Consider the following 57,671-nt stretch of genomic DNA (forward strand, 5'->3'; position numbering starts at 1 on the left):
GGAGGTGAGGGCTGAAGGGAGGGCTGAGGTGAGGGCTGGGCTGCGGGTGGTGGCTCGGGGGCCGGGTGGGCAGGTGTTGTATGAGGTGGTGCGGTGAGGAGGTTTCGCCCCCGCCGCCCCTACCCGTCCCATCCCTTGAAGGGGCGCTGTCCCTTCGACCCCGCCAGGGGGCTGCCGCCCTCTGGACCAACCCCCGCTTCGGCCCTGACGGGGCCTCGTCCTCAAACTCCGGACGGGCTGACATGCCTGGATGGCCTCGTCCCCACACGCCGGAACGGGCTTAAAGATCGCCCGGGATGGCTGCTCGTCCTCAGACGCCCGACGGGCTGACATGCCTAGTGTTATGCGCCAGAAATCCTGAAGGTTAGTTCTACTCGGTTTTCTGGCTGTCGGTTCCGACCTTGGTGAGGTAGTCGGCGAGGGAGTTGAGGATCTCGTCGGCGGTCTTGGTCCAGGTGAAGGGCCGCGGGTTCTTGTTCCAGGTGTCGATCCATGCGGTGATGTCGTCCTCCAGGGCCTTCACGGAGGTGTGGACGCCGCAGCGGATGAGCTTGTCGGTCAGCAGACCGAACCACCGCTCCACCTGGTTCATCCAGGAGGATCCGGTGGGGGTGAAGTGGACGTGGAAGCGCGGGTGTCTGCCCAGCCACGTCCTGATCTCGGCAGTGTTGTGGGTGGCGTAGTTGTCGCAGACGAGGTGGACGTCGAGCCCGGCGGGCACCGCCTTGTCGATCCGGACCAGGAACTTCTTGAACTCGATGGCACGGTGGCGGCGGTGCAGTGCCGATATGACAGTGCCGTCGGCGATGTTGAAGGCGGCGAACAGGCTGGTGATGCCGTGCCGCAGATAGTCGTGGGTACGGCGCTCGGGCATGCCCGGCATCATCGGCAGCACGGGCTGGGACCGGTCCAGCGCCTGGATCTGGCTCTTCTCGTCCACGCAGAGCACGACCGCTTTGTCGGGCGGGTGGTGGTACAGCCCGACGACGTCGACGACCTTGGCGACGAACTGCGGATCGGTGGACAGCTTGAAGGAGTCCTGCAGGTGGGGCTTAAGGTCGAACTGCTTCCAGATCCGGCCGATGGTCGACTTCGACAGGCCGGTGCGCTGGGCCATCGAGGCCCGTGACCAGTGCGTGTCCTGGCCCGGGACCGACTCCAGGGTGGCCACAACGACCTCCTCGACCTGGTCGAGGAGGATCGAAGGCGGCCGGCCCGAGCGGGGCTCGTCCTGCAGACCGTCGAGGCGTTTCGCGATGAAGCGGGCCCGCCAGCGGTCCACGGTCGACCTGTCGATACCCAAATCGGCCGCGGCCTGCTGGTTCGTCCCGCCCTCCGCGCAGCGCAGCACGATCTTGGCCCGTAACGCGAGGAACTGAGCGGTCTTCGCCTGGCGCGCCCACTGCGTCAACTGCCTGCGCTCGGCATCGTCCAGGACCAGGTCGGCCTTCGGCCGGCCGATCCAGCCAGCGTCTTCAAGCCCGGCCATCCGCTCCGCGGCGAAAGCCCGACGCCACTTGCCCACCGTTTTGGCCTGCACACCAACGATCCGTGCCACAGCCATGTTTGACATACCGTCAGCACACGCCAGGATGATGCGGGCCTTCTCAGCCGAGCGCCGGTGCGGCAATTCCGTCCGGCGCACCAACTCGGCACGCTCGGCCTCGGACAGCGTGATCTCCACAGCAGAAGGCCCCGGATGCGACATGCCAACAGGGTAGTAACTAACCTTCAGGATTTCTGGCGCATAACACTAGCGCAGCGCGCTTCTCATCAAGCGGACCGCTCGTCTCACCCTCGGTCGGGCCACACGCCGTACCACCGGGCGTACCAACCTCGCCGTGATGCCCACCGGTTGCCAGCGGATCTGGAGGCGGCCGGGGCCTCGGCCCTCCGGTTCGATGGTGACTCGGTGGGGGGCCGTACTGGTGTGGTAGTTGATGCGGGTCGTCAGGGGTGGGAAGGAGAGGGGGGCCAGGAGGACGGCCGTGTTCGGTTGGCCCTGGTGTTCGATGCGCAGGAGGGGGTGGCGGACGCCGGCGAAACCGTGGTGGGGGACGGGGGCCGTTGCCAGGTCCAGGTGGACGTGGCCCTCGTAGACGCCGGGGCGGACCGGCGTGAGGCGGAAGGGGACCTTGAGGCGCTGTCGGCCGGGGGTGAGGAGGAGGCTCGCGCGGTGGGGGCCCACCGGGAGGCGCAGGCCGGGGTCGTAGGTCCGGATGGTGAGGTCGATCGAGGCGCCGGGGCCGCGGGTGAGCTCGGTGATCTCGTGGCGGAACTGGGCGCTTCGGAAGGGGCGGATGTCCAGCTCCAGGTCGGAGACGTCCAGTTCGCGGCGGGCCCAGGTGGAGGTGGGGAGGCCGGCGCCCCAGTACGTGTGGCCCTCGGCGTCCGGTGTCACCTGCCGCGGCGCCACCGCGCGGCCCAGGCCACGTGCCGCCAGGCGGGCCTCGGGGAAGCGGCGTTCGCGGATCAGTTGCAGGACCACGCGTTCCATGCGGGGCAGACGGGCGTAGGCAGCGGGGGAGAGGGTCTCCAGGTACGGGGTCGTGATGTCCGCGAAGGACGACAGCCATTCCTCGTCACGGTAGGGGAGGTCTCCGGCGTACATCCGGAAGTCGTGCTTGAGGAACTTGTAGTCCTTGTCCTCGCGCAGCCCGCCGTGTCCGCTCTCGACGAGGAAGTCGTCGATGAGGCGCTGGACATGGACGCGGTCGCGGACGTTGTCCAGTTTGTGACGCTGGTTGGAGATCGATGCCGCGTCCGTGGCCGCGTACGGTGCGATGTGCCAGCGGTAGACCGCCTCCGGGATGATCGTGAACTCCTTGGCCAGGCAGTACGCCTGTGCGGAGAAGAGCTGGTCCTCATAGTGGATGCCCTCCGGGAAGCGGAGGTCGTAGCGGTCCAGGAACGTGCGGGCGTACATCTTGCTCGTCGACAGGTGCTCGAAGAGCAGGCGGGGTTCGGACTCGACGCCGATCACCGTGCGGCGCTCGGCGACCAGGTGCGGCATCCATTTCGTACGGCGGCCGCTGTCCTCCCGGACCCGCACGACCGCACCCATCGCGAAGTCGATCTCCCGCTCGCGGTGGGCCGACAGGAGCAACTCGACCGCGTTGTCCGTGAGTTCGTCGTCGCTGTCCAGGAACATCACATACGGCGCGCGGGCGATCTCCAGGGCGCGGTTGCGCGGGGCGCTGCAACCGCCGCTGTTCCGCGGCAGGCGGAGGTGGCGGATGCGGGGGTCCTGGGACGCCAACTTGCGTGCCACGTCCGGGGTCTCGTCCGTCGAGTGGTCGTCACTGATGATGATCTCGATGTTGGCGTGGGTCTGTCGGCGGACCGACTCCACGGCCCTGGGGAGGCGGGCCGCGTCGTTGTAGACGATCACCGTGACCGTGACGTCCGGGTTCATACCGCCTCCCGAGGGCTCGGTGCCGGCGTGCGTTCCTCCAGCGGGATCACCGGCGGCAGGGCGTCCTCGCTCTCACCCAGGAACACCCGGCGTACGACCCGTTCGGCGGCGCGGCCGTCGTCGTACTCGCAGAACCGGCGGCGAAAGGCGGCCCTGGCCTTGGTCGCGCCCTCGTCGTGCCATGCCTCGGTGGCGAGGATCTCCGTCAGTTCCCGCTGGGTGCGGGCGACCTGGCCGGGTGGCTCGGCCAGCAGGTCGAAGTAGACGCCGCGGGTGGAGCGGTAGGTCTCCCAGTCGTCGGCGTAGACCACGATCGGGCGGTCGAGGTTGGCGTAGTCGAACATGATGGACGAGTAGTCCGTGACCAGTGCGTCCGCGGCCAGCGACAGGTCTTCGACCGGGTCGTAGGCGGAGACGTCGATGACCCGGCCGGTGCGGCGCAGGGCGGTCAGGGGGGACGGCGTGCCGTCGTAGAAGTAGTGGCCGCGGACCAGGAGGACCGTGTCCTCGCCGAGTTGGTCGGCGAGGGTGGCGAGGTCGAGGCGGGGGGTCCAGCCGGCCTCGTAGTCGCGGTGGGTGGGGGCGTAGAGGATCGCGCGGTGGGCCGGGGGGATGCCCAGGCGGTCGCGGATCGTCCGGATGTCGGCCGCGGTGGCCGTGTAGTAGACGTCGTTGCGCGGATAGCCGTGGTCGAGGGAGACGAAACGGGACGGGTACGCGCGCTCCCACATACGGGTGGAGTGGCTGTTCGCGGAGACGCTGTAGTCCCACCTGTCGATCCGGGCGAGCAACGCTTCGAAGTCCAGGCCCTTGGCCGCCGCCGGGAACTCCATCTGGTCGACGCCCATGCGCTTGAGCGGGGTGCCGTGGTGGGTCTGGAGGTGGACGGCGTCCGGGCGTTTCACGATCGCGTTGGGGAAGTTGACGTTGTTGACCAGGTACTTGGCGGTGGCCAGCACCTCGCGGTAGCGGCGGGTGCCGGGCAGCACGTGGTCGGTGTGGGGCGGCAGGAGCGGCGCGTTCTCGGGGGTCACCACCCACACCGGGTGGATCTGCGGGGCGAGTTCGGTGAGCTTGGCCGCGATGGCCGCCGGGTTGCAGGCGACTCCGCGGTTCCAGTACGCCGCGAAGACGGCCAGGTTGGGGTCGACCGGGCGGGACAGGGACTTGCGGTAGTGGTGGTCGCCGAGGGCGGCCGCTGCCTGGCGCCTACGGTTTCGTACGGCCGACTGCGCGGCGCGGCGGGCGCGGTTGGCGGCCTGGAAGGCGCGGTACCCGGTGTAGGCGTCCTCTTCGAGGAGGGCTCGGCGGATGCCCTCGGGACCGGCGGGGCGGCGGTACTCGGGAGGGCGCCGGCGGACGGCCGCCTCGGCGGCGCGGCGGAAGAACTCCCTGGCCACGGGGTCCGGCATGGTCGTGCGGGCGAAGGTGCGCAGGCAGTCGCGGACCATGACGTCGTAGAGGACGGCGTGTACGGCGCGGGCGGCGCGGGGCGTGGGACTGAGGGGGGCTGTGGTGCTCGCGGCGGTGGGGATCTCGGAGGTGGGGGTCGCGCGGGTCTGGGCGAGGGCCAGGAGCGCCTCGTAGCGGTCGACCAGCGCGTAGTGCTGCTCGGGGGTGACCGGCGGGAGGCTCTCGGGGCGCAGCTCGTGGTGTTCGTACGCCACTTGGTTCAGGGCGGCGATCCGGTCGGCGTGAAGGAGGGTGGCGTAGGCGGCGTACGGCTCGTCGGGGGTGGTGAGGCCGGGTTCGTGCGCCTGCCAGAAGGAGGTGCGCAGCGCGCGGTTGCCCAGGAGGGGGGTGATGCGGAGCGCGCTGCGGGCGAGGTCGTCCAGGAGGTGGGCGGCGCGGCCCGCGCGGGCCAGACGGGGACCGTCCGTGGAGGGGAGGCCGGAGGTCTCCCAGGTGGAGCGGACGTGGTCGAAGAGGAGTACGTCCACCTCGTCCGGCAGTTCCGCGGCCCGCTCGGCGACCATGCGCGGGCCGCCGACGGGCAGCCCGTCCTTGGCGTGTACGAAGTGCAGCCAGCGTCCGGAGGCCCGGGCCGCCCCCGCCGACCGGGCCGCGGCGTCGTCCGTCCCGTCCGGCAGGGGCAGGACCAGCATCTCGGGGGCGTACGCCCCGGCCGTCTCCTGGGCCCAGGGGCCCACCGCGGCCACGATCACCTCGACGTCGGGGTGGGGGTGCGCGGCCAGGGAGGCGAGGAGTCCGGTCAGCCGGTCCTGGGTGTTCGGTCCGTGGACGATGACGCTGAGCTCGGGCATCGCGGGGACTCCTTCACCTTCTTCATCGCGCCGGGCACACCCTGTTCGGCCTTCAACCCGACCTAGGACATAGTGACACTAATGGGATGAAAGGGTGACCCGCAGTTGCGCCTCACGAGGGAAGAGGCGCGGGCGCGGGCTTCGACTGGGGCTTCGGTTGGGCCTTCGGGCTCGGCTTGGCCGCCGGCTTGTCGCTCTTGTCGCCGGTGAAGGCCTCGTACTCCTTCAGGACCTCGCTCGTCGGCCCGTCCATCCGCAGCTCACCGCGTTCCAGCCACAGGACCCGGTCGCAGGTGTCGCGGATCGACTTGTTGTTGTGGCTGACCAGGAACACCGTGCCCGCGTGCTTGCGCAGCTCGCGGATCCGGGCCTCGGAACGCTTCTGGAAGGAACGGTCACCCGTCGCCAGCGCCTCGTCGATCAGCAGCACGTCGTGGTCCTTGGCCGCGGCGATGGAGAAGCGCAGGCGCGCCGCCATGCCGGAGGAGTACGTGCGCATCGGCAGGGTGATGAAGTCGCCCTTCTCGTTGATGCCGGAGAAGTCGACGATCTCCTCGTAGCGCTCCTTGACCTGCTCGCGGGACATGCCCATGGCGAGGCCGCCGAGGTGGACGTTGCGCTCGCCGGTGAGGTCGTTCATCAGGGCCGCGTTCACGCCGAGGAGAGAGGGCTGGCCGTCGGTGTAGATACGGCCGTTCTCGACCGGGAGCAGGCCCGCGACCGCCTTGAGCAGGGTCGACTTGCCGGAGCCGTTGGTACCGATGAGGCCGATGGCCTCGCCCCTGTACGCCACGAACGACACCTTCTTGACCGCGTGCACCTTGCGCACCCCGGCCGCCTTCTCGGCCTGCCCGCGACGCAGGATGCGGTTGAGGGCGGCGGTGGCGGAGCCGCGGCCCGCGCCCGTGCCGTTGACGCGGTAGACGATGTCGACGCCGTCGGCGATGACGGTGGGGATGTTCTCGCTGGTGTTGTCAGCCACGGCCGTACGTCTCCTCAGCCTTCCAGAAGTAGATGAAGCCGCCGACACCGGCGAGCAGTGCCCAGCCCGTCGCGATCGCCCACACGTGCGGCGGGAGCTGGGTGCCGTGGAAACTGTCGATGAGGGCGAAGCGCATCAGGTCGATGTACACGGCGGCCGGGTTGGCCTGGAGGAGCGAAGTCACCCAGGACGGCGTGTCCGTGTGCTTGGCCATCATGTGGCTGATGCTGAACATCACGCCCGAGGCGTACATCCAGGTGCGCAGCACGAACGGCATCAGCTGGGCGATGTCCGGCGTCTTGGCGCCCATCCTGGCCATGATCATCGCGACGCCGGCGTTGAAGGTGGACTGCAGCAGCAGCGCCGGGATCGTCAGCGCCCAGGAGGGGGTGATCGGCATGCCGAAGCAGAGCAGGATGACGACCAGGGCCGCCATCGAGAACAGCAGCTGCTGCAGCTGCTGGAGCGCGAACGAGATCGGCAGCGCCGCCCGTGGGAAGTGCAGGGCGCGGACGAGGCCCAGGTTCCCGGAGATCGCACGGGTCCCCGCCATGATCGAGCTCTGCGTGAACGTCCAGACGAACACCCCCGTCACCAGGAACGGGATGTAGTCAGGCACGCCCCGGCTGGTGCCCATCAGCTTGCCGAAGATGAAGTAGTACACCGCCGCGTTCAGCAACGGCGTCAGCACCTGCCAGACCTGGCCGAGCTTCGCCTGGCTGTACTGGGCCGTGAGCTTCGCCGTGGAGAACGCGCCGATGAAGTGGCGGCGCGCCCACAGCTCGCGGATGTACTGGGGCAGGGAGGGGCGGGCGCCGCTGACCGACAGACCGTGCCGGGCGGCGAGGGCCGCGAGGTCGGTTTCGGGGGGCTGGGCCGGGGCCGCGGCGGGCGGTGTGTGGAGGGCCTGGGTCACATCCGCTGCTTTCGCTCGGGGGGAGGGAGGGAGAGTCTCGGGGGAGGGGAAGTGGGGGTGCAGGTGCGCGTACGTGTGCGGCTGGTGTGGCGGTCGCCCGTCGTTTCCTTACTGGACTCTTCGCGTTTTCTTACGTCGGGACGAGACCGTATCGTCGCAACGTGAGCGTAGGTCCAGGGGGCGTCGGGACGCAACCGTTTCGTCGTGACGTTGATGACAGTGGATGAGTTGAGGACAGGGATGAGTCGATGACAGGGGGGTGAGTTGATGACAGGGCGTGAGAGGGGTCGCTGGCGTAGGGACGAGTCCCGTCTCGTCGTGACGCCGGCGACCGCGCGCGGTCGGCAGCGCCGGCGTCGGCTTCAGCCGGTTGACGTAGGGACGGGCCCGTATCGTCGCAACGCCCTATGCTGGTCCGCATGACGACCAACGCCGACCAGCCCCAGACGCGTCCGCGCCGCCGGACACCCGCCGGGGCGGCCGTGCTCCGCGAGGACGTGACGGAGGCGATCCGGGCGGCCGTCTTCGAGGAACTGGCGGCCGTCGGCTACGCGCGGATGTCCATAGAGGGCATCGCTCGCCGTGCGGGTGTCGGCAAGACCGCGGTGTACCGGCGTTGGCGTTCCAAGCTGCACCTCGTCCTCGACGTGGTGTCGGCGGTCGCGGTCATGGGGTTGCCGACGCCGAACACGGGCTCCCTGGAGGGTGACCTGCGAATGCTGTACGAGGTGACCTCGCGCGCCCTGCGGCACCCCGTCGTCTCGCAGATCATCCCCGACCTCCAGGCGGAGGCGGCCCGCAACCCCGAGATCGCCGAGGCGCTTCAGAAGGCGCTGGAGCAGGGGCAGGAGGGTGTCGCCAGCAAGATCCTGGTCGGGGCGGAGCAGCGCGGTGAGGTGCGGGTGGGCCTCGACGACGAGCTGGCTCTCGACCTGATCTCGGGCCCGCTGTACTGGCGGATGGTCGTGGCCCGCAGCCCGAAGCTGCCCAAGGGGTACCTGGACGCCCTGGCCCGGTCCACCACGCAGGCGCTCAAGGCACTGTGAGTAGGCTGCGCGCAGCGCCGGCCGGCTGATCGAGGCGGCGCCACCGCCTCCGTACGGTGACCGGAGTAGAGGCGGAAGTGCCGTCAGAGTCGTGATCGCCGAGGATCAGTACGGCCTCTGTCCGCAGGTCCTATGTCCGTGGGCTCGGCCGCCGCCCAGCGCTGGAAACGCCGGAAGACGTCGGGGAGTTCCAGCCCGCCGCGCTCCAGCAGCGACTGGCCGACGAGTACGGCCATCTGCGTGTCGTCGGTGGCCTCGCCGGGGTCCCAGCCGCCGCCCCCGCACATCTCGCCGCCGTGGCCCGGTCTCGGGAAGCGGGCGGAGAATGCGTGCTCCGGCCCGAACTCGAAGGGCGCGCCCAGGGCGTCGCCGACGGCGGAGCCGATGACTGCGCCGAGGGCGCGGTTCGTTCGGGAGGGGGCGATCATCTGGTCATCCGGGGAGGTCGTTGCCGTTCTTGAGGGTGGCGAGGAGTGTGTGCGGGGCGGCGCGGGTGGTGGTGAGGGGCATTGAGCATGTCAAGCGATACCGGCAGCCCATTGAGTGAAGCGGACGTGTCGCCCCCCACCACCCCCCTGACCGTCCATTAGGCTCGCGCCTCCGCACAGGCTCGGACCTTCACGGAGGGCAGGACGGCGAGGATCACTCGAGAGCGCCTCGTCAGGACGCTGACGTTCTGGCTGCGTCCTGCGTTCGCCTTGCGGGTCGTCAACCGCTTTCAGAAGGTCGCGGGATTCGACCGCTCGATGGCGCTGGCGTCCAGTGCGCTCACCGCGCTGGTGCCGCTCGCCATTCTGAGTGGCGCCGTTCTCAGCAATCTTGTGCACGACGACGCCGCGGAGCGGATCGTCAAGCGTTACGGCCTGACCGGCGAGGGGGCCAAGGCGGTCAACTCCCTGTTCGCCCCTGCTGAGGACACGAGTGCGGGAGCGGGCATCTTCGGGTTCGTCTTCCTGACGATTTCGGTGCTGAGCTTCGCGCGAGCATCGCAGCGGCTGTTCGAGCAGACGTGGGAACTCAAGCCTCTCAGCGTGCGCAACACGCGGAACGGTCTGTGGTGGATCCTCACCCTTGTCGGCTACACGGTGCTCACCGGCTGGCTCTCCGCGGTCTTCGGCGAGGGGAAGCTGGGGCTGGTGGCCTTGGTGTGTCAGATCCCGGTGAACGCCGCGTTCCTCGTCTGGAGCGGCAGGGTTCTGTCGGCGAAGCGCATCGTCTGGCGTGACCTGTTCCCCTTCGGTGTCACCGCGGCCGTTCTGATGGCGGCCTGGTCCGTGGGCGCGACCGTCTATCTGCCTCGCCTCTTCAACTCCTCCGTTTCTCGGTACGGGGTCGTCGGTGCCGTCTTCGCGATGATCTCGGCCCTCTTCGCAGTCATGCTCGCCCTCGTCGCGTCGGCGGCACTCGGGCGAGAGGTACGAGACGAGCTGAGCCGTATCCGTGAGGGTCGACGTCCCTCCGACAACGAGGTCCGGCGACAGTGGGACAGCGTGGTCGAACAGGCCCGGTCACGTTGGCGCACGGCACGGACACAGGCTGCTCGTCCGCAACTCAAAAAGCCTGACCACTGACGGGCCGGCGCCGGACGCGAAAACCGCGCTCAACCGCGTGCGCCCCCCGTGTTCAACCGCGCGCTCACGCCACGCTCAACCGTGCACTCAACCCCGCGCCGCCCCCGGATACACCCGCACCCATCCCTCCCAAGCCGAAGCGATCATGTCCTGCACATCGTGCTTGGCCTTCCAGCCCAGCTCGGTCGCGATGCGGTCGGCGGAGGCGACGACGCGGGACGGGTCGCCGGGGCGGCGGGGGGTGACGGTCGGGGGGTGGTCGTAACCGGTGATGGCGTTGATCATGTCGATCATCTCGCGGACCGAGACACCCTCCCCCCGGCCGATGTTGAGGGTGAGCGAGTGGCCGGGGGAGGACCGCAGGGCGCGGGCCGCTGTCACGTGGGCCTCGGCCAGGTCGACGACGTGGATGTAGTCGCGGATGCAGGTGCCGTCGGGGGTCGGGTAGTCGTCGCCGAAGATGCGCGGCGGCGCGTTCTCGGTGAGCTTCTCGAAGACCATGGGGATGAGGTTGAAGACGCCCGTGTCGGCGAGCTCGGGGGCGGCGGCGCCCGCCACGTTGAAGTAACGGAGCGATGCCGTGGACAGCCCCGTCGCGCGGCCCGTCGCCCGGACCAGCCACTCGCCCGCCAACTTGGTCTCGCCGTACGGCGACATCGGCGCGCACGGTGTCTCCTCCGTCACCAGGTCGACGTCCGGCATGCCGTACACCGCCGCCGAGGAGGAGAAGACGAAGGACGGTACGTCCGCCGCCGTCACGGCCTCCAGCAGGACGCGCAGGCCCTCGACGTTCTCCCGGTAGTAGTGCAGGGGGAGGTCGACCGACTCGCCGACCTGCTTCTTCGCCGCCAGGTGGACCACGCCGGTCACGCCGTGGTCGGCCAGGGCGCGGGCGACGCGCTCGCCGTCCAGGGTCGAGCCCACGACCAGCGGGACGCCGTCGGGCACCCGGTCGGCGATGCCGGTGGACAGGTCGTCGTACACCACGGCGTGCTCGCCCGCCTCGGTCATCGCCCGTACGACGTGCGCTCCGATGTAACCGGCGCCGCCGGTGATCAGCCAGGTCATGTGCGGCCGTCCCCTCATCAGTGGGCCTGTGGTCGGTAGCCCGGCTCGTCCGTGGCCGGTGCGTCGATGTCCGCGTCTGTGTGTGTCAGGGACAGTGTCAGTGAAGCAGGCGGCGGAATCTGCCGCGCACAACCGACATGACGCCGCGCAGGCCGGGTGCCACGCGTAGTGCCAGCGATCCGGAGTGGGTGGCGTACGGCTGGACGAGCACCGGGGCGTGCCGGGTGCCGATCGCGGCTCGCCGGCGCAGCAGACCGGCGCCTGCGACCGCGTGCGCCGTGACCTCGCGGTACGCGCCACGCCGGAAGCGCACGCGCAGGCGGAGATCCCATGTGCCCGCCCCGAACGCCGACCAGTCCACCTTCACCTCGGCCGACCAGACACCACCCCCGCCGGCCGGGGTGGGCCTCGGCTCCGCATTCGTGCGCGGCCCCGCCGCGACCCCCGTCTCCCGGCACCGCCACTCCACCTCCAGCGCCTCCGGCCCCGCCTGCTCCACCCTGCCGTACAGCTCGTGCAGGCGCAGCCGGAGGAGGGCGGTACGCGCGCGTGGGCGCAGTTCCGCGTCGACGGCCAGGGGGAGGAGGTGGACGGGGCGGGTCAGCAGCGGCTCCAGGGTGACCTCGGGGAGGTCGGCCGACCAGACCGGGGTGCCGTCGGGGGAGTGGGCGTACGGAGGGAGGAGGCGGGCCGGGCGGGAGGCCAGGTCCCGCAGGCGGGGCAGGTCGCGGGGCTCGGGGGCGCCCAGGACGACGCGGCCGATGAGGCGGCCGGGCGCGGTGGGGTTGTGGGCCCAGTCGGAGGCGTCGTACTGCGCGAGGCACGCCCGCGTGTGGGCCCACCACGCGCGCTGGTAGTGCGTGTCGTGCAACCCCAACTCGCGTGCGTATATCCGCAGTTCGTGGTCGAGGAACTTGGCGCGGGCCGCCCGCGCGAGCTCCTTCTGCCCGGCGCCCAGCAGGATCTCGTACGCCAGCCGGCTCGCCTCCGTGCGCGCCCGCCAGTTGGCGATGTCGGCGCGGTCCAGGGAGATCGACAGCCGGTCGGCCGAGCGGCGCACGTGCCAGACGTACACCCGGTCGGGGACGAGGGCGATGCGCGGCCGGGCGGCGAGCACGCGTGCGCTGAAGACGAAGTCCTCGTAGGGGAAGCGCCCTTCGGGGAAGCGGATGCCGTGCTCGCGCAGGAAGTCCGTGCGGTAGAGCTTGTTCACGCAGAGCGTGTCGTGGACCAGGCGCGGGCGCTGGGCGGGGTGCTCGAACACGGCGTGCGCGGCGTACAGCGCCGCCTGCCATCGCACCTCGCGCCCTCCCGGCAGCTCCCGCCGCACACACAGACCGCCCGCCACCTCGGCGTCCGCCCCCGTCGCCGCCGTGAGCAGCGCGTCGACCGCGCCCGGCGGAAGCACGTCGTCGCTGTCCAGGAACATCACATACGGTGCGGTCACCCGGTCGAGCCCGGTGTTGCGCGGGCTGCCGCAGCCACCGCTGTTGACCCGGCGCCGGACCACTTTCAGGCGCGGTTCGGTCGCGGCGAGGCGGGCGAGCAGGTCCACGCTGTCGTCCGTCGAGCTGTCGTCGACGGCGACGACCTCGCGGACGACGGGGCCCTGCGCCAGTGCGGAGCGGACGGCGGTCGTCACATGCGCGGCGTCGTTGTAGCCGATGACGATGACGCCGACCTGCGGGTCGTCCGCGGGGCGGGGGGTGTGCCGGGGGATGGGGTGCATGGGGCCACGGTCCGGAATCGAAGGAATGCTGGGTGATAGCCCGTCAAGCGGGACTTGGGGCCCGATCCGGAAGACGGCCGGAGTCGGGGCCCGGTTCACTCGCGGGCGGCGGCTTCTCGGGAGCGGGCGGGGCCGTGCGGCGGAGGTGGTTCATCACGGCGGATCGTAGGCCGGGGAAATGCCATATGAGGGCTGATACGCCGTCAATAGCCAATAAGTGTCAGTTAATAGTACAAAATGGGCTCGTGGTGAACGGGGGCGCGAGCCGAGAAGGAACGGTCGCGAGGGCCGGGTGCCCACGCTCCCCGCGGTGGATGTCCCCGCGGTGGGCGTCCGCGCGGTCGTCGCCGTCTGCGTGCCCGTGGTCGTCATGCTCGGGCTCGGACCGTGGAGGGCTCGACCGTGCCGGCATATGGCGGGACGAGGGCGTGACCTTCCGGGTCGCGCGGCGGTCGGTGCCGGAGATCTGGCGCCTGGCGCAGGGCGTGGACGCCGTGCACGCCCGGTACTACCTGCTCATGCGCGCCGTCCGCCCGCGCACCACGCCGACCCGACCCGCCGCGATCCGACCATGCGCTCCGCCCCGCCTGCGCATCGCCCTGCGCACCCCGTCCCGTCCCGCCTACGCGCCCCGCCCCGGCGTCTCCTCCACCGCCGCCGCGTCCAGCGCCTCGGTGAGCTGGTCCAGCCGTGCCCGCAGCTCGCGGATCTCGTCCACGTCGAAGCCCGTCGCCGTGGCGATCCGGCGCGGCACCTGGAGCGCGCGTTCGCGCAACGCGGTGCCCTCCTCCGTCAGCCGGACCTCCACCGAGCGCTCGTCGCGGGCGCTGCGCTCCCGGCGTACCAGGCCCGCCGCCTCCAGCCGCTTGAGCAGCGGAGACAGGGTGCCGGAATCGAGGCGCAGGTGTTCGCCCAGCTTCTTGACGGGCAGGTCGCCGTGCTCCCACAGCACCAGCATCACCAGGTACTGCGGGTAGGTGAGCCCCAGGTCCTTCAGGACCACGCGGTAGACGCCGCCGAAGGCACGCGAGGCGGCGTTCAGGGAGAAGCAGATCTGCTGGTCGAGGCGGAGCCAGTCGGCCGTGGGTGTGGGCGTGGGCGCGGTCGTCATGCCTCCAGGGTAACTCGTGCCCGCCATTCAGTTGTGTGCAATTGAATTGTGTGCTCTACTTGTGGTCGGACGGCGGCCGCCAACGAAGCCGCCGGATCGCAGATGTCTTCGAGAGGGATGGTTTTCCATGGACGCGCTCTACACCGCTGTCGCCACCGCCACCCACGGCCGCGAGGGTCGCGCCGTCACCAACGACGGCAAGATCGACCTCGCGCTGGCCATGCCGGTGGAGCTGGGCGGCAACGGGCAGGGCACCAACCCGGAGCAGCTGTTCGCCGCCGGGTACGCCGCCTGCTTCGGCAGCGCCCTCGGCCTCGTCGGCCGTGCCGCCAAGGTCGACGTCTCCGACGCCGCCGTCACCGCGGAGGTCGGCATAGGCAAGCAGGGCGAGGGCTTCGGCCTGAAGGTGGCGCTGCGCGTGGAGCTGCCCGACACCCTGGACGAGGAGACCGGCCGCAAGCTGGTCGAGCAGGCCCACCAGGTCTGCCCCTACTCCAACGCCACCCGCGGCAACATCGAGGTCGACCTCGTCATCGAGTAACCACCTCGCAGCCCCTCCCGGACCTCGGAACCCCTTACCCGGTCCGCTGACCCGGCCCGCTTCACCCGATCCGCGCCAGCACCTCCCCCGTCTCCCGGCTCCACGCCACCACCACCGCCTCCTCCGGCACCCGCTTCCACCGCGTCAGCAGCAGCCAGCGCGCGTGGTAGCGCCGGGCGACGGCCGTGCGGCCGGCGTGGGTCGAGGCGGGGGACAGGTAGGCGCGGACATCGGCGAGCCGACGTTCCCGTTCGCGCTCGTCCAGGGCGGGGTCGGGCCAGATCGGCGCGGCGAGGTTCGGCCCGTATCCGGGGAGGGAGCGGGGCGCGAAGTGCCCGTCGGAGATGACCACCTCGCCCTTCCCCACGTGCCGTGCCACCCAGGCGTACGACGGCCAGTGCGACGGCTGCTCCAACCCGATCGGGTCCAGTACCCGCGGCACCACCGCCCCGCCCTGCACGGTGAGCGACCCGACGCAGGCCCCGGCGGCCGCGGCCGCGCCCAGCACCCGGCGCGCCCGCACCCACGGCCGGGGTGCCGCCAGCTCCACGGCCAGCGCGAACTGCGACGGCACGAGCGTGAGCCCGAGGATCCTGCCGTAGGTGTAATGGCCGCTGACCCAGCCGTACGCCACGACCAGGCAGTCGAGGGCGAAGAGCAGCACCAGTGGATCCCGCCAGGAGCCCCTGCGCCATCGCAGCCACAGCGCCGGCAGCCCCAGCAGGGCCAGCCAGAACTGCCCGCCGAGGTCCTCGTACAGCCGCCGGTGAATCCCGTCCACGCTGCTGTCCCCGGCCAGCGCGAACACATCGAAGTACGGCCAGCACCCGGCGACCAGCACCGCCGTACCCGCCGTCACCGCCCACCGCACCACCACGGCGCCCCGGGCTCCGCCCCGCGCCCCGCTCCGCCAGCCGCGCTGCCACCCGGCGACGAACGCCACCGCCCCCAGCGCCGCCGCCACCGCGGTGATCGGATGGACCAGCAGGATCAGCCCGTACAGCGCCCCGAGCCCCGCGTACCCGGCAAGCCCCGGCAGCCCGCTCGGCCCGACGTACCGGACCGCCCCGCGTTCCTGCCCCTGCCCCTGTTCCTGCCCCAGTCCTTGCCCCCGGGCCCGCGCCCCCGTCCACGCCCAGGCCCAGAAGGTGAGGCCGATGGCGAAGGCCGAGGGGTAGCCGAGATTCCCCGTCATCGACATCAGGCTCAGGTATCCGCTCCACCAGGCCCGCTCGGTCCCCCACAGCAGCGTCATCGCGCCCACCGCCAGCACCGGCGCCCACGGCCTCGGCGTCAGCACCCGCACGAAGCGGCCGATGCCGGTCAGCAGCACGAGCAGGTTCAGCGGACCGGCCAGCCGCACCACCTCCCAGCCGCCCAGCCCTGTCAGCCGGGCGAACGCGCCCTGCGCGACCGCGTACGGCGAGTAGTACGGGCTGCCCGCGCCCGGCAGGTCGGCCATCGGGTGACGCGGATGGAGGAGGTCCGCCTTCAGGCGTTCCACCACCGCCGCGTGCTGGCCCGCGTCGCAGCACAGCGGCACGGCCCAGTACGCCAGCAACATCACCAGGAAGAAGAGGAAGCCGAAGAGCTGGTACGGCGTCGGACGCCAACTGCGGCCGCCGCGCAGGGCACTCGCGCCGCGCACGGTCCTCCGGACGAGGACACCGACAGCGGCGCCCGCGGTACTGGTCGGGGAGGTTGTGTGGGTTTGAGGCATTTGCCGTATGTTCCCGGCCGAGCCGGTCGGGGCAACGCCTTCGCCTCACATCACCTCATCGAGTGAGACCGCGGTCGAGCCAACGGTGCCGTCGGAGCCGGCACCCGCTCCACCCCGCCCGGTCGCTCCGGCATCCGCTCACCCAGCAGCAGCGTCCGTACGACCCGCTCCGCGGCCAGCCCGTCGTCGAACTCGCAGAACCGCTCCCGGAAACCGGCCCGCGACCGCGCCGACTCCCCGTCCTGCCACGTCCCGGACGCGAACAGCCACGCCAACTCCCGGTACGAACGCGACACATGACCCGGCGCATCGGCCGTGATGTCGAAGTAGGCGCCCCGGCTCGCCGCGTACGCCCCCCAGTCGTCGGCATGGATCACGATCGGCCGGTCCAGGTTGGCGTAGTCGAACATCAGGGCCGAGTAGTCGGTGACCAGGACGTCGGCGGCGAGCAGCACGTCCTCGACATGCGGCTCGTCCGTCGCGTCGATCAGCACGCCCCGCCGGTGCAGATCGGCCAGGCCCATCCCCCGTGCCGTACCGGTCGCCAGCGACGGATGCAGACGGACGACGAGCGTGTGGCCCGGGCCCAGGTCCCGGGCGAACCGGGCGAGATCCATCCGGTCGACATGACCGCCCCGGCGGTACTCGCGACGGGTCGGCGCGTACAGCACGACGGTGTCGCCGGCGGGGACGCCGAGCCGCGCACGGGCGCCCTCCGTGGCCGCGCCGTCCGCGTTGACCAGCACGTCGTTGCGCGGGCTCCCGGTCCTGAGCGAGGTGAAGTGACACGGATACGCCCGCTCCCACACCAGCTCCGAATGCCGGTTGGCCACCAGGCTGTAGTCCCAGCGGTCGGCCCGCCACAGCATCTTCGGCACGTCGAAGCCGTGCCGGGCGCCTGGCTTGGTCAGCAGGTCGGCCGCCATGTACTTGAGCGGGGTGCCCTGGTGGGTCTGGACGTGGACGCTGCCGGGGCGCTTGGCCAGGGTGCCGGGCCAGTTGACGTTGTTCACCCAGTACGAGGCCCGCGCCATGACCTCGTGATAGCGCCGCGAGCCCGGCGTCACGAAGTCGGTCCCGGACGGCAGCGCGTCCACCGCGTCCTCCTGCACCACCCACACGCCCCTGATGTGCGGTGCGATCTCACGGGCCTTGGCGTGGATCGCCGCCGGATCGCCCAGCACGCCGCGATGCGAGAACGCCGAGTAGACCGCCAGATGCGGATCGAGTGGAAGCCTCGACCGGGCCCCGTACCAGGCCCGTTGGGCCCGCCGCGAGGCCGCCCCCGTCACGCGCCGCTTGCCGGCCCCCGCCACCCTGCGCACATCCCGCAGACCGCGCGCCACGGCGTACGAGGCGTAGGACGCGGTCGCCAGCAGTCGCATCTCCTTGCCACGCCAGCCGTCGGGCGGGGTGAAGCCCTCCGGGACGTGATGGGCGTGGAAGGAGCGGATCTCACGGTAGAAGTCCGGCCGGTCCGCCGGCCTCACCCGGTCCTCCCTCGCGAGCACGAACAGCATGTGGTCCAGGGCCCGTTCGAACAGCGGCGGGCGCGCCCACGCCAGGTCCGGACTCGCTTCGAGGAACGCGAACAGCCCCTCGTACTGCGGGAAGATGTCGAAGTGCCGCCGCCCCGGCGTCTTGGTGATCGCGCCCTGCCGGCGCTGCCGGTACTCGACCCCGATCCGCTCCAGACAGGCGATGCGGTCGGCCAGCACCATCGAGCGGTAGGTGACGGGCGCGTCCTCGTACAGGCCCGGCGCGTAGCGCAGTTCGTGCTTCAGGAAGAAGTCGCGCCGGTACGCCTTGTTCCAGGCGACCAGGAACAGATGCAGGTACTCGGGGTGTTCGCGGACGCTGAAGGTGTCCGTGCCGGCCGCGGCCAGCAGGTCCGCCGCCGTGCTGCGGCCGCCGCGGCCCCACCAGTGGGTGCGGACGTGGTCGAAGACCAGGATGTCCGGGTCCTCGCTCTCCTCCAGGCGCGCGGCCACGGCGGCCAGCAGACCCGGCGTGTAGTGGTCGTCGCTGTCGAGGAACAGGACGTAGTCGCCGCTCGCCTCCGCCAGACCGGCGTTGCGGGCCCGGCCGAGACCGACGTTCTCCGGCAGGTGCAGCACGCGCACGCGTGCGTCGCGCCCGGCGTAGCCGTCCAGGATGGCGGGACAGCCGTCGGGGGAGCGGTCGTCGACGGCGATCACCTCGAAGTCGGTGTACGACTGCCCGAGCACCGAGTCCAGGCACTCCCGCAGGAAGCCCTGCACCTTGAAGACGGGGACGATGATGCTGAAGCGGGGCACGTCGGTACCTCAGTTCCTTACGAGGGGCGTCGCGGCGGGGGCGGGGAGGCGCTCGGCGAGGGGGATCACCGGAGGGATCGCCTCGGGCGGCTCGCCCAGCAGCACCCGGCGTACGACGCGCTCGGCGGCCTGCCCGTCGTCGAACTGGCAGAACCGCTCCCGGAACGCGGCCCGCGACGCCGTGGCCTCCTCGTCCGCCCACGAGCCGTCGCGGAACACCGCCGCCAGCTCCTCCGGCGTACGCGCCACCCGTCCCGGCGCGGCCTCCATCAGGTCGAAGTAGACGCCTCGCACCTCCCGGTAGACCTCCCAGTCGTCCGCGTACACGACGATCGGCCGGTCCAGATTGGCGTAGTCGAACATGATGGACGAGTAGTCGGTGATCAGCGCGTCGGCGGCCAGGCACACGTCCTCGGACGAGCGGTGCCCGGTGACGTCGATGATCCGGCCGGTGCCGCGCGCGGCACCCCGGTCGTAGAAGTAGTGGGCGCGCAGCAGCACGACGTACTCGTCGCCGATCTCCTCGCACAGCGCGTCGAGGTCGAGGCTCGTCTCGAAGCCGGTGGTGTGGTCGCGGTGCGTCGGCGCGTAGAGCAGGGCCTTCTTGCCCTCGGGGACGCCGAGTTCGCGGCGGACCCGGGCGACGTCGGCGGCGGTCGACGTGTAGTAGGCGTCGTTGCGCGGATAGCCGTATTCGAGGGTCTCGTGCGCGGCGGGGAACGCGCTCTCCCACATCTCCGTGGAGTGCCGGTTGGAGGTGAGGTTGTAGTCCCAGCGGTCCACGCGGGCCAGCAGTCTGGCGAAGCTGCCGGTCGCCGCGGCCACCACGGGGTAGGTCGCCTGGTCGGCGCCCATCTTCTTCAGCGGGGTGCCGTGCTGCGTCGACAGATGGACGCTGCCCTCGCGCTTGACCACGGCGTCCGCGAAGTTGGCGTTGTTGATCAGGTACTTGGCGCGGGCGAGCACGTCCCAGTAGCGACGGCTGCCGATGACCGCGTACTCCACGTCCCTCGGCACGCTGTCCACCGCGTCCGGCTCGACCAGGAACACCGAGCGCAGATGCGGCGCGAGCTCCCGCGCCTTGGCGTGGATCGCGGCCGGGTTGCAGGCATAGCCGCGGCCCCAGTACGCGCAGTACACGGCGAGGTTCTGGTCCAGCGGGCGGCGCAGCTGCCACCGGTAGCGCAGCCGGGTGCGCAGCCCGCGCGGGCGAGGGATGCCCGAAGCGGCCTTCGCCATCGCCTGGTTGGCGCCGCGCAGCGCCCGGAACGCCGTGTACGCCCCTGCCGCCAGCAGCCGGTGCTGCACACCGAGGCTGCCGCCCGGCACCCGGGCCCCGGCGGGCCGGTGCCGCCGGTAGAGCGCGTTCGCCCGCCGGAAGAAGGCACGGCGCCGGCGCGGCAGCCGCCGAGGATGGGCCGCCGTCTTCAGTACGGCGGCGAAGAGCTGCTCGAACAACGGCCCGAGCCGCGCCGCGGACAGCCCCTGCCCGGCGGCCCGCGCGAGCACCAGCTCGGCCTGGTCGAGCAGCTCGAAGTGGTGCTCCCCGGGGAGGTTCAGCCGGTTGCCCTGCCGCCGCAGCAGATGCCGTACGACGACCTGGCGCAGCACCGCCATGCGCTCGGCGCTCAACACGACCAGGCCGCCGAAGCCGATGTCGGTGAAGTGGCCGTCGGGGAAGACGAGTTGCCGGTCGTTGAGGAAGGACCGCCGGTAGGCCGCACTCCACGCCGGGAGCTGGACGCCCGTCATCTCGGCGGCCTCGCCCGGCGCGAAGGCCCCGCCCGGTGCCCCCGCCAGCAGCGGCGCGGCCGGGTTGGCCGGCTCGCCCACCCACCAAGGGGCCCGCTCGTGCTCGAAGTACAGGACGTCCACGTCACCGGTCTCGCGCAGCCGGGCGTTCAGCGCCGCCAGCGCGCCCGGCACCAGCACGTCGTCGCCGTCCAGGAACAGCAGCCACTCGCCCAGCGCCGCCCGCGACCCGGTGTTGCGCGCCCCCGCCAGACCCGCCGTCGGCGGCGAGTGCACGGGCGCCACCCGGCAGTCCCGCTCGGCGTACCCGACGGCCACGTCCGCCGCCGGCGAGTCCGGGCCGTCGCAGACCGGGATCAGCTCGAAGTCGCCGAAGGACTGGCCGAGGACCGAGTCCAGCGCCTGGGACAGCCGGCCCGCGACCCCATGGGACGGAACAATGATGCTGAAGCGGGGCATACTGCTCTTTCTGTTGGGTTTCTTCAGGAGACCAAGCGAAGTCCGCTCCGGTTCGGCGGCACCCCGAAGGGACCCCCACCGGCCCGCGGTCTCACGACCGTCCCCCCAGCGGGACGCTCGGCACCGGGTGGCGCCGGTCCAGCGGCACCACGGGCGGTAGGCCGGTCTCGCCCAGTACCACATGGCGTACGACCCGCTCGGCGGCGAGTCCGTCGTCGTGCGGGCAGAAACGCTCGCGGAACGCCGACCTCAGCTGAATGGAGCGCGAGCCCCGCCAGTGGCCGGTGGCGAAGATGTCGATCAGCTCGTCCTCGCTGCGCGCCACCGCGCCCGGCGGGAAGGAACGCAGGTCGAAGTAGGTGCCACGGGCCGCCTCATACGCCTCCGCGTCATCGCTGTGGATGACGATCGGCCGGTCGAGATTGGCGTAGTCGAACATGAGGGACGAATAGTCGGTGACCAGGGCGTCCGAGGCGAGGCACAGCGACTCGATACCGGGGTGGTCGGAGACGTCGATGAGCCGGCCCGGCTGGGGGGCGTCGACGAGGGGACCGCCGTGGCGGTGGTGGGCGCGGGCCAGGACGACATAGCCGGGGCCCAGACGACGCAGGACGCGGGGCAGGTCGAGGGCGGTGCGCTGGGTGCGGCGGTAGTCGCGGTGGGTGGGGGCGTAGAGGATCACGACCGCGCCCTCGGGGATGCCGAGCTGCTCGCGGATCCGGGCCACGTCCGCCGACGTCGCCTGCTGGAAGACGTCGTTGCGCGGGCTGCCGTATTCGAGGGTCTTGTACGCGCCCGGGTACACACGCTCCCAGGTCAGCGTGGAGTGGCGGTTGGCGGACAGGACGTAGTCCCACTTGTCGACGTTGTCGAGGAGCTCGTCGACGTCCGGGTCGCCGCCGGCCGCCGGGCGTTCGCGCAGGTCCAGGCCCATGTGCTTGAGCGGGGTGCCCCGCTGGGTCTGCACGAAGACCTGGTCGGGCCGCTTGACCAGACGGCGGTCGAAGCCGGCGTTGTGGACGAGGTACTTGGAGCGGGCGAGGGCCGTCCAGTAGGCGGCGCTGCCGGGGCGCAGCCGGCGGGTGCCGGACGGCACGGCCTGGTGCTGCTCGGCGTCGGCGACCCAGGCCGTGCGGATGTGCGGGGCGTGGGTGCGGAACGCCTGCTCCAGGGCGCCCGGATTGCAGCCCTGGCCGCGGACGCCGTGGGCGGCGAAGACGGCGCGGTCGGCACGCAGGGGGAGGCAGCGCTGGACGCGGTAGTGGAGGCGCAGGGCGGCGGAACGGATGCCCTTCAGCAGGCGGTCCCCGACCTTCGCGATACGGCGGGCCAGGGCGAACGCCAGCTGCAGGGCGCGGTACGTGCGGTGCAGGCCCAGGCGGATCAGGGCGTGGTGGGCGCGGCTGCGCGGGGGGACGGTGGCACCGGGGGAGCGGTAGCGGCGGTACTGGGTGCGGGCCCTGCGCAGGAACGCGGCGCGGCTGCGGCGCGGGAGGCGGTCGCGGCGGGCGAACACCACCACCAGATGGTCGACCATCCGGCGGAACAACACCGGCCGCCAACGGGCGAGTTCGGGGTTCTCGTCGACGTACGCGAAGACCCGGTCGTACTGCTCGAAGATGTCGAAGTGCCGCGGGCTGACCGTGCCGAGGATGGCGCCCCGGCGCCGCTGCCGGTAGTGCACGCACACCCGGTCCAGGGTCGCGATCGACTCCGCCGTCATCAGGACCGGGTAGGTCCAGGGCGTGTCCTCGTAGTAGCCGGGCGGGAAGGTGAAGCCCTCCTCGGCGATGAACTCCCGGCGGTACGCCTTGTTCCAGGCGACCATCAGCAGCCGCAGCAGGCCCGGCCGGTCCGCCAGCCGGAAGGGCGCCGGGCCCTCCTCGGTGAGCAGGTTCGCGACCTGGTTGCGGATCGTCTCGCCGGTCCAGAAGGTCCGCGCGTAGTCGTAGACCAGGACGTCCGGCTCGCCGGTCTCCTTCAGCCGGTCGGCGATCGCGTGCAGGGCGTCGGGGGTGAGGGTGTCGTCGCTGTCCAGGAAGATCAGGTAGTCGCCGGTGGCCTCCGCGACACCGGCGTTGCGCGCGGGCCCCAGCCCCTGGTTCTCGGTGAGGTGCACGGGACGTACGCGCTGGTCGCGGGCCGCGAACTCGTCGATGATCGCGCCGCACGCGTCCGGCGAGCAGTCGTCGACGGCGATCAGTTCGAGATCGGGATACGACTGCGAGAGCACCGATTCCAGGCACTCGTGCAGGTACGCCTGCACCTTGTACGCGGGGACAATGACACTGAACCTGGGCAAGGGACATCCACTTGGTCGACCGGGACGGCAGGCGGCGACAGCGCCTTGCCCGGGAACGGCCAATGGAGTGACTTGGTTACGGCGAGGTACGGCATACGGGGGATCATGAAGGAAGGGAAAAGGGGCGGGCCGATCACGGCCCGCCCCTTCAACTCCCTTGCGTTCGCGGCTACTTGACCGCGCCCGCCATCACGCCGGACACGAACTGCCGCTGGAACGCGAAGAACACGACCAGCGGGATCACCATGGAGATGAATGCCCCGGGTGCCAGGACGTCGACGTTGTTGCCGAACTGCCGTACCTGGGTCTGGAGCGCGACCGTGATCGGCTGGCTCCCCGAATCCGTGAAGATCAGCGCGACCAGCATGTCGTTCCACACCCACAGGAACTGGAAGATGCCGAGCGCGGCGATCGCCGGACCGCCGAGCGGCATCACGACACGGAAGAACAGGCGCAGTTCACCGGCGCCGTCCAGGCGCGCCGCCTCCAGCAGCTCCCGCGGGATCTCCGCGAAGAAGTTCCGCAGCAGGAACACCGCGAAGGGCAGCCCGAAGCCGACGTGGAAGAGGATCACGCCGATCAGCGAGCCGAAGATGCCGATGTTGCCGAACAGTTCGGCGATCGGGATCAGCGCCACCTGCACCGGCACGACCAGCAGGCCGACCACGCCCAGGAACCACCAGTCGCGGCCCGGGAACTCCATCCAGGCGAACGCGTAGCCCGCGAGCGAGCCGATGACGACGACCAGGACCGTCGCCGGGACCGTGATCAGCACGGTGTTGAGGACCGAGTCGGTGATGTCGGGATTGCTCAGGAGCTTGTCGTAGCTCTCGAAGGTGAGTTGGGAGGGCTTGCTGAAGACCTCCCACCAGCCGCTGGCGGTCATCTCCTCCGGCGGCCGGAGGGACGACAGCAGCAGCCCGATCGTCGGAACCAGCCAGAACAGTCCCACGACGATGAGGAACACCCGCACCAGCCCACCGCTGACGAAACCGGCGAGCCGGGCGCCGAGGGACTGCTCGCCCCTGGAGGTCGTGAGCGGCTCGGGCGCCCCTTTGGTGAGCCCGCCGGCGTCCGCACTCATCGCCGCACCTCCCGCCGCAGCCTGCGGATGTTACTGCTCATATCCGGGGGGTAACCCCCGGACCTCCAGCAGACGGTCACGTGCACCTTCATCGCCGGACCTCCCGCCTGAGCCGACGGATGTTGAACCACATCACGGGAATCACCAAGAGCAGCAGGAACACCGCGATCGCGCTCGCGATGCCTGGCTGGTCCTCGGAGAAGCCCTTGCGGTACAGCTCCAGGGCGAGCACGTTCGCGTCGTCCTGGGAGGAGCCCGGGGCGATGATGAAGACCAGGTCGAAGACCTTCAGGACATTGATCATCAAGGTGACGGTGACGACCGCGAGGACGGGCGCCAGCAGGGGCACCGTGACCCTGCGGAACACCTGCCACTCGTTGGCGCCGTCGACGCGGGCCGCCTCCAGCAGATCGCGCGGGATGCCCGCGAGCCCGGCCGCGATCAGCACCATCGCGAAACCGGCCCACATCCAGATGTACGAAGCGATGATGGCCGGCGTGACGAGGGACGGGCCGAGCCAGTCCACGCCGTTGTACGGCTCCTTGAAGTTGTCCGGCGGCAGCCGGAGCTGGGCCCCCTCGGCGGCGGCCGGCAGCGTGAACGTGCCGTCGTCGGCGGCCGTCGTCGAGGCCACGACCTCGCCGCCCTTGACGGCCTCGATCTTCATCCCGGCATAGCCCAGCTCCGACGCGTCGACCCCGCCGAGCGTGCCGACACCCTTGCCACGCGTGAAGTCCTGCCAGGTGGTGCCGGTGATCCCGGACGGATCGGCCTTCGCCGGTACGGCCTTCTTGGCGTCGTCCGGCATCTGGTCGGGGGCGACGCCGACGAGGGGCAGGGAGACCGGGGTGCCGGCGCTGACGGTGGCCTTGGTGATGAAGCCGCCGCCCGGCGCCGCTTCGAGGGGCGACTCGCGGCCAGGGTGGGCCTTCGGGAACGCCGACGCCTGCGCGAAGGTGTCATGGACGCCCACCCACACCGCGTTCGCGACGCCCTTGTCCGGGTCCTGGTCGTAGACGAGCCGGAAGATGATGCCCGCCGCCAGCATCGAGATCGCCATCGGCATGAAGATGACCAGCTTGAACGCCGTACCCCAGCGCACCCGCTCGGTCAGCACCGCGAAGATCAGACCGAGCGCGGTGGCGACCGTCGGGGCGAACACCACCCAGATGACGTTGTTCTTCAGGGCGGTGCGGATGCCGTCGTCGGTGAAGAGCGCCTCGTAGTTGTCGAACCCGGCGAAGCCGTCGCCGGACTGGTCGTAGAAGCTGCGGACGACCGAGTACCCGATCGGGTAGACCACGAGCGCGCCGAGCAGCACGAGGGCGGGCAGCAGGAAGAGCACTGCCACCGTCCTGCGGGTGCCGGTCACGCTCTTGCGCGACTTGGGTGCGGCAGGGGTCGGAGTGACCCCTGCCGCTTCCGTCGACGCCATGGCGTCAGTTTCCGTACGCCGCGGCCGCGTCGGCTTCCAGCTTCGCTTGCGTGCCCGCGATGTCCGTCGGGTTCTTCAGGAAGTCCTGGAGGGCCTTCCACTCGCCCTTGCCGGGCGTGCCGCCGAATGCCTGCGGGGCCTGGTCGGACATGTCGAAGCGGAAGTCGTCACCGGAGTCGATGAGCGCCTTGGCGATCTTCTGCTGCACCTCGTTCGGATACGCCGAGTTGTCCACGTTCTTGTTCGGCGACAGGTAACCGCCGAGCTTCGCCTGGATCGTCGCCGCGTCCGGGGAGGCGAGCCAGGTGGCCAGGGCCTGCGCCGCCTTGGAGTCCTGGAGGATGACGGCCGCGTCACCGCCGGAGACGACGGGCGCCGTGTCACCGACGGTCGGGAACGGGAACACCTTCGCGTCCGTGCCGACCTTCGCCTTGGCCTGGACGATGTTGACCTGGGCGAAGTCGCCCTCGTAGACCATGGCGGCCTTCGGCTGGTCGCCGCCGGTGAAGACCTGCGTGACGGAGGCCGGGAAGTCCGTCTGGAGCGCGCCGGTCGCGCCGCCCGCCACGTAGTCCTTCTTGCCCCACACCTGGGCGAGCGTGGTGAGCGCGTCCTTCACGGACGGGTCGGTCCACTTGATCTCGTGCTTGGCCAGCTGGTCGTACTTCTCGGGACCCGCCTGGGAGAGGTAGATGTTCTCGAACCAGTCGGTGAGGGTCCAGCCTTCGGCGCCACCGACCGAGAACGGTGTGACGCCGGAGTCGTAGACGGTCTGGGCGGTGGCGAGAAGCTCGTCCCACGTCTTGGGCTCGGTGGCCCCGGCGTTCTCGAAGACCTGGTTGTTGTACCAGATCAGGGACTTGTTGGCGGCCTTGTAGTAGACGCCGTACTGCCTGTTGTCGACCTTGCCGATGTTCTGCCAGCCCGGCGAGTAGTTCTCCTGGAGCTCCTTGATCGCATCGGCGCCGAGGGGCTTGGCCCACTTCTTGTCGACGGCCTGCTTGATGGCGCCGGGCTGCGGAAGCATCGCGATGTCCGGCGGCTGGCCGCCCGCCACCTTCGAGCCGAGGAAGTTGATGATCGGGTCCTGTGCGGGCACGAAGGTCACCTTGGCGCCCGTGCGTTTCTCGAACTCCGCGAGGACCTGCTTGAAGTTGGCCTGTTCGGCACCGGTCCAGACGGCGGCGACCTCCAGGGACTCGCCGTCCAGCTTGGGAAGGGTGACGGTGTTGCCGGTCTCCTGGCCGGTCCCGCCCTGCTCGTTGCCGTTGCCGCCGCTGTCGTCATCGCCTCCGCATGCGGTGAGCGAGACGGCGAGGGCACCTGCGAGTACGGCCGCCGCGGCCCTTGCGGCCCTGCTTGTCCGGTTCTTGCTGCTCGTGCTGCGCATGACTGCCCCGTTCTTCGTGCATCGTCGAACGTTCGAGCGCTGTCCCGTGCGATCTGGTCTACGCCTTGGGTTTGGGGGCGGCAAGACCGCGTCCGCTGTCAAGCGGGGGATCGTGACCGCCTCGTGACCAGGCCGTGTGTCTGCGACGGCTGGACCGAAGACGTACGGGTACGCGGGGGCTCGCGTCCCTGAGGGCTGTGCCCTCAGACCCTTGCTATCGGCCTGAACGGCCTCGTCCTCAAGCTCCCCCGGAGGGGGCACCCCCGGACGGGCTGAAGTTTGCCGACCGGCGTCACAGGAGGGACGGCACCCCGGCCGCCGAGACCTGCCGGGCCGCCCTCTCCAGCGCGCTGGCCAGCAACGCCAGATCCGTGGGGCCGTTGCCCAGCTCGCGGACCGGGCGCCGGGCCGGCGGATCGCCCATGCGGTGCCACTCCAGCGGCACGACCGTGGGCCGCAGCGTCGCCGTCCGCGGGATACGCCCCGTGACCCGGCCGCCCTGGAACGGCACCACTCTGCCGTCCGCCCGGGTCAGCCGCCCGCGCCCCGGCGCCGGCTCGTCCGGGCCCGCCGCCACCGCGTCCAGCGTCACCCGCAGCGTCGCCCGTCGCGCCGGCTCCGACTCCGCCGTACGGCCCCCGATCCCCGCGGCGGCCACCAGATGCACCCCGAGCCGCTCGCCCTCCCGGGCCACGGCCTCCAACGCGCGTATCACCGAACCCGCGGCGGGCCTGCCCGTCGACCCCAGCGCGGGCGAGACCAGCGCGTCCAGGTCGTCGACGACCACGACCAGCCGGGGCAGCGGCGGCACGGCCTCCGCCTCGGCCTGCCGACGGGCCGCCCCCGGCCGCAGCCGGATGGTGGAACTGGACGGTGAGTCCAGATCCCCCGTGAAGTCACCGGCCCCGGAACCGGTGCCGTGCCCGGCGCCGCCACCCGCCGCGCGCTGCGCGACCACTCGGCCCGACAGCGTCCGACCGGTGTGCCACTCGGCGAAGTCGGACCGCCCGAGCAGCTCGGCGCGCCGCTTCAGCTCGGCGCTGAGCGACTGGGCGAACTCCCGCATACGGACGGGGTCGTTGGCGGTGAGGTGGGTGGTGACATGGGGGACGTCCGTGCAGACCCGCAGCCCGTCACCGTGTCCTTCGCCCGCGCCGACGCCGTCCCGGCCGTCGATCAGCACGACACCCAGCCGGTCCGGCCGCTCGGCCGCGGCCAGCGAGGCGACGACGGCCCGCAGCAGCTCCGTACGCCCGCTGCCGGGCGGCCCCTCGATCAGCAGGTGCGGTCCGTCGGCGCCGAGGTCCGCGCCGACCGGTCCGCGCGGCCCGGCCCCGAGCACGGCGCACGCCCGCCCGCCGAGGGCCTCCGGGTCGTCGGCCGCGTCCGCCCACCGCGCCATCAGCGACGCCGGGGTGGCCCGGGCCAGCCCCAGCTCGTCCAGCAGCCGCGCCGCCTGAGGCAACGGCACGGACACGCGCGCGTGGCGCTCCCCGGCGGCCCCCTCCGTACGCAACGGCGCCAGCGCCCGCGCGAACCGCTCCGCCCAGGCGAGGGAAACGGCGTCCACGGCGGCGACGGTGCCGTGCCCGACGGGACCGTGGGTGGGGGCGGGAGTGGGAGTGGGAGCGGAGGCAGCGGACGTGGTGGGGCCGGGCCCGGCGGTGCCGGTGCTCAACGGGCTGTGGCCGAACGGGCCGTGTGTGCCCGGGCCGTGGCCTGTCGTGTCGTGCTCCGCGGAGGTGCGGCCGCCAGGGCCCTGAACGGCGGCACCCGTCCGGGACGCGTCCACCGCGCGCGGGTGGGTCTGCGCCCCGCTCCCGGCCTGAGTGACCGTCGGGACCGCCCCGGCCCGCGCCACCCGCACCAGCCGCAGCGCCGTCGCCACATCACCGCTGAGCAGCCCGACCGCCCCGCACTCCCGGAACGCCGGCGCCGCCGTGCACGCCGCCTCATAGGTCTCCGTCACCGGCGACGCGGGCGAGGCCGCAGCCGTCTCGGCGAGGCACACGACGTGAATGCCGGCCCGCGGACCCTCCAGCGCCAGCCGTGCCACCGCCTTGCGCAGGTCGGCGCCTCCGGGGTCGCCATCCACGACGACCACCGTGTACGGCCCCGCGAATCCGCCCGCCGCCCCGTCGGCCGGGTCGTCGTCCTGGGCCCAGGAGGGCCGGTGACCGGCACGCCGGGCCGCCCCCTGACCGTCCGTGACGGTGACGGGCGGCGGTGCGGAGCTCGCCCCGGCGACCCCGTCCCCCGTCTCCGCCGTCAGGTCCTCCAGCCGCCGCAGCAACTCCTCCGTGCGGGCCGTCGCCTGTTCGCGGTCGTAGGCCAGCAGCAGGCGGCAGTCCTGGCCGTGCCCGGGGCGGACATGCGGGAGCCAGCCCAGCCACGCCCACTCGGCGGTGCGCTCCTCCAGAGGGCGGGAGCGGTCCGCGCTGATCAGGACCGTCTCCAGAACGTCGGGTGAGTGCAGCGCGGCGAGCTGGGCGATCACCGCGCGGGCCAGCCCGGCGAGCCGCTCGCGCGGACCGGCCAGACCCAGTGCCCCGACCTCACGCAGATCGGCGGTCACCGGGACGGCGGGCAGCAGGCCCGACCCGTCGGGCGCCGCACGGTCGGCCGTGCCGAGCCGCACGGTGAGGGACTCCGGGTGGCCTGGGGCGCGCTCCCACAGCCGGGGTCCGGGGCCCAGGGCCGTCAGCAGCAGTGACGCGGGGTCCGGCCAGGTCTCCGGCAGCCGGGAGCTGTTGGCCGCCGAGGGGCGCCCCGGCGACTCGGCGGGCGGCACGTCGTCGTACCTCTCATCCCCGGTCGCCGCTCCCTGCTCGCCGCGTCCGCCCGTCAGCCGCCGCGCCCATGCCGTGAGTCCACCGCGCCTGCGCACGCCGGGCGGCACGTCGGTGCCCCGCAGCGGGGTGCCCTTGCGGCGGCTGCCGGCGCCTCCGTCCTCGGGGCTCCCGCCTTCGTCCTCGTAACTCCCGTGGAGCGCGCCCACTCCGAAACCCGCGCCGTGTGTGTCGCCCGCGCGCGGTCCCGGAAGCGGTCCGTCGGACCCGCCGTCCCGTTCGATCCGCGGTGCCCCGCCCTGCACCGGCACGCTGGGCGGCTCGACCGGGCCGCGGTCCCGGGCGGTCGTGTCGCCGCCGTCCGCCACGCGCGCGTGGGGCACCGGCGCTCCGGCTCCTGAGGGCGCGGCAGGGCGGCCGTCGCTCTGCGGGCCGGTGACCGCGGCCACGCCCTGGTCGGCTGCGGCAGGGACGCGTGTGTGCCCCTCCCCGTCCGGCTCCGTCCGCACCCGTGCCCCCGGGCCCCCGGCCGGAGCCAGCCGCAGCGCCGACTCGCCGATCCGCAGCAGCGCCCCCGGCGCGAACCGCACCGGGCGGGTGGTCACGCGCGTCCCGTCCAGCGTCGTGCCGTTCGTGGAGCCGAGGTCGGCGACCGAGACGCGGCCGTCGGCGGCGACCGTGACCGCGCAGTGCAGCCGCGAGACGTCCGGGTCGTCGAGCGGCACGTCGGCCTCGGCGGAGCGGCCGATGCGGATCTCGCCGCCGTGCAGGAGATGGACCCCGCCCGCGTCCGGGCCGGCCACGACCTGGAGCTGGGTCGGGGCGTCGTCCAGCTCGGGGTGGGGTTCGGGCGCTGCCGGGGCGCCCAGGGACAGCACCGCGCCGTCTATCAGCGGCGGTTCGCCGAGTGTGCTGCGCCGGTCGTCGAGCCGCTCCGCGCCCGCGTACAGCACGACCGGCCCGTCGCCCCCGGACACCGCCGAGGCGAGCGCCGACGCCACCGCGGCCAGGGCCGTGCCCGCCGGCGCCGTGACCAGCACGTCGCAGCTGGCGGCGCGGCCTCGCACCGGGGCAGGCGGGGCCAGCGGGTCTACGACGGTCAGCCGGATCTGCATCGGCGTCAGCGGTCCCTTCTGCGCGGGCGCGGACCAGGGCCCGTCTGATGGATCTCCCCACCCCACACGAGCACATCGGCCAGTACTGCACGCATCCTCGCACCTGCCACTGACAACGCGCCCCCCGCCCGAAGGTAAGTGATCTTGATTGGTCGGCTCTGCCCGCAAAAGTGCCTGACAAGTGCACTGCCGGCGATCAGTTGAGATCGCTCACTTCCGCTTGCGGCAACCACGAGACTGAGCCGAGCGTCTTTCCTTCGAACATGTACGGGAAGCCGTACGTAAGACGGACAGAATGACGACAAGCCGGTGTCCGGGGGCACGGCACTACAGTGGTTCGGAACGTAGGCAAGCAGCAGGGAGCGCGACGTGCGGCCGGTAGGCAGCAAGTACTTCCTCGAGGAGCCGCTCGGTCGCGGCGCCACGGGGACCGTCTGGCGAGCCCGCCAGCGGGAGACCGCGGGTGCCGAGGCGGCCGTGCAGGGGCAGCCCGGCGAGACCGTCGCGATCAAGGTCCTCAAGGAGGAGCTCGCCAGTGACGCGGACATCGTCATGCGCTTCCTGCGGGAGCGCTCCGTCCTGCTGCGCCTGACCCACCCGAACATCGTCCGGGTCCGCGACCTGGTCGTCGAGGGTGAGCTGCTGGCTCTGGTCATGGACCTCGTCGACGGCCCCGACCTGCACCGCTACCTCCGCGAGAACGGCCCCTTCACCCCGGTCGCCGCCGCCCTGCTCACCGCGCAGATCGCCGACGCCCTCGCCGCCAGCCACGCCGACGGCGTCGTCCACCGCGACCTGAAGCCCGCCAACGTCCTGCTCCAGCAGAACGGCGGCCAGATGCACCCGATGCTGACCGACTTCGGCATCGCCCGCCTCGCCGACTCCCCGGGCCTGACCCGCACCCACGAGTTCGTCGGCACGCCCGCGTACATCGCGCCCGAGTCCGCCGAGGGCCGCCCGCAGACCTCCGCGGTAGACATCTACGGCGCCGGCATCCTCCTCTACGAGCTGGTGACCGGCCGTCCCCCGTTCGGCGGCGGTTCCGCCCTGGAGGTCCTGCACCAGCACCTCAGCGCCGAGCCGCGCCGCCCGTCCACGGTCCCCGACCCGCTCTGGACGGTCATAGAACGCTGCCTGCGCAAGAGCCCCGACGAAAGGCCCAGCGCCGAGAACCTCGCCCGCGGCCTGCGCGTCGTCGCCGAGGGCATCGGCGTGCACGCGAACTCCGCGCAGATCGCCGCGGCCGAGGGCGTCGCCGCACTGCTCGCCCCCGACCCCGCACCGGCCACCGTGCCGGGCTCCGCCGACCCCACCCAGGTGCTGCAGCACGGGGCGCCCCCCGGGGCGTACGACCCGAACGGCGCCACCAGCGTCCTGCCGCACACCGGCGCCCCCGGCCCGGCGGGCGCCGCCGACCCGACGGCCGTCATGCCGTCGATGCCACCGGGACCTCCCGGCGGGCAGCCCGGTCAACCCGGCCCCGAGGAGCCGCACCCCTGGCAGAACCAGCTGCGCGCCGCCCGGGACCGCAACGAGCAGACGCAGGTCCAGTACCTCGACCCCGACCAGGACCCGCTGCGCCGACGCCCGCAGCGCCAGGTCGCCCGCCCGCAGCAGCCGCCGCACCCCCAGCAGCAGCGGCCCCCGCAGGGCCGCGGACAGCAGGGCTACGGCCACCCGCAGCAGCACCAGCCGCAGCAATACGCCCCACCGCGTCAGCCGCAGCAGCAGCCCCAGCGGTACGCCCCGCCGTCCACCCCGGAGCCGCAGCGGCCGCAGCGCGAGCCGCGTCAGCCGCGTCAGCGCAGCGCCAACCCGATGCGGATCCCCGGGCTCGGCTGCCTCAAGGGGTGCCTGTTCACGATCATCATCCTCTTCGTCGCGGGCTGGCTGATCTGGGAGCTGAGCCCCTTGCAGGAATGGATCGGCACGGGCAAGGGCTACTGGGATCAGCTCAGCGAATGGTTCAGCACCGTGACCGGGTGGATCGGGGACCTGGGCGGGGGTTCGGGCGGAGGCTCGGGCACCAACTGACCCGGGCACCAACTGACTTCCGCGCACCAACTGACTTTCGCGCATCAACTGACCGGCGGCGGCGTGAGCGTCGGCTGGTTTGGTTCTTTGTCGACATCTGGCGGGTGATTTCCGCCTCCGCGGTGAACGTTGGGTTCCTGGGCGCGTAGTTTTGTCGACCAAGGGTCCCGGTTTTGTCGGCTGGGGGTCCGGGGGACGGCCCCCGGAGTGACGCAGCGCGACACACGCGTCGTCGTAGGAGCAGTCTTGGCACGGAAGATCGGCAGCCGGTACACCGCCAACCAGATCCTGGGGCGGGGCAGCGCCGGCACGGTGTGGCTGGGCGAGGGACCCGAGGGGCCCGTCGCCATCAAGCTGCTGCGCGAGGATCTCGCGTCCGACCAGGAACTCGTCGGACGCTTCGTGCAGGAGCGCACGGCGCTGCTCGGCCTCGAACACCCGAACGTCGTCTCCGTCCGCGACCTGGTGGTCGACGGCAACGACCTCGCGCTGGTGATGGACCTGGTCCGGGGCACGGACCTGCGCACCCGGCTCGACCGGGACCGACGGCTCGCGCCCGAGGCGGCGGTGGCGATCGTCGCGGACGTCGCGGACGGGCTCGCGGCGGCGCACGCCGCCGGGGTCGTGCACCGGGACGTGAAGCCGGAGAACGTGCTGCTGGACATGCAGGGCCCGCTGGGACCGGGCGGCGCCCACCCGGCCCTGCTGACGGACTTCGGTGTGGCGAAACTCATCGACTCACCGCGCCGTACGCGCGCCACGAAGATCATCGGGACGCCGGACTACCTGGCGCCGGAGATCGTGGAGGGCCTGCCCCCGCGGGCGGCGGTCGACATCTACGCCCTCGCCACGGTCCTGTACGAGCTGCTGGCGGGCTTCACGCCGTTCGGCGGCGGCCACCCCGGAGCGGTCCTGCGCCGCCATGTCACCGAGACGGTGGTGCCCCTGCCCGGCATCCCCGACGAGCTGTGGCAGCTGATCGTGCAGTGCCTCGCGAAGGCGCCGGCCTCGCGGCTGCGGGCCTCGGAGCTCGGGGTGCGGCTGCGGGAGCTGCTGCCGCTGATCGCCGGGATGCCGCCGCTGGACGTGGACGAGCCGGACGCCGAGTCCGCGGAGGAGGAGGCTCCGGCCGCGGAGGAAGCGGCGCCGGTGGGGGAGCGGGTGCGGCGGCGGGGCGCGGTGCCTCTGGTGCCGGGGGCGAAGCCGGCCGACTCCAACCGGGACACGCATACGTCGATGAGGGTGCCGGGGCCCGACGAGCTGGCCGGGGGTGCGCGGGGTACGGCTCGGGTGCCGCGGGCGGCCGGTGCGCCGCGGCCGGGGTCGGCGCGGCATCGGGCGGCGACGCGGCGACGGCGGGTGGTGCTCGGGGCGGCCGCGGTGGCGCTGGTCGCGGCGGCGGGTGTGGGTACGTGGCTGGCGACCTCCGGTGACGACGCGGACGCGACCCCGCAGGACACGCAGAACTCGGCCCCGGCAGCGCCCTGACCTTCCTCGCCCCCGCCGCCCCTACCCGTCCCATCCCTTGAAGGGGCGCTGCCCCTTCGACCCCGCCAGGGGGCTCCGCCCCCTGGACCCCCATCGGCCTGCGGCCTCGTCCTCAAACGCCGGACGGGCTGGAGATGCACGGACCGGCGCCGGGGGGCGGGCCTTCTGTGGGTGGGTGAGGCCGGACGGGCTGAGTGGGCGGCCCAGGGCGCCCGGGGCTCGCCGCTTGGCGGAGCCGTTACGCTGGAGGCGTGGCAGTCGTCGATGTATCCGAAGAGCTCAAGTCCCTCTCCTCGACCATGGAGTCGATCGAGGCCGTTCTGGACCTCGACAAGCTGAGGGCAGACATCGCCGTGCTCGAGGAGCAGGCGGCCGCGCCGTCCCTGTGGGACAACCCGGACGAGGCGCAGAAGATCACCAGCAAGCTCTCCCACCTCCAGGCGGAGGTGCGGAAGGCCGAGGCCCTCCGCGGTCGTATCGACGACCTCGGCGTTCTCTTCGAGATGGCCGAGGAGGAGGACGACCCGGACACCCGCGCCGAGGCCGAGTCCGAGCTCGCCGCCGTCCGCAAGGCGCTGGACGAGATGGAGGTGCGGACGCTCCTCAGCGGCGAGTACGACGCCCGTGAGGCACTCGTCAACATCCGCGCCGAGGCCGGTGGCGTCGACGCCGCCGACTTCGCCGAGAAGCTCCAGCGCATGTACCTGCGCTGGGCCGAGCAGCGCGGCTTCAAGACCGAGATCTACGAGACGTCGTACGCCGAAGAGGCCGGCATCAAGTCGACCACCTTCGCCGTGCAGTCGCCGTACGCCTACGGGACCCTCTCCGTGGAGCAGGGCACCCACCGGCTCGTCCGTATCTCGCCCTTCGACAACCAGGGGCGCCGGCAGACCTCCTTCGCGGGCGTCGAGATCCTCCCCGTGGTCGAGCAGACCGACCACATCGAGATCGACGAGTCCGAGCTGCGGGTGGACGTGTACCGGTCGTCCGGCCCCGGCGGGCAGGGCGTGAACACCACCGACTCCGCGGTGCGCCTCACCCACCTCCCCACCGGCATCGTCGTCTCCTGCCAGAACGAGCGGTCGCAGATCCAGAACAAGGCCACCGCGATGAACGTCCTCCAGGCCAAGCTGCTCGAGCGGCGCCGGCAGGAGGAGCAGGAGAAGATGAACGCCCTGAAGGGCGACGGCGGCAACTCCTGGGGCAACCAGATGCGGTCGTACGTGCTGCACCCGTACCAGATGGTCAAGGACCTGCGGACCGACTTCGAGGTCGGTAACCCCGAGGCCGTGTTCAACGGTGAGATCGACGGGTTCCTCGAAGCCGGAATTCGCTGGCGCAAGCAGCAAGAGAAGTAACTTTGTCGACAAGGCAACTGCCGCGGTCCCGGCGGCAGTTGCCTTTTCTGTGCCTGCATGTCTGGGTTTTACATCACACTCACAGGCTCCAACTCCTGGCATAGCCCCCGTATTTGGACATGGCGCCAGCAAACGGCCTTGACGAGTCTTTGAAAAATGGGAATGGTAAAGCGTGGCATGCGTATCTCTGGGGCGCATGTGAACCGGGGGACTTGAGTTAAGGCACTACCCCCGTCGATCACGGCCCCCGAGCGCCGCCTCACCGAACGATTCAGCTACTGGGGGTAGCAACCACATGACGAAGAAGACGCGGATCCGCATCGCGCGCGTCGCGGCCGGCGCCGTGATCGCGGCCGGCGCCTCGCTTTCCCTTGCGGGCGCCGCATCTGCCGCGGAGGCGGACAACTGCCTGCTCGGCCTTGTGTGCCTGGGCGAGAACCCGACGGACCCGCCCGTGCCCACCGACCCGCCGACCGACATCCCGACGGACATCCCGACGGACATTCCGACCGACGAGCCCACGGTCCCGACGGACCCGACGGTGGAGCCGACCGAGCCGCAGGAGCCCACCCAGGACCCGACCACGGACCCGACCGACCCGGGTGACGACAACGGGAACGGCAACGGGAACGGGAACGGGAACGGCAACAACGGCGGCGGTAACGACAACACCGACCCCGACGGTGGCACGTCCCCGCAGGAGGAGGGTTCCTCCTCCCTGACGGACACCGGCACCGAGACGACCGGTACCGGTACCGGCACGGGCACCAGCACCTCCGCCCAGGGTGGCGGTGACCAGCTCGCCGAGACCGGTGCCGCTCAGACCACCTTCCTGCTGGTCGGCGCCGCCACGATGATCGCCGGCGGTATCGGCTTCCGCGTCCTGCCGCGCCTCGTGAGCGGCCGTGGCGGTGCGGCTGCCTGACGGTAGCCGGTCGTCCACGCTGCGTGATTCACGCCGTGCGACCGAGGGGCCCGGAGCGCGTTCGCTCCGGGCCCCTCGTCATGTATGTCCGCCGCCTATGCGGTCTGGTGCGCCAGCAGGGCCACCGCCGCGATCAGCACCGCCAGCAGGGCGATCAGCGTCATCGGGTTCAGACCCGCGAACGGGTTCTCCTGCTGGAGCCGCTCTCGGTTCGCCCGGCACACGGGGCAGCGGCCCTCACTCACGGGTGCGGCACAGTTCGCGCACACCAGCCGGTCGTACGTCATGCGCCACCCTCCTTGCGAGTTCCCTCCGGGGGTTCAACGGGTTGGGCCCCGAGAACGTTCCCCCCTCCACAATGCCAGGTTCCTCCGGAAAGGGCTCGGGCGCTCTCGGAGGGTGGTTCCGATTGTCTCGCGGATGCGGGTCGTGTGGGGCTGGTCGCGCCCACGCGGCGGAGCCGCACATCGATACAGTCCCGCGCCCCTGACGGGGCGCGCCATCGCCGTCCGTCAAAGAGCGAAGCCCGTACAAAAGTGCACAAGGGGTGCGCAACCCTCCTGGTGACTGCGCCCCCGCCCCCGGTTCGCGTATGGTCCCCCTCATCTACCCCCGGCGACCCGTGGTGCATCCGTGATCCGATTCGACAACGTCTCCAAGGTCTACCCCAAGCAGAACCGCCCCGCACTCAGGGATGTGTCCCTGGAAGTGGAGAAGGGCGAGTTCGTGTTCCTCGTGGGGTCCTCGGGCTCCGGAAAGTCCACCTTCCTGCGGCTGATCCTCCGCGAGGAGCGGTGCAGTCACGGGCAGGTGCACGTTCTGGGCAAGGACCTCGCGCGCCTGTCCAACTGGAAGGTGCCGCAGATGCGGCGCCAGCTGGGGACGGTGTTCCAGGACTTCCGGCTGCTGCCGAACAAGACGGTCGCGGAGAACGTGGCCTTCGCGCAGGAGGTCATCGGCAAGTCCCGCGGCGAGATCCGCAAGTCCGTTCCGCAGGTGCTCGACCTCGTCGGGCTGGGCGGGAAGGAGGACCGGATGCCCGGTGAGCTGTCCGGTGGTGAGCAGCAGCGGGTGGCGATCGCGCGCGCGTTCGTCAACCGGCCGAAGCTGCTGATCGCGGACGAGCCCACCGGCAACCTCGACCCGCAGACCTCCGTCGGCATCATGAAGCTGCTCGACCGGATCAACCGGACCGGTACGACCGTCGTGATGGCCACACACGATCAGAACATCGTGGACCAGATGCGCAAGCGCGTCATCGAGCTGGAGAAGGGCCGCCTCGTCCGCGACCAGGCGCGCGGCGTCTACGGCTACCAGCACTGACCCCCGTAGAAGTCCGGAAAGGCCTGAAGAAGCCGCCATGCGCGCCCAGTTCGTACTCTCCGAGATCGGTGTCGGTCTCCGCCGCAATCTGACGATGACGTTCGCCGTCGTCGTCTCCGTCGCCCTGTCGCTCGCCCTGTTCGGCGGGTCGCTCCTGATGAGCGACCAGGTCAACACCATGAAGGGCTACTGGTACGACAAGGTCAACGTCTCGGTCTTCCTGTGCAACAAGGCCGACGCCGAGTCCGACCCCAACTGCGCCAAGGGCGCCGTCACCGACGACCAGAAGAAGCAGATCCTCGCCGACCTGGACAAGATGACGGTCGTCGAGAAGGTGACGTACGAGTCGCAGGACCAGGCGTACAAGCACTACAAGGAGCAGTTCGGCGACTCCCCGCTGGCCGCCTCGCTCACGCCGGACCAGCTGCAGGAGTCGTACCGGATCAAGCTGAAGGACCCCGAGAAGTACCAGGTCGTCGCGACCGCCTTCAACGGGCGGGACGGCGTGCAGTCCGTGCAGGACCAGAAGGGCATCCTGGACAACCTCTTCAAGCTGCTCAACGGCATGAACTGGGCGGCACGCGCGGTGATGGCGCTGATGCTCGTCGTCGCGCTGATGCTGATCGTCAACACGGTGCGCGTCTCGGCGTTCAGCCGTCGGCGGGAGACCGGGATCATGCGCCTGGTCGGCGCCTCGGGCTTCTACATCCAGGCGCCGTTCATCATGGAGGCCGCGGTCGCCGGGCTCATCGGCGGGACCGTCGCCTGCGCGTTCCTGGTGATCGCGCGGTACTTCCTCATCGACCACGGGCTCGCCCTGGCCGATCAGCTGACCTTGGTCAACTTCATCGGCTGGGAAGCCGTGTTGACCAAGCTGCCGCTCATCCTCGCGACCAGCCTTCTGATGCCCGCGTTGGCGGCGTTCTTCGCGCTGCGCAAGTATCTGAAGGTGTGACCAACGCCAAGGGGGCCGTACGGGCAACGGGCCGTACGGCCCCTTCGCGTTGTCCTAGACTCACCGGCATGTCAGGTCGTGACCTGTTCTGTCAGCCCCGCCGCTTCGGCCGCGGGGCCGCCCTGACATTGGTGTTCGCGAGCGTGCTCGTCGCCGGTGCCGCGACCGGTTCCCTGCCCGGTGACCGGAAAACCTCGGCCGACGCCGCCGGTTCGGCCGCACCCGCGGGCCGGCACATGGACGTCGCCGAGGCCGCCGCCGAGGCCATGGCCGAGGGCAAGTCCCCCATGGAGGCCGCCCAACGCGCGGTCAGCCGCAGCGGGGACCGCTGGGGCGCCGTCTACTCCCAGGGCGAGTACAAGGAGTTCGAGGAGGCCCTCGACGGCGAGTACACCGGCGTCGGGCTGTGGGCCCGGCGCGAGCGGGACGGCCGTATCGAGGTGACGAAGGTGGGGACCGGGTCGCCCGCGGCCACCGCCGGGATCCGGGCCGGCGACCTGCTGCGCAGCGTCGACGGCAAGAAGGTCGACGGGCGTCCGGTCACCGAGGTCGTCTCCTTACTGCGGGGCGACGCGAAGGACGCGCCCGCCGGTACGCCGGTGAAGGTGGGCCTGGAGCGCGGCACGCACGCGTGGGACCTCACTCTGCGCCGCGCCCGGCTGTCCACCGACTCGGTCACCGTCTCAGAACTCGCCGGCGGCATCACCGTCATCAGGATCTCCTCCTTCACCAAGGGCTCCGGCGACGCGGTCCGCGAGGCCGTACGGCAGGCCCCGGCCGCCACCGGCGTCGTCCTCGATCTGCGCGGCAACTCCGGCGGCCTGGTCACCGAGGCCGTCACCGCGGCCTCCGCCTTCCTCGACGGCGGCCTCGTCGCCACCTACGACGTCGACGGCGACCAGCGCGCCCTGCACGCCGACCCCGGCGGTGACACCGACAGACCCCTGGTCGCGCTCGTCGACGGCGGCACGATGAGCGCGGCCGAGCTGCTCACCGGCGCCCTTCAGGACCGCGGCCGCGCGGTCGTCGTGGGCACCCGCACGTTCGGCAAGGGCTCGGTCCAGATGCCGAGCCGCCTCCCCGACGGTTCCGTCGCCGAGCTGACCGTCGGGCACTACCGCACCCCCTCGGGCCGTACCGTCGACGGCACGGGGATCACGCCCGACCTGGACGCCGACCGGGGGGTCCTGGAGCGGGCCGAGACGGTCCTCAGCGGACTCGGCGACTCGTAGCGGCTCACGGCGGCTCGTAAATCGGCTTTCCGCGCACCCCCTCCCTAGTGCGAAAATGGACGGCACTATGAGCAAGGGAATGTACGTACCGAAGGAGTCCCAGCCCAAGCAGGGCGGGGCGGCGGCCGCGAAGGCCAGGGACGGCGAGAAGGGCGGCAAGCGCAAGATCGTCGCCCAGAACAAGAAGGCCCGGCACGACTACGCGATCATCGACACCTATGAGGCCGGCCTGGTCCTCATGGGCACCGAGGTCAAGTCGCTGCGTGAGGGTCGGACGTCGCTGACCGACGGCTTCGTCCAGATCGACCGGGGCGAGGCGTGGCTGCACAACGCCCACATCCCCGAGTACCACCAGGGCAGCTGGACCAACCACTCCGCGCGCCGCAAGCGCAAGCTCCTCCTGCACCGCGAGGAGATCGACAAGCTGGAGGCCAAGTCCCAGGAGACGGGTCACACGATCGTGCCCCTCGCGCTGTACTTCAAGGACGGCCGCGCGAAGGCCGAGATCGCTCTCGCGCGAGGCAAGAAGGAGTACGACAAGCGCCAGACCCTGCGGGAGAAGCAGGACCGGCGGGAGTCGGACCGGGCGATCGCGGCGGCGAAGCGGAAGCAGCGGGGCGGGTAGCCGGCGGGCCGGCCGGGAATACGGTGGCATCGTCGTGCGTTGGTCACGTACGATGGCACCGCACCTCACAGCGGGTGCGCATCCCTCCTCGGAGGGGATTGAAAAAACAACATGGGGATGATCGGTTTCGACAGCGGCTGTTGAAACAGGGGAAGCGTGTCGAGGAAGCGGCAATGATCTCGTTAACCATATGTCGCAACCAATAATCGCCAATTCCAAGAGCGATTCCCGCGCCTTCGCCCTCGCTGCCTAATAAGCAGTGAGTGAAGGCCCTTACGGGTGTCAGACCGGGGATGTTCCCGACCCGGACCCTGGCATAATCTAGGGAACTAAACCATCCGGCCCGGTCACGGGGTCGGATGGGAAATCAAACAGTGACTGGGCCCGTCGGCGACTTGTTCGCGTGATCGCCGGGGCCGAGAAAATCACAGCGAACTGCACACGGAGAAGCCCTGATTCTGCACCGTTGGACGCGGGTTCGATTCCCGCCATCTCCACGATCGGGAGGTTTCCGAACCTCCTCTCACCCATGTGGGCAAAGGCCCCGCCACCTCCGGGCAGCGGGGCCTTTGCCATGCCGGAATGATCTGTGACCGCGCTGTGACCGGAGCTGTGGCTTCCATCACAGCCTGGAGTGCCGCCCCCTGATGAGGTGGGCGGATGTCTACCGCCTCGCGTACCGTTCCCGCCGCATTAGCCGGTGTTCTGCTGCTCGCCGCGTGTGGTTCCCAGAGCGCCTCGCAGGGCGATGACGCGACGTGGGCTCGCGACGCCGGGGCTCCGGTCAGTGCCGCCCCGCTGTGCCCGTCGGACTACTCCCAGTACGGCGGCACGCCGCCGCCTGCCGGGGCCCAGGCGTCCGTCACCCCCTCCGGTTCGCCGACGCCGCTGCCCCTGCCCTCTCCCGACGGTCCGGGCGAGAACGGCGTGAAGGTCACCGGCCTGTACGCCTGGGGCTCGGAGTCCGGCTGCGCGGCCGACTACTCCGCCGAGTTCGAGGTCACCAACAGCGGGAGGAAGGCGGCCACTTACACGGTGACCTTCGGGTTCCGCGCGGCGTCCGGCGCTGCGGTCGACAACGTCGAGCAGACCGTCGAGGCGGTCGGGCCGGGACGGACCGTCAAGGGGGCCGTCGCCGTGGCGGAGACGGCCGGGCACGCGCCCGAGGTGTCGGGCGTCGAGGTGATCAAGGTGCGCAGCGTTCCCGCCGACCAGGCGCCGTCCGCCTCGGGGCCGTGTCCCGCGTCCGGGGTGCGCGTCTACGCGGACGAGGGGGACGCCGCGATGGGGCTGCGCGTCGTCGGACTGCATCTCGTCAACTGCGGCACCGAGAGCTATGAGCTCAACGGCTACCCGGAGCTCGAACTCCTCGACGAGGACCACGACTCCGTGGACGGTGTGCGGATCCTGAAGGGGACCGATCGGATCAGCACCGCCACCGGAGGGGGCGGCAGCCCGCAACCCCTTGTTCTGCGCCCGGGTGAGGCCGCTCAGTCGACGCTGGCGTGGCGGAACACCACCGAGGCCGGGGCCGGCGCTCCGGTGAACGCGCCGTACGTCCGTGTGCGGGCCAAGCCCGGTGCGGCCCCCGTCATGGTGGAGCCGGAACTGGACCTCGGCACGACAGGGCAGCTCGGCGTCGGACCGTGGAAGAAGGACGAGACGCACCGGGGCGCCGACACCGGGCGGCCGATGCCGCTGCCTCCGTCCACCGTCCCTCCGACGTTCCCGTCCCCGTGAACCGCCGCCCCCGATGATCGGTCTCCTCGTCCTCCTCGCGTGCGCGGTCGCGCTGTACCTGCTCGCGCACCCGCGGATCGCGCCCGGCGTCAAGGTCCTCGTCCTGACCGCGCCCCCGGTGGCCGGGGTGGTCTGGCTGCTGGACGCGGTGGCGGGAGAGACGTCCGCCGCCGTTGCCGTCGCCGCCGCGTTCGGCGTCGTACTGATCGCGCTGAGCGGGCTCCTCGGCCATCCCCGCCTGCCGCTCTGGACGAAGATGTCGGTGTTCGTCACGGTTCCGGTGGCGGCGGTGGCCTGGCTGCTCGTCGTCACGGCGGACGACACGATCAAGGACCCCGGCGAGGACCCGTGCTCCCTGTACTACGGCGGCGTCGGCGTCTCCAAGGCGTTTCCCCCGCAGGCGTACTGCCTCCACGAGGGCGGCAGCACCGACAACCTCGCGTCGGGCGCCCAGTTCGTGTTCTGGGTGTGCTTCGTGAGCAGCCTGCTGCTGCTCGGGGCCGGCCTGTGGGAGGTCGTGCGGGACCCGAGGACGTTCGTGCGGCAGTTCCGTAGGGGTACTTCGCTCTCCGAGTGAACCACCATGACGGAGGCGTCCGTTGTGGGGTCCCACTCCATATCGGCGGGTCGTTCAGGCTTCTACGGTCCCTCCGCATGACACAGACCAGAGCCGCAAGCCGTCGCATCGTCGTCCTCGCGACCCTTCTCGTCGCCCTGATCGCCGCTCTCCTCACGCCGGGCCGGGCCACGGCCGCCTCGCTCCAGGAGGGGACCGGGTTCGGCTCCAACCCCGGTGCCCTGCGCATGTTCCGGTATGTCCCCGACGGGCTGCCCGCCGGCCGGCCCGTGGTCGTCGCGCTGCACGGATGCACCCAGAACGCCTCCGGATACGGCACCGGCAGCGGCTGGCTCCAGCTCGCCGACCGCTGGGGCTTCTCCGTCGTGCTGCCGCAGCAGCAGACCGCCAACAACGCCTCGTCCTGCTTCAACTGGTTCCAGAACGGCGACATCGCGCGCGGCCAGGGCGAGGCCGCGTCCGTCGCGCAGATGGTCGACCGGCAGCTCGCCGACACCTCCGGCGACGGGGCGCGGGTGTATGCCACCGGGCTGTCCGCCGGGGGCGCGATGACCGCCGTGCTGATGGCGGCGTACCCGGAGAGGTTCGCGTCGGGCGGGATCGTCGCCGGGCTGCCGTACGGGTGTGCACAGGCCGCCGGGTCGCCGTATGTGTGCATGTACGTCGGAGCGACGCAGAGCGCGCAGCAGTGGGGGGAGCGGGTGCGTGCCGCCCGGCCCGGGTTCGCCGGGCCCTGGCCCACCCTCGTCGCCTTCCAGGGCACGGCCGACTACACCGTGAAGCCCGTCAACATGAGCGACCTGATGAAGCAGTGGACCGATGTGCACGGCGCCGACCAGGTCGCCGACGTCAGCGACAGCGTCGCCGGGTATCCGCACGAGGTCTTCCGGGACGCGGGCGGGCGCGCGGTCGTGGAGACGTACAGCGTGACCGGGATGGGGCACGGGCAGCCCGTCGATCCGGGGAGCGGGAGCGAGCAGTGCGGGAGTGCCGGGGCGTATGTCCTGGACGTGAACCTGTGTGCCGCGTATCGGATGGGGCGGGCCTGGGGGCTGGGCTGAGCCGGGCTGCGGGACGGGAGGTGCCCGGAGGTGCTCTGTCGCCGCGGGCGGTTGTCCGGGATGCTGCTGAAGCATGAGCGGACCCGTGAGAGTTTCCGGGAGAGGCTTCAACTCCCGTAGAAGAACGTGGATATGGCCCGTCGCCGTGGCGCTCGTCGCCGCTGTCCTGGGGCCCGGCGCGCAGGCCGGTGCGGACTCCGGCCGTACCGGCCTGCCGGAGGCCGTCGACACCGTCCTGGGCGATGCGCGGATGGAGGGCGGGGTGGCGAGCGTCGTGGTCGCGGACGCCGGCACCGGTGAGCTCCTCTATCAGCGTCTTCCCTCCACCCGGCTGATGCCCGCCTCCAACGCCAAGCTCGCCACCTCGGCCGCGGCCATGGAGATCCTCGGGCCGGAGTACCGGTTCACCACCGACGTCCTGGCCACCGGGCGACGGCAAGGCTCCGTGCTGCGCGGCGACCTGTACCTGCGCGGCACCGGGGACCCGACCCTGCTCGCCGAGGACTACGACGCACTGGCCGCGCGCCTGGCGGCGGCGGGCGTGAGGCGGGTGGACGGGCGGCTGATCGCCGACGACACCCGCTTCGACAGCGTGCGGCTCGGGCGCTCCTGGGCCGCCGACGACGAGTCCTCCTACTACTCCGCGCAGATCAGCGCGTTGAGCGTGGCGCCGGACACCGACTACGACACGGGGACCGTGATCGTCACGGTCGCGGCGGGGGAGGAGGCCGGAGACGAGCCGGTCGTGTCCGTCACCCCCGACACCGACTACGTCGAGGTCGACGTACGGGCCACGACCGTCGCCGCCGGCGGGGCGAACGACCTCACCGTCGAGCGGGCGCACGGCACGAACACCGTGGTGGTCAGCGGCACGACCCCGGTCGGCGGAGCCGGTGCCAAGGAGTGGGTCACCGTGTGGGAGCCCACCGGATACGCCGCCGCCGTCTTCCGGGACGCGCTCGCGGAGCACGGGGTCAGGGTGAGCGGCCCCACGCGGCTCGGGCGTCAGACACCCGCTGCGGCCGTGGAGCTGGTCTCCCATCGGTCCATGCCGCTGAAGGAACTACTCGTCCCGTTCATGAAACTCTCCAACAACATGCACGCCGAGATCCTCACCAAGGCCATGGGCCACGAGGTCTCCCGGCAGGGGAGCTGGGGCGCCGGGCTGGCCGCGATCAACGGCTACCTCAAGGGTGTGGGCGTCGACGCCGGGAAGGTGCGGCAGGTGGACGGTTCCGGGCTGTCGCGGATGAACAACTTCTCCGCCGGCCAGCTCGTCGACCTGCTCCTCGCCGTGCGCGCCGAGCCCTGGTACGCCGACTGGTACCGCTCGCTGCCCGTCGCCTGCGCCCCCGGCCGGTTCGTCGGGGGCACCCTGCGCACACGGATGTGCGGAACGCCCGCCGCGCTCAACGCCCGTGCCAAGACAGGGTCGTTGACGGGGGCGTCGGCTCTCTCCGGGTACGTCACCACCGCCGACGGACGGGAACTCGCCTACGGCATCGTCCTCAACAACTATCTGGCCTCGTCCGTGAAGGCGCTGGAGGATGCCATCGTGGTGACGCTGGCCAGGTCGACCGCCGAGGCCGCGGCGCCCGCCGCCACGCTCAGGGGCGGCGCGAACGCCGACGTCGAGTGCGCGTGGCGCAAGCCGCTTCCGTGCTGAGACGCGGGGCCGACACGTAGGGCCGCCGTGCGGCTGTGGCGTGGCGTTACGCGAAGGCATGGGCGTTGCGCCGCGCCCACCCGGCGAAGGAGCCGGCCGGGCGGCCGAGGACCCTTTCGATGTCGGGGCTGACCCGCTGTTCGGCGGGGAGCGGCTCGCCCAGGATGCCGAGCGTGCCCTCGATCACGGGCTCGGGCATGAACCGCGCCATGTGCTCGCGGGCCTGCTCACGGGTCAGCTCCACGAAGCCCACCTGCTCGCCGAGCGCCTCGGAGAGTGCCGCGGCCTGCTCGCGCGGGGTGACGGGGGCCGGCCCGGTCAGCTCGTACGTCTGCCCAAAGTGGCCCTCGTCGCGCAGGGCCACGGCGGCGACCGCGGCGATGTCCGCCGGGTCCACGACCGGCAGCGCCACGTCGGCGAACGGGGCGCTCACGGCGCGCCGCGTGCGGACGCTCTCGCTCCAGGCGTAGGCGTTGGAGGCGAAGCCGCCCGGGCGAAGGATCGTCCAGCCGAGGCCCGAGGAGCGTACGGCCTCCTCGAACTCCCGCAGGCGGCCGTGCGAAAGGGCGTCCGGGCGGGTGCCGTTGATCTGCGAGGAGAGCAGGACGACGCGCCGCACGCCGGCTTCCCTGGCGGCGGCCAGCACCTCTACGGCGGGTGCGCCGCCGCCGAGCAGCTCGCCGGCCAGCAGGAGGAACAGGGCGTCCGCGCCGTCCAGGGCGGGGCCCAGGGTGGCGGGATCGGCGAGGTCGGCGCGGACATGCCGCGCTCCCTCCGGGAGTTCGTGGGGGAGGGGACTGCGGGAGACGGCCGTCACCTTCTCGCCGGCGATGGCGAGCGCCTCGACGAGCGGACGGCCGACGTTTCCGGAGGCTCCGGTCACAGCGATCACGATGACTCCCAAAGTCGTTGACACAGGGCGGAGTTGGGCGATGTCGGCGACGCTAGCATCCTCGGTATAGTAGGTACCTAGAGGAAAGTGACTTCCCTGGAGGGACCGAATGGGCGGCGCGAGTACCGGCGTCATGGGCAGCGTCACCACGCAGGGCGGACAGGTCGACGCGGAGCGGGCGTGCCCGGTCTCCCCGGTCGTCGACCTCGTCTTCAGCCGCTGGACGACGCCGATCCTGTGGACGCTGAACGAGTTCGGCCGGCAGCGTTTCGTCGAACTCCAGCGCAACGTCGGCACCATCACGCCGAAGGTCCTGACCCAGCGGCTGCGCCAGATGGAGCGCGACGGCCTGGTCGTGCGCACCTACCACCCCGAGGTGCCGCCCCGCGTCGAGTACGAGATCAGCGCCCTCGGCCGCAGCCTGGCCCCGATCTTCGCCCACCTCGCCGACTGGTCCGTGGAGAACCTGCCGAAGGTCGAGGAGGCCAGGCGGGAGTTCGACGCGGCGGACGATCGGACGTCCTTGCCGCGGTGACGTACTGCGGGCCGGGGCGGGCGGCCTCTCGTAGCTGTCCGTTGTCGCACGACAGCGCGCCGTAGCCGCTGGTCTTGCCCCCGTGACGCACCCGACGGGTGCGTCCTCCCTTCACTCCGGGCCCCGTCCCCTCGGGGCCCGGCCCGACGAGAGCGGTCCCGGGACCGTGACTGACCGCCTCACGTCGAAGGGAGGACGCCCCAGCATGGGCGGTCACGAGGAGCAGAAACCGACTCTCGTCATGCGGCTGATCCGGCTCTTGCCGGAACGAGCGGCGCGGCACGCGAGGAGGTGGCTGCTCTGGTGGCTCACCAGGTAGCCGGATATCCCCACACGGCCTGGGGACATCCGACAGGCTCCCAGTGAGCCGGGCCCTGCTCGGAGTTAGCCGCTCCGGGTGGGGCCCACCTGCTCTGGTGGGGGCATCCGCCTGAGTACAGCTTCAGGTCCCGGACGGCGCCCTCTCCGCGTCCAAGTACAGCACACAGGCCCCCCACCCGGCACCACGATCAGCGACAGTTCACGCGACCGCCCGCTGTGCCGTGCTCCCCCGTTCCGTCATCCTCGGCGACAGCGACGTCGCCTCCGGTACGGGCTTTCCGTCCAGCTTCCTCATCAGCAGCTCCACCGCCCGCGCCCCCACCTCGTCGGCGGGCAACGCGATCGACGTCACCGGCACCCGCAGCGACGCGGCGAGCTCGTCCGGACAGATCGCGGTGACCGACAGGTCGGCCGGCACCCGCAGCCCCAGCTCCTCGAACGCGTCGATCAGCGGCTCCAGGGCCGCCTCGTTGTGGACGACGACGCCGGTCAACGCGGGCTGCTCCCGCAGCAGTTGTGCGGCGACCGCGCGTGCCGCCGCGGGCGTGGGCTCGCACGGGTGGACGGCGGAGGTGAGCCGTCCCCGGTCGGCGGCGGCCGTGAAGCCCTGCACCACCCGCTGGGCGAACGCCGTCCCCCGTACGTACACCTCCGGCGGCGACCCCACCAGCGCCACCACCCGGTGGCCGAGCCGCGCCAGATGCTCCACGCACGCCTCACCCGCCGCCTTGAAATCAAGGTCGATGCAGGTCAGGCCCTTCGAATCGGCCGGGAAGCCGATCATCACCGACGGCCGGTCCAGGCCGCGTAACAGTGCCAGGCGCGGATCGTCCAGCTGCACGTCCATGACGATCAGCCCGTCCACCAACGCCATGTCCACGACCCGCCGCAGCCCCTCCTCGCCCTCCTCCTGGGTCAGCAGCAGCACGTCATGGTCGTAGCGCCGGGCCGTCGTCACCGCCGACACCGCGAACCGCATCACCACCGGCACGTTGATGCCCGCCCGCAGCGGCACCACCATCGCCAGCACCTTCGACCTGCCGCCGGCCAGGGCGCGGGCGCCGGCGTGCGGGCGGTAGCCCAGCCGACGGACGGCCTCCTCGACGCGGCGCCGGGTCTCCGCGGAGATCGGGCGCTTGCCGCTCAGCGCGTACGACACGGTGCTGGGGGAGACACCGGCGTGCCGCGCCACATCCGTGATCTTCACCATCAGCCCAGCTCCAGGGAGAGAAACCCGGTCCCCGCCTGCGCCCGGGCCTCCCGCCCGCCCGCAGCCAGCCCCCAGGGCGCGGCCGGGTCACCGCAGGACGCCCGCAGCGTGTCCCCTTCCCGTGCGACCGTGAAGACCACGTCCCCGACCCGCACCGTCCGCCGCTCGCCCCGCTCCAAGCCGTACGCCCGTAGTGTCACCCCGTCGGCATGGTCGTAGTCGGGCCGGTCGTCCACCGCGCCCACCGGGATCACCGCACCCGGCCGGACCAGCAGCGGCACGCTGGTGAAGTCGTGCTGCTCGCGCACCCAGCGCGGGCCGGTCACCGTCCGCCCGCCGAGGAAGTGGGTCCAGGTGCCCTCGGGGACGTAGTAGGTCACCTCCCCCTCGTCGCTGAAGACGGGGGCCACCAGCAGGTCGGGGCCGAGCATGTACTGCCGCTCCAGATGCGCGCAGCCGGGGTCGTCCGGGAACTCCAGCACCATCGCCCGCATCATCGGCACGCCCTCGGTGTGGGCGGTGCGGGCGGCCTCGTAGAGGTAGGGCATCAGGCGCAGCTTGAGGTGCGTGAACTGGCGGGCCACGTCCACCGACTCCTCGTCGAACAGCCACGGCACCCGGTACGACGACGACCCGTGCAGCCTGCTGTGCGAGGACAGCAGGCCGAACGCCAGCCAGCGCTTGAACAGCGCGGGCGTCGGCGTGCCCTCGAAGCCGCCGATGTCATGGCTCCAGTAGCCGAAGCCGGACAGTCCGAGCGAGAGACCACCGCGCAGCGACTCCGCCATCGACTCGTACGTGGCCTCGCAGTCGCCGCCCCAGTGCACCGGGAACTTCTGGCTGCCGGCCGTCGCCGAGCGCGCGAAGAGCACCGCCTCCTCCTCGCCCCGGTGCTTGCGCAGCACGTCGAAGACGGTGCGGTTGTAGAGGTACGTGTAGTAGTTGTGCATCCGCTCCGGGTCGGAGCCGTCGGACCACGCCACGTCGAGCGGCACCCGCTCGCCGAAGTCGGTCTTGAAGCAGTCGACGCCCTGCGCGAGCAGCGCCTCCAGCTTGGCGGCGTACCAGTCGCGGGCGGCGGGGAGGGTGAAGTCGACCAGCGCCATGCCCGGCTGCCACAGATCCCACTGCCAGATGCTCCCGTCCGGCCGCTTCAGCAGGTACCCCAGCGCCTTGCCCTCCGCGAACAGCGGGGAGCGCTGCGCGATGTACGGGTTGATCCAGACGCAGATCCGCAGGTCCTTCGCCTTCAGCCGGGCCAGCATCCCCTCCGGGTCCGGGAAGACGCGCGGGTCCCACTGGAAGTCGCACCAGTTGAACTCGCGCATCCAGAAGCAGTCGAAGTGGAAGACGGACAGCGGCAGTTCGCGCTCGCGCATACCGTCCACGAACGACGTCACGGTCTCCTCGTCGTACGACGTCGTGAAGGACGTCGACAGCCACAGGCCGAAGGACCACGCGGGCGGGAGGGCGGGGCGGCCGGTCAGGGCCGTGTACTTGCGGAGGATGTCCTTCGGGGTCGGGCCGTAGATGACGTAGTACGTCAACTCCTGTGTCTCCGCGCTGAACTGCACCCGGGACACGACCTCCGAGGCCACCTCGAAGGAGACCTTGCCCGGGGTGTCGACGAAGACGCCGTAGCCCGCGTCGGTCAGGAAGAACGGCACGTTCTTGTACGCCTGCTCGCTGCACGTGCCGCCGTCGGCCTGCCAGATGTCGACGACCTGCCCGTTCTTCACCAGCGGGCCGAAGCGCTCGCCGAGGCCGTAGACGGACGTACCGACACCGAGGCGCAGCTGCTCGCGCAGATAGTGCGCCCCGCTCGCGTCCCGCATGATGCCCATGCTCTTGGGGCCGCTGGAGGTGAGGGTGCGGCCGCCGGCCAGGAAGTCGACCTGCCAGGAGCCGGCGCGGGCGACGCGGACCGAGAGCGCGCCGGAGGTGAGGGTCGCGTGCTCGTCGTCGTACGAGATCTGCGCGGCGGGCTCCGCCGACTCGGTGAGTTCGAACTCGGGGCCGCGGGGCTGCTCGCCGCTGAAGTGCGTCAGGGTCAGTCCGATGACGTCGGGCATCGGCGTGTGGGCGTTGATCGTCATGACGGGTCCCGTCATCAGGTCGCCGCGCGTGCGGATGGGCCGGGTCGGCGCGTGGATCTCCAGTGCGCCGTCCGACTCGGTGACGTCGAGGACTGCGGCGGGGTGGGCCGCGGTGACGCCTTCGCGCAGCAGCCAGTAGCCGTCGGTGAACTTCATGTGGGGGTCCCTTACCGCGTCTGGTCCTGTCGAATCGTTTCGATCAACAACGTCGAAGCGCTTCGACTGGCGAAGGTATGTGCGGCCTGAGGGTGAGTCAATGGGGCGGCGCGGGAATGGTTCCTGCCTCGCGCTCCTTCAGGGCGTTGCCGCGAGGGCGATGAGCAGTGCCGCCGCCGCTGCCGTGAGCGGTGTTCCGTAGGCGGCGGCCGGCGAAAGGTGCTCCACTACCCAGCCTCCGGCCGCGCTGCCGCACGCGATCCCGCCGAGCAGGGCGGTCACCGCGAGGGTCATGCCCTCGTTGAGGCGGCCGTCCGGGGTGCGCCGCTGCACCAGGGCCATGTTGGTGATCATGGTCGGGGCCGTGGCCATGCCGGCGACCAGCAGGGCGACGGCCAGCAGGGCGAGCGAGCCGGTGAGGGACGCGGCGAGCAGGGGCAGCGTCAGCAGCGCGGTCATCGCCGCTATGCACCAGGGGTAGCGGCGCTCGGCGGGGCCAAAGAGCCTGAGCCGGCCGTACAGCAGGCCCGCCGCACAGGACCCGGCCGCCTGGAGCGCGAGCACCGCACCCGCCGCCGTACGGTGGCCCTGTGCGTCCGCGAACGCGAGGGTGACGACCTCCGTCGCCCCGAACACGGCGCCCATGGCGAGGCAGACGGCCAGCAGCGGGGGCATGCCGGGGGCGCGCAACGGCGACTTCACGGCCGTACGGTCGCGCACACCCGTGGGGTCCCGGGGCGGCGTCGGCGGCTCGGTCGACCGCTGCGCCGCGAAGGCCAGCACGCCCGCCACCAGGAGCACCACCCCGACCAGCGTCCCCGCCTCCGGGAACAACGTCCCGCACAGGAAGGCCGCCAGTGCCGGCCCCAGCATGAAGCACAGCTCGTCGGCCGCCTGCTCGAAGGAGTTCGCGGTGTGCAGGGACTCGGCGTCGCCCTTCAGCAGATGGGCCCAGCGGGCGCGGGACATGCCGCCGGTGTTGGGGGTGGTCGCGGTGGCGGCGTACGCGGCGAAGAGGGTCCAGGCCGGGGCGTCGTAGCGCACGCACAGCAGCAGCGCGAGGCTGCCCAGCGCCGCGGCGAGCGTGGCGGGTACGGCGACCCGGGCCTGTCCGTACCGGTCGACGAGCCGCGCGGTCCAGGGGGCGACCAGCGCGGTCGCCGCGAGGCCGGTCGCGGTGACGGCGCCGGCGAGGGCGTACGAGCCCCGGGTGCCGGCGATCATCACGACCGCGCTCACGCTGAACATGCCCATGGGCAGGCGGGCCACCAGGTTCGCGAGAGTGAAGGCGCGCGTGCCGGGGTGGGCGAAGAGCCGCCGGTACGGGCCGGGCGGGCGGCTCCTCGTGCGGGCCCCGAAGTCGACGGCGACGAGGGTGTCGGCGGTGACGGTGAGCAGAGGGGCGTTCGGGGCGCCATGGGTGTTATGGGTGTTTGAGGCATTCAGGCTGTTCGGGGCGTTCGGGGTGTTCAGGGTGTTCGGTGCTTTCGTGGAAGGCGGTTGCGGCATGGATCCACCGTCGCCCGGAGTGGATCACGGGGTCCAACACCTGCTCGGCGCGGATTCACGCATCTGTGTTGTAAGGCGTGGCTGAGTTGTAGGTTCCCCACATGCCCGCTCCCGCGTCCGGTCCCGCTCCCGCCCACCTCGACCCCCGCCTCCTGCGCGCCTTCCTCGCCGTGGCGGGGGAGCTCCACTTCACGCGTGCCGCTGCACGGCTGTACGTCGCCCAGCAGGCGCTCAGCCGGGACATACGGCGACTGGAGCGGGAGTTGGGTGCCGAGTTGTTCGTACGGACGACCCGGCAGGTCACGCTGACGGCCGACGGTGAACGGCTGGTGCCGTACGCGCGCCGAGCCCTCCAGGCCCAGGACGATCTGCTCGCCGCCTTCGGCCAGGCGCGCGCCCTGCTGGTGGACCTCAACTCACCGGGGCTGGGCACCCCGCGCCGCGTCCTGCACCGGGCCCGCGAACTCGCCCCCGAACACGAGCTGATGGCCCGCTACGAGAGCGGCCTGACCTGGGCGGCCGGCGAGATGGTCGCGGGCCGGCTGGACGCGTCCTTCGGCCGGTTCGCGGGGCTGGACCCGGCGCTGCGGGCGGACCTCGACCATCAGCCGGTCCGCTACGAGCCCATGGCGATCCTGCTCCCCGAGGACCATCAGCTGGCGGCGCTGGACGCGGTGCCGCTCGCCGCCCTCGCGGGGCAGACCGTCTACGCCGGGGCGGGCAACCCCCGTACGCCGGAGTGGACCGATCTCGCGCACCGGCTGTTCGACGGCCGGGGCATCGAGGTCGCGGCGCCGGCTCCGCTCGCCGTGGGGGACGAGGAGTTCCAGCGGATCATGGCCAAGACGCGGACCCCCGTCCTCGTCGTCGTGGACTTTCCGGCCATGCCCCGGACCGTGCTGCGTCCCTTGATCGATCCGGTGCCCCTGTCACCTGTTTCGCTGGTGTGGCGAAAGGGCTTGGCGCACCCCGCGTTCGACGCCCTTCGACGGGCTGCTGCCCAGGTCACGGCCGAGGAGGGCTGGCTGCGCAGGCCCCCGGACGGGTGGGTTTCGGCCATCGATTCGGCCACCATGGGCGCGCACAATTGACACGCGGCAACCACGAAACCTCCGCGTGCGCTACATTCTTGCCCTGAGCACGATGTGGTAATGGGGGGCGCTCGGCCGGGTGGGGGCTCGGTACGACGACGAGTGCTCAGAGTCGTACGCGCACCCGGAACGGTCCCGTGGGGGGATGTGCGTGCGCGTGAAGAAGTGGCGAGAAGACGCCCAACCGGAGTGGCCCGAGAGTGCATCGGGCTCCGGAGGCGGTTCTTCCGCGGGGGGCTCCCGGGGTGACACCCAGGCCTTCCCGGCGACCGGGGTGGTCGGCGTGCCTGGTGTGCCCGGTCAGGGCCATCGCTCCCGATCCGAAACAAGGGAGACGGAGATACACCACGGTGGCCGGCGTGCGTCCTGGGACGCCGACGAGACAGAGGTCCTGAGAGGCGGTCCCGGGGCGCCCGCGCCCAGGTCCGGGTCCGCGTCCGGGTTCGCTTCCGACGCCGACGAGACCGCGGTGCTTCCGGCGGTCGGGGGGACCGACGGCTGGTCGGCCTTCGAGCGGCCGTCGGCCCGGAGGAACGAGGGCGGGTTCCCCGCCCGCGACCCGTGGAGCGAGCCCGAGGAGCCGGAGGAGTCCGTGCGGCCCGGCGCGACCCACGATCCGCACGAGGTCACCGTCCAACTCGACGGCGTAGGCGTACAGCTCGACAACATGCTGCGCGCGGCCAAGGACGCCCCGGGCGGCGGCGAGAGCTCCGACGGACCGGTGTTCGTCGACGAGTCGGGCCGCCGCAGCCGCCGCTTCCGCCGGATCGGCATGGCCGTGGCCCTCGCCTGCGCCGTCTACGCCGTGGTCATCGTCGCCACCGTGCTGTCCGGCAACTCCGACGCGCCCTGGCTGCCCGTGGAAGGCCCCAAGGAGCAGCCGGCCGGCCAGGTCGACACCCCGCCGCTGCCCGCGGAGTCGGCACCGGTGTCCTCCGGCACGGGCGACGTCTCGCCGGGGACCTCGCCGACGGCCGACCCCGGTACGACCGCGTCCCCGGGCGCCGACGCGACCGCGCCCGGCGCGTCGGCCGGCGCCGAGGACCCGGGAGCGTCCGCCGACCCGAAGCCGAGCGCCACGAAGCCCACCACGAACCCGGACACGGACCCCACCCCGGACCCCGATCCGACCGTCGAACCCACCGTGACCGACCCCGACCCGACCCCGACGGACGGCGGCGGCCCCACCGAGGAGCCGACCGACACCCCGACCATCGACGAACCCGGCACCGGCACGGTCGCCGACGGTCCGAGCGACCCGTCGCCCGTCGCGCAGGAGCCGGTCGACACCGTCGCCGCCCCTGCCCCGTCCCCGGAGTACACCCTCTGATGGCATCCCGCACCCGCCGTCACGGGCCCGCGAAGGGGGCCCCCGACGGCTCCCGGCGCCGCCGCGTGCCCATGCGCCTGTTGTTGCCCTGTCTCGTGCTCGTCGCGTTGATGGCGATGCTGATGCTGCGGGGGTATGTCCACAGCGAGATCCTGGCCGACTACCGCGTACGGCCCGCCGCGGCAAACGACAAGGTGCCGCAGGAGATCCTCAAGGGCGGCCCCGTCATCGACACCCGCGGTGGCGACCCCGCCACGTTGGGCGTACCGGACAACAGCGTGGTCCTCACCTTCGACGACGGCCCGGACCCCGAGTGGACGCCGAAGGTCCTGGACGTCCTGAAGCGGAACGACGCGCACGCCGTCTTCTTCATCACCGGGACGATGGCCTCCCGCTACCCGGACCTCGTCCAGCGCATGGTGGACGAGGGGCACGAGATCGGTCTGCACACCTTCAACCACCCCGACCTCTCCTACCAGTCCAAGAAACGCGTCGACTGGGAGCTCTCCCAGAACCAGCTCGCGCTCGCGGGCGCGGTCGGCATCCGCAGCTCCCTGTTCCGGCCCCCGTACTCGTCCAAGTCCGAGAACATGGACAACAACTCCTGGCCGGTCACCGAGTACATCGGCAGCCGCGGCTACATCACGATCGTCAACGACACCGACAGTGAGGACTGGCGCAAGCCGGGTGTCGAGGCCATCATCCGCAACTCCACGCCCAAGCCCGGCAAGGGCGCGATCGTCCTGATGCACGACTCCGGCGGCGACCGGCACCAGACGGTCCAGGCGCTGGACCGGCTCATCCCCCGACTCCAGGGGAAGGGCTACGAGTTCCAGAACCTCACCGAGGCCCTGAACGCCCCCAGCGCGCACACCCGTGTCACCGGCCTCGACCTGTGGAAGGGCAAGGCATGGGTCGTCCTGGTCGGCGCCTCCGACAACGTCACGGCGATTCTGGTCGTCGGCCTCGCCGCCATCGGCTCCCTCGTCATCGCCCGCTTCGGGCTGATGCTGCTGCTGTCCGCGATGCACGCCCGCCGCACCCGCCGCCAGGACTTCAGCTGGGGCCCGAACGCCCCGGTCACCGAACCGGTCTCGGTGCTGGTTCCGGCGTACAACGAGGCCAAGTGCATCGAGAACACCGTGCGGTCCCTGATGCGCAGCGAGCACCCCATCGAGATCATCGTCATCGACGACGGCTCCAGCGACGGCACGGCCCGCCTGGTGGAGTCCATGGGGCTGCCGAACGTCCGCGTCGTCCGCCAGCTCAACGCGGGCAAGCCCGCGGCGTTGAACCGCGGCATGGCGAACGCCCGCTACGACCTGATCGTGATGATGGACGGCGACACGGTCTTCGAGCCGTCCACGGTCCGTGAACTCGTCCAGCCCTTCGCGGACCCGCGCGTCGGCGCGGTCGCGGGCAACGCCAAGGTCGGCAACAAGGACACCCTCATCGGCGCCTGGCAGCACATCGAGTACGTGATGGGCTTCAACCTGGACCGCCGTATGTACGACGTTCTGCAGTGCATGCCCACCATCCCCGGCGCGGTCGGAGCCTTCCGGCGCTCGGCCCTGGAACGGGTCGGCGGCATGAGCGACGACACCCTCGCCGAGGACACCGACATCACCATGGCGATCCATCGCGACGGCTGGCGCGTGGTGTACGCCGAGAAGGCCCGGGCCTGGACCGAGGCCCCCGAGTCGGTCCAGCAGCTCTGGTCCCAGCGCTACCGCTGGTCCTACGGCACCATGCAGGCGATCTGGAAGCACCGCAAGGCGCTCGTGGACCGGGGCCCCTCGGGCCGCTTCGGGCGGGTGGGCCTGCCCTTGGTGTCCCTCTTCATGGTTCTGGCACCGCTGCTGGCCCCGCTGATCGACGTCTTCCTCATCTACGGCCTGATCTTCGGCCCCACGGAGAAGACGATCCTGGCCTGGTTCGGCGTCCTCGCCATCCAGGTGGTCTGTGCGGCCTACGCGTTCGTCCTGGACCGCGAGCCCCTGACCCCGCTCATCTCGCTCCCGCTCCAGCAGATCCTCTACCGCCAGCTCATGTACGTCGTCCTCCTCCAGTCCTGGATCACCGCCCTCACCGGCGGCCGACTGCGCTGGCAGAAGCTGCGGCGCAAGGGCGGGGTGTCCGCCCCGCCGACCGTTCCGGCCCAGCGTCGGCAGATCATGGACGAGAGGCCGGTCCGATGAACCCTCGCTCACCGGCGACCGCTCCGCCGTCCGACGCACCGGCCCCGGTCCAGGCGGAGACGTCCGAGCCGGCCCGCAAAGCCCCGGTACGCGACCGCTACTTCGACCTCCTGCGCGCCCTCGCCCTCTTTCGCGTGGTCCTCTACCACCTGACGGGCTGGGCCTGGCTGCCCCTGGTGTTCCCCTCCATGGGCGTGATGTTCGCCTTGGCCGGCAACCTGATGGCCCGCTCCCTGAAGCGCCCGCCCGTACAGGTCATCAGGAGCCGCATACGTCGCCTCCTGCCCCCGCTGTGGCTGCTGGGCGTGGTCGGCGTCACCGGCATGGTGATCCAGGGCTGGGGCCCGGACGCGGACGGTCACC

The 57,671-nt window shown here is 71.4% G+C and carries 41 protein-coding genes, 1 other RNA gene and 1 pseudogene (1 of these 43 running past the window's edge); 21 read left to right on the forward strand and 22 right to left on the reverse strand.

Annotated elements, in window-relative coordinates; genetic code table 11:
• Positions 1–370: 370 nt before the first annotated feature.
• The 5 genes from ADK36_RS33090 to ADK36_RS33110 form a co-directional block, all read right to left on the reverse strand.
• Positions 371–1,684 carry an IS630 family transposase gene (locus tag ADK36_RS33090; RefSeq protein ID WP_078942601.1) on the reverse strand — a complete coding sequence of 438 codons (1,314 nt, stop codon included), beginning with the start codon at positions 1,682–1,684 and terminating at the stop codon, positions 371–373.
• Positions 1,685–1,753: 69 nt separating this feature from the next.
• Positions 1,754–3,415, reverse strand: a complete 1,662-nt coding sequence (locus tag ADK36_RS33095; protein ID WP_053200079.1) for a glycosyltransferase family 2 protein — start codon at positions 3,413–3,415, stop codon at positions 1,754–1,756.
• Complete coding sequence (locus tag ADK36_RS33100; RefSeq protein WP_048587451.1) at positions 3,412–5,679, reverse strand: CDP-glycerol glycerophosphotransferase family protein; 2,268 nt, start codon at positions 5,677–5,679, stop codon at positions 3,412–3,414. The genes ADK36_RS33095 and ADK36_RS33100 overlap by 4 nt, the downstream gene beginning before the upstream one ends.
• Before the next feature lie 112 nt (positions 5,680–5,791).
• On the reverse strand, positions 5,792–6,661 hold the full coding sequence (locus ADK36_RS33105) for an ABC transporter ATP-binding protein (RefSeq protein ID WP_048587450.1): 870 nt from the start codon (positions 6,659–6,661) through the stop codon (positions 5,792–5,794).
• Positions 6,654–7,577 carry an ABC transporter permease gene (locus ADK36_RS33110; RefSeq protein WP_048587449.1) on the reverse strand — a complete coding sequence of 308 codons (924 nt, stop codon included), beginning with the start codon at positions 7,575–7,577 and terminating at the stop codon, positions 6,654–6,656. The genes ADK36_RS33105 and ADK36_RS33110 overlap by 8 nt, the downstream gene beginning before the upstream one ends.
• A 407-nt stretch (positions 7,578–7,984) precedes the next feature.
• On the opposite strand from ADK36_RS33110, the gene ADK36_RS33115 reads away from it, so the two are divergent.
• Positions 7,985–8,623: a TetR/AcrR family transcriptional regulator gene (locus ADK36_RS33115; protein ID WP_030051329.1), complete on the forward strand. Its 639-nt coding sequence runs from the start codon at positions 7,985–7,987 to the stop codon at positions 8,621–8,623.
• Positions 8,624–8,717: 94 nt separating this feature from the next.
• Here the strand turns inward: ADK36_RS33115 and ADK36_RS33120 are convergent.
• Positions 8,718–9,051: pseudogene (locus ADK36_RS33120) on the reverse strand (ADP-ribosylglycohydrolase family protein); the annotation flags it as partial.
• Between the two features lie 270 nt (positions 9,052–9,321).
• Here ADK36_RS33120 and ADK36_RS33125 point away from each other — a divergent pair.
• The gene (locus ADK36_RS33125) at positions 9,322–10,194 is read left to right on the forward strand and encodes a YhjD/YihY/BrkB family envelope integrity protein (protein WP_234329967.1); all 873 of its coding nucleotides are present in this window, start codon (positions 9,322–9,324) and stop codon (positions 10,192–10,194) included.
• A gap of 87 nt (positions 10,195–10,281) precedes the next feature.
• On the opposite strand, the gene galE is transcribed toward ADK36_RS33125, so the two are convergent.
• The 3 genes from galE to ADK36_RS33140 form a co-directional block, all read right to left on the reverse strand.
• A complete protein-coding gene (gene galE / locus ADK36_RS33130; RefSeq protein WP_053200080.1) occupies positions 10,282–11,262 on the reverse strand; it encodes a UDP-glucose 4-epimerase GalE in 981 nt (326 codons plus the stop codon).
• Between the two features lie 97 nt (positions 11,263–11,359).
• On the reverse strand, positions 11,360–12,991 hold the full coding sequence (locus tag ADK36_RS33135; protein WP_053200082.1) for a glycosyltransferase family 2 protein: 1,632 nt from the start codon (positions 12,989–12,991) through the stop codon (positions 11,360–11,362).
• A gap of 622 nt (positions 12,992–13,613) precedes the next feature.
• Entirely contained in the window at positions 13,614–14,102 is a 489-nt protein-coding gene (locus ADK36_RS33140) for a MarR family winged helix-turn-helix transcriptional regulator (protein ID WP_048587440.1), read from the reverse strand.
• Between the two features lie 127 nt (positions 14,103–14,229).
• On the opposite strand from ADK36_RS33140, the gene ADK36_RS33145 reads away from it, so the two are divergent.
• Positions 14,230–14,643 carry an organic hydroperoxide resistance protein gene (locus tag ADK36_RS33145; protein ID WP_030051333.1) on the forward strand — a complete coding sequence of 138 codons (414 nt, stop codon included), beginning with the start codon at positions 14,230–14,232 and terminating at the stop codon, positions 14,641–14,643.
• Positions 14,644–14,704: 61 nt separating this feature from the next.
• Here the strand turns inward: ADK36_RS33145 and ADK36_RS33150 are convergent, their stop codons facing one another.
• The 8 genes from ADK36_RS33150 to ADK36_RS33185 form a co-directional block, all read right to left on the reverse strand.
• Positions 14,705–16,363: a hypothetical protein gene (locus ADK36_RS33150; protein WP_053200084.1), complete on the reverse strand. Its 1,659-nt coding sequence runs from the start codon at positions 16,361–16,363 to the stop codon at positions 14,705–14,707.
• A 50-nt stretch (positions 16,364–16,413) separates the two neighbouring features.
• On the reverse strand, positions 16,414–18,660 hold the full coding sequence (locus tag ADK36_RS33155) for a bifunctional glycosyltransferase/CDP-glycerol:glycerophosphate glycerophosphotransferase (protein ID WP_053200086.1): 2,247 nt from the start codon (positions 18,658–18,660) through the stop codon (positions 16,414–16,416).
• A gap of 9 nt (positions 18,661–18,669) precedes the next feature.
• A complete protein-coding gene (locus tag ADK36_RS33160) occupies positions 18,670–20,871 on the reverse strand; it encodes a CDP-glycerol glycerophosphotransferase family protein (protein WP_053200088.1) in 2,202 nt (733 codons plus the stop codon).
• A 91-nt stretch (positions 20,872–20,962) separates the two neighbouring features.
• A complete protein-coding gene (locus tag ADK36_RS33165) occupies positions 20,963–23,173 on the reverse strand; it encodes a bifunctional glycosyltransferase/CDP-glycerol:glycerophosphate glycerophosphotransferase (RefSeq protein WP_048586196.1) in 2,211 nt (736 codons plus the stop codon).
• Between the two features lie 169 nt (positions 23,174–23,342).
• On the reverse strand, positions 23,343–24,257 hold the full coding sequence (locus tag ADK36_RS33170) for a carbohydrate ABC transporter permease (RefSeq protein WP_048586197.1): 915 nt from the start codon (positions 24,255–24,257) through the stop codon (positions 23,343–23,345).
• Between the two features lie 88 nt (positions 24,258–24,345).
• Complete coding sequence (locus ADK36_RS33175) at positions 24,346–25,692, reverse strand: carbohydrate ABC transporter permease (protein WP_234329968.1); 1,347 nt, start codon at positions 25,690–25,692, stop codon at positions 24,346–24,348.
• Between the two features lie 4 nt (positions 25,693–25,696).
• Positions 25,697–27,082 carry an ABC transporter substrate-binding protein gene (locus ADK36_RS33180; RefSeq protein WP_048586198.1) on the reverse strand — a complete coding sequence of 462 codons (1,386 nt, stop codon included), beginning with the start codon at positions 27,080–27,082 and terminating at the stop codon, positions 25,697–25,699.
• A gap of 292 nt (positions 27,083–27,374) precedes the next feature.
• Positions 27,375–30,986 (reverse strand): FHA domain-containing protein, encoded by a 3,612-nt coding sequence (locus ADK36_RS33185; protein WP_053200091.1) that lies wholly within the window; start codon positions 30,984–30,986, stop codon positions 27,375–27,377.
• Positions 30,987–31,355: 369 nt separating this feature from the next.
• Here ADK36_RS33185 and ADK36_RS33190 point away from each other — a divergent pair, with 369 nt between their 5' ends.
• From ADK36_RS33190 to ADK36_RS33205, 4 genes are all read left to right on the forward strand, one after another.
• On the forward strand, positions 31,356–33,020 hold the full coding sequence (locus tag ADK36_RS33190; protein ID WP_048586200.1) for a serine/threonine-protein kinase: 1,665 nt from the start codon (positions 31,356–31,358) through the stop codon (positions 33,018–33,020).
• A 246-nt stretch (positions 33,021–33,266) separates the two neighbouring features.
• Positions 33,267–34,508 carry a serine/threonine-protein kinase gene (locus ADK36_RS33195; protein WP_048586201.1) on the forward strand — a complete coding sequence of 414 codons (1,242 nt, stop codon included), beginning with the start codon at positions 33,267–33,269 and terminating at the stop codon, positions 34,506–34,508.
• Between the two features lie 251 nt (positions 34,509–34,759).
• Positions 34,760–35,866 (forward strand): peptide chain release factor 2, encoded by a 1,107-nt coding sequence (prfB, locus tag ADK36_RS33200; protein ID WP_048586202.1) that lies wholly within the window; start codon positions 34,760–34,762, stop codon positions 35,864–35,866.
• 295 nt (positions 35,867–36,161) lie between these two features.
• Complete coding sequence (locus ADK36_RS33205) at positions 36,162–36,791, forward strand: LPXTG cell wall anchor domain-containing protein (protein WP_053200093.1); 630 nt, start codon at positions 36,162–36,164, stop codon at positions 36,789–36,791.
• Positions 36,792–36,886: 95 nt separating this feature from the next.
• Here the strand turns inward: ADK36_RS33205 and ADK36_RS33210 are convergent, their stop codons facing one another.
• A complete protein-coding gene (locus ADK36_RS33210; protein ID WP_048586204.1) occupies positions 36,887–37,078 on the reverse strand; it encodes a hypothetical protein in 192 nt (63 codons plus the stop codon).
• Positions 37,079–37,424: 346 nt separating this feature from the next.
• Here ADK36_RS33210 and ftsE point away from each other — a divergent pair, with 346 nt between their 5' ends.
• The 9 genes from ftsE to dacB all read left to right on the forward strand — a co-directional run bounded on the left by ftsE (position 37,425) and on the right by dacB (position 45,970).
• On the forward strand, positions 37,425–38,114 hold the full coding sequence (gene ftsE, locus ADK36_RS33215) for a cell division ATP-binding protein FtsE (RefSeq protein ID WP_030051349.1): 690 nt from the start codon (positions 37,425–37,427) through the stop codon (positions 38,112–38,114).
• 37 nt (positions 38,115–38,151) lie between these two features.
• Positions 38,152–39,069 carry a permease-like cell division protein FtsX gene (gene ftsX, locus ADK36_RS33220; protein WP_048586205.1) on the forward strand — a complete coding sequence of 306 codons (918 nt, stop codon included), beginning with the start codon at positions 38,152–38,154 and terminating at the stop codon, positions 39,067–39,069.
• A 68-nt stretch (positions 39,070–39,137) separates the two neighbouring features.
• Positions 39,138–40,301: a S41 family peptidase gene (locus tag ADK36_RS33225; protein WP_199830297.1), complete on the forward strand. Its 1,164-nt coding sequence runs from the start codon at positions 39,138–39,140 to the stop codon at positions 40,299–40,301.
• A gap of 79 nt (positions 40,302–40,380) precedes the next feature.
• Positions 40,381–40,926 (forward strand): SsrA-binding protein SmpB, encoded by a 546-nt coding sequence (gene smpB / locus ADK36_RS33230; protein ID WP_048586207.1) that lies wholly within the window; start codon positions 40,381–40,383, stop codon positions 40,924–40,926.
• Between the two features lie 113 nt (positions 40,927–41,039).
• Positions 41,040–41,426, forward strand: a transfer-messenger RNA (tmRNA) gene (gene ssrA / locus ADK36_RS45505).
• A gap of 160 nt (positions 41,427–41,586) precedes the next feature.
• Positions 41,587–42,666: a DUF4232 domain-containing protein gene (locus ADK36_RS33235; RefSeq protein ID WP_053200095.1), complete on the forward strand. Its 1,080-nt coding sequence runs from the start codon at positions 41,587–41,589 to the stop codon at positions 42,664–42,666.
• Between the two features lie 13 nt (positions 42,667–42,679).
• The gene (locus tag ADK36_RS33240; RefSeq protein WP_053200097.1) at positions 42,680–43,243 is read left to right on the forward strand and encodes a hypothetical protein; all 564 of its coding nucleotides are present in this window, start codon (positions 42,680–42,682) and stop codon (positions 43,241–43,243) included.
• A 77-nt stretch (positions 43,244–43,320) separates the two neighbouring features.
• The gene (locus ADK36_RS33245) at positions 43,321–44,304 is read left to right on the forward strand and encodes an extracellular catalytic domain type 1 short-chain-length polyhydroxyalkanoate depolymerase (RefSeq protein WP_053200098.1); all 984 of its coding nucleotides are present in this window, start codon (positions 43,321–43,323) and stop codon (positions 44,302–44,304) included.
• Between the two features lie 73 nt (positions 44,305–44,377).
• Positions 44,378–45,970 carry a D-alanyl-D-alanine carboxypeptidase/D-alanyl-D-alanine endopeptidase gene (dacB, locus tag ADK36_RS33250; protein ID WP_053200100.1) on the forward strand — a complete coding sequence of 531 codons (1,593 nt, stop codon included), beginning with the start codon at positions 44,378–44,380 and terminating at the stop codon, positions 45,968–45,970.
• Positions 45,971–46,016: 46 nt separating this feature from the next.
• On the opposite strand, the gene ADK36_RS33255 is transcribed toward dacB, so the two are convergent.
• Positions 46,017–46,862, reverse strand: a complete 846-nt coding sequence (locus tag ADK36_RS33255) for an SDR family oxidoreductase (protein ID WP_053200102.1) — start codon at positions 46,860–46,862, stop codon at positions 46,017–46,019.
• Positions 46,863–46,971: 109 nt separating this feature from the next.
• On the opposite strand from ADK36_RS33255, the gene ADK36_RS33260 reads away from it, so the two are divergent.
• The gene (locus ADK36_RS33260; RefSeq protein ID WP_078916659.1) at positions 46,972–47,397 is read left to right on the forward strand and encodes a winged helix-turn-helix transcriptional regulator; all 426 of its coding nucleotides are present in this window, start codon (positions 46,972–46,974) and stop codon (positions 47,395–47,397) included.
• Between the two features lie 520 nt (positions 47,398–47,917).
• Here ADK36_RS33260 and ADK36_RS33265 read toward each other — a convergent pair.
• The 3 genes from ADK36_RS33265 to ADK36_RS33275 form a co-directional block, all read right to left on the reverse strand.
• Positions 47,918–48,928 carry a LacI family DNA-binding transcriptional regulator gene (locus ADK36_RS33265; protein ID WP_199830298.1) on the reverse strand — a complete coding sequence of 337 codons (1,011 nt, stop codon included), beginning with the start codon at positions 48,926–48,928 and terminating at the stop codon, positions 47,918–47,920.
• The gene (yicI, locus tag ADK36_RS33270; protein WP_053200104.1) at positions 48,928–51,180 is read right to left on the reverse strand and encodes an alpha-xylosidase; all 2,253 of its coding nucleotides are present in this window, start codon (positions 51,178–51,180) and stop codon (positions 48,928–48,930) included. Before yicI ends, ADK36_RS33265 begins: the two co-directional genes overlap by 1 nt.
• Before the next feature lie 138 nt (positions 51,181–51,318).
• A complete protein-coding gene (locus ADK36_RS33275; RefSeq protein ID WP_078942599.1) occupies positions 51,319–52,689 on the reverse strand; it encodes an MFS transporter in 1,371 nt (456 codons plus the stop codon).
• 101 nt (positions 52,690–52,790) lie between these two features.
• Here ADK36_RS33275 and ADK36_RS33280 point away from each other — a divergent pair, with 101 nt between their 5' ends.
• From ADK36_RS33280 to ADK36_RS33295, 4 genes are all read left to right on the forward strand, one after another.
• A complete protein-coding gene (locus tag ADK36_RS33280; protein WP_048586215.1) occupies positions 52,791–53,780 on the forward strand; it encodes a LysR family transcriptional regulator in 990 nt (329 codons plus the stop codon).
• A 469-nt stretch (positions 53,781–54,249) separates the two neighbouring features.
• Positions 54,250–55,110, forward strand: coding sequence for a hypothetical protein (locus ADK36_RS33285; RefSeq protein WP_053084764.1), 861 nt, complete (start codon positions 54,250–54,252; stop codon positions 55,108–55,110).
• Positions 55,110–57,308 carry a bifunctional polysaccharide deacetylase/glycosyltransferase family 2 protein gene (locus ADK36_RS33290; RefSeq protein WP_048586216.1) on the forward strand — a complete coding sequence of 733 codons (2,199 nt, stop codon included), beginning with the start codon at positions 55,110–55,112 and terminating at the stop codon, positions 57,306–57,308. The genes ADK36_RS33285 and ADK36_RS33290 overlap by 1 nt, the downstream gene beginning before the upstream one ends.
• On the forward strand, positions 57,305–57,671 hold the beginning of the coding sequence (locus tag ADK36_RS33295; protein ID WP_048586217.1) for an acyltransferase family protein. It continues 845 nt past the right edge of the window; 367 of the gene's 1,212 nt are visible here — the first part of the coding sequence; the start codon lies at positions 57,305–57,307; the stop codon falls past the right edge of the window. The genes ADK36_RS33290 and ADK36_RS33295 overlap by 4 nt, the downstream gene beginning before the upstream one ends.

The sequence above is a fragment of the Streptomyces viridochromogenes genome, assembly GCF_001270495.1.
GTDB lineage: Bacteria > Actinomycetota > Actinomycetes > Streptomycetales > Streptomycetaceae > Streptomyces > Streptomyces viridochromogenes_A.

Coding starts and splice junctions, on each gene's coding strand:
- ADK36_RS33260 (WP_078916659.1), top strand. CDS start 46,972: ATGGGCGGCGCGAGTACCGGCGTCATGGGCAGCGTCACCACGCAGGGC.
- ftsX (WP_048586205.1), top strand. CDS start 38,152: ATGCGCGCCCAGTTCGTACTCTCCGAGATCGGTGTCGGTCTCCGCCGC.
- smpB (WP_048586207.1), top strand. CDS start 40,381: ATGTACGTACCGAAGGAGTCCCAGCCCAAGCAGGGCGGGGCGGCGGCC.
- ADK36_RS33150 (WP_053200084.1), bottom strand. CDS start 16,363: ATGCCTCAAACCCACACAACCTCCCCGACCAGTACCGCGGGCGCCGCT.
- ADK36_RS33140 (WP_048587440.1), bottom strand. CDS start 14,102: ATGACGACCGCGCCCACGCCCACACCCACGGCCGACTGGCTCCGCCTC.
- ADK36_RS33095 (WP_053200079.1), bottom strand. CDS start 3,415: ATGAACCCGGACGTCACGGTCACGGTGATCGTCTACAACGACGCGGCC.
- ADK36_RS33205 (WP_053200093.1), top strand. CDS start 36,162: ATGACGAAGAAGACGCGGATCCGCATCGCGCGCGTCGCGGCCGGCGCC.
- ADK36_RS33185 (WP_053200091.1), bottom strand. CDS start 30,986: ATGCAGATCCGGCTGACCGTCGTAGACCCGCTGGCCCCGCCTGCCCCG.
- ADK36_RS33225 (WP_199830297.1), top strand. CDS start 39,138: ATGTCAGGTCGTGACCTGTTCTGTCAGCCCCGCCGCTTCGGCCGCGGG.
- ADK36_RS33245 (WP_053200098.1), top strand. CDS start 43,321: ATGACACAGACCAGAGCCGCAAGCCGTCGCATCGTCGTCCTCGCGACC.
- ADK36_RS33170 (WP_048586197.1), bottom strand. CDS start 24,257: ATGAGTGCGGACGCCGGCGGGCTCACCAAAGGGGCGCCCGAGCCGCTC.
- ADK36_RS33280 (WP_048586215.1), top strand. CDS start 52,791: ATGCCCGCTCCCGCGTCCGGTCCCGCTCCCGCCCACCTCGACCCCCGC.
- ADK36_RS33180 (WP_048586198.1), bottom strand. CDS start 27,082: ATGCGCAGCACGAGCAGCAAGAACCGGACAAGCAGGGCCGCAAGGGCC.
- ADK36_RS33275 (WP_078942599.1), bottom strand. CDS start 52,689: ATGCCGCAACCGCCTTCCACGAAAGCACCGAACACCCTGAACACCCCG.
- dacB (WP_053200100.1), top strand. CDS start 44,378: ATGAGCGGACCCGTGAGAGTTTCCGGGAGAGGCTTCAACTCCCGTAGA.
- ADK36_RS33115 (WP_030051329.1), top strand. CDS start 7,985: ATGCTGGTCCGCATGACGACCAACGCCGACCAGCCCCAGACGCGTCCG.
- ADK36_RS33135 (WP_053200082.1), bottom strand. CDS start 12,991: ATGCACCCCATCCCCCGGCACACCCCCCGCCCCGCGGACGACCCGCAG.
- ADK36_RS33240 (WP_053200097.1), top strand. CDS start 42,680: ATGATCGGTCTCCTCGTCCTCCTCGCGTGCGCGGTCGCGCTGTACCTG.
- yicI (WP_053200104.1), bottom strand. CDS start 51,180: ATGAAGTTCACCGACGGCTACTGGCTGCTGCGCGAAGGCGTCACCGCG.
- ADK36_RS33210 (WP_048586204.1), bottom strand. CDS start 37,078: ATGACGTACGACCGGCTGGTGTGCGCGAACTGTGCCGCACCCGTGAGT.
- ADK36_RS33235 (WP_053200095.1), top strand. CDS start 41,587: ATGTCTACCGCCTCGCGTACCGTTCCCGCCGCATTAGCCGGTGTTCTG.
- ADK36_RS33265 (WP_199830298.1), bottom strand. CDS start 48,928: ATGGTGAAGATCACGGATGTGGCGCGGCACGCCGGTGTCTCCCCCAGC.
- ADK36_RS33175 (WP_234329968.1), bottom strand. CDS start 25,692: ATGGCGTCGACGGAAGCGGCAGGGGTCACTCCGACCCCTGCCGCACCC.
- ADK36_RS33160 (WP_053200088.1), bottom strand. CDS start 20,871: ATGCCCCGCTTCAGCATCATTGTTCCGTCCCATGGGGTCGCGGGCCGG.
- galE (WP_053200080.1), bottom strand. CDS start 11,262: ATGACCTGGCTGATCACCGGCGGCGCCGGTTACATCGGAGCGCACGTC.
- ADK36_RS33100 (WP_048587451.1), bottom strand. CDS start 5,679: ATGCCCGAGCTCAGCGTCATCGTCCACGGACCGAACACCCAGGACCGG.
- ADK36_RS33145 (WP_030051333.1), top strand. CDS start 14,230: ATGGACGCGCTCTACACCGCTGTCGCCACCGCCACCCACGGCCGCGAG.
- ADK36_RS33290 (WP_048586216.1), top strand. CDS start 55,110: ATGGCATCCCGCACCCGCCGTCACGGGCCCGCGAAGGGGGCCCCCGAC.